The sequence below is a fragment of the Ruegeria sp. Alg231-54 genome (assembly GCF_900143525.1).
GTDB lineage: Bacteria > Pseudomonadota > Alphaproteobacteria > Rhodobacterales > Rhodobacteraceae > Ruegeria.
Genome location: NZ_FREZ01000006.1, coordinates 1 through 57671, shown reverse-complemented (window position 1 = coordinate 57671; position 57671 = coordinate 1). Strand labels below are relative to the sequence as shown.

The window sequence follows — 57671 nt, the reverse complement described above, 5'->3', positions numbered from 1 at the left end:
AACCGATCAAAAGCCGGTGGAAGACCCCAAGTCGGACGAAACGGTTGAATTCACCTCGCAGCGTGATGAGACTGTCGTTGACGCAGATGAGCCGGTAGAAGAGACACTTTCCGAAGCCGAAGCCGAAGCCGAAGCCGAAGCCGAAGCCGAAGCCGAAGCCGAAGCCGAAGCCGAAGCCGAAGCCGAAGCCGAAGCCGAAGCCGAAGCCGAAGCCGAAGCCGAAGCCGAAGCCGAAGCCGAAGCCGAAGCCGAAGCCGAAGCCGAAGCCGAAGCGGCTGTGGAACTGACCCAGGAAGAGAACTCCACTCCGCCGGAAGAAGCGCATCGTGAAGAGCCGCAGCAGGAAGAAAAACGAAGTGGATTCGTTCCCGCTTTGCTCGGCGGTGTTATCGCGGCGGGAATCGGGTTTGCAGCCGGCAGCGCGGGCTTGTTCGGATCTGGTGATACAGATGCGCTTTCGACGCTCGAGGCGAAGCTCAACGATCAGTCCACTCAGATCGAGGCACTGACAAAATCCCTGTCCGACACATCTGGCGTCGACAGCAAGATTGCAGCGCTGACCGATCAGGTGACACCGATCACAACCGATCTGGATACGCTCAAATCCAGTGTCGATGAACTGGCGGGCAAGATTGATCCTTTGGCCAGTCGCCTAAGTAAAATTGAAAGTGACGCTCTGACCCAAGGCGCGTCCCCCGAAGCGTCGGCAGCCTTTGAGGCCGAACTGAAAAAATTACAGGACTCACTGGCGGCGCAGCGGGCCGAAGTAGAAAAAATGGTGTCGGACGCACAAGCGCTTGAGGCGAAAGCCTCGGCAGAGGCTCTGGCAGCGACCAACGCGGCGATCCTGTCGCGCCTGCATGGTCAACTGGATGCTGGTCATCCTTACGCAGACCTTGTCGCCGAACTGAAGGCAGGCGGCGTTGATGTGCCTGAGGCGCTATCGGGCCCCGCCGATAAGGGTGTTGCAAGCGTGTCGACCTTGCGGGCATCGTTCTCACCCGCTGCGCGAACCGCGTTGGCGGAAGCACGGGATGCGGACAAAGCCACCGGTCTGGTGGCGTTCCTGCAGCGACAGACCGGGGCGCGTTCGGTCACCCCACAAGATGGCGATGGTCCGGATGCGATCCTGTCTCGTGCCGAGTCGGCTCTGTCCAGTGGTGACGTCTCAACGGCCCTGACCGAACTTAAATCCCTGCCCGAAGCGGCGCAGGCAGCTATGGCTGATTGGGAGCAGGCAGCCCAGGCGCGGGTTTCCGCGGTGGATGCCGCCAATGCGCTTCAGCCTAGCGTGAACTCGAACTGAAGGACCTGCCATGCTGTGGTCACTGTTTAAGATTCTAGTTTTTGTTGCGATTATAGGTCTTCTGGCCGTGGGTGCGGGTTCCCTCATGGAAACCAGCGGTGGTGTACAGATCACAGCCGGCGGGACGGAGTACACTTTAGGGCCGTTGCAATCGGTCATCGCACTGGGCGTTCTGGTTTTTGCAGTTTGGCTTTTGTTTAAGCTGCTGACCCTGTTGATCGCCACGCTGAAGTTCCTCAACGGAGACGAAACCGCACTCTCGCGCTATTTCGACCGCAGCCGCGAGCATCGCGGGTATCAAGCGTTGTCCGATGGTCTGATGGCGCTGGCCTCGGGTGAAGGGCGCGTGGCTTTGAACAAGGCCACCAAGGCGGAGCGGCTTTTGAACAAACCCGAGTTGACCAACCTGCTGGTGGCTCAGGCTGCCGAGATGAACGGTGACACCCAAAAGGCGGCTGACACCTACAAAAAGCTGGTGACGGACAATGCAACCCGCTTTGTCGGTGTGCGCGGTATCATGAAACAGAAACTGGCCGAAGGGGATGACGAAACCGCCCGCAAACTGGCCGAAAAAGCTTTGGCCATGAAGCCGCGCCACCTGGAAACACAGGACATTCTGCTGGGTCTTCAGACCAAGGCACAAGATTGGGCAGGCGCGCGGTCGACATTGACTGCCAAGTTGAAATCCGGCCACCTGCCGCGCGACGTGTTCAAGCGCCGCGATGCTGTGCTGGCCCTGTCCGAGGCCAAGGGGATTCTGGACGAGAACGCCACGGTCGAACAGCAAGAGCGCGCGATTGAGGCGAACCGCCTGTCTCCTGATCTGGTGCCTGCGGCCGCAATGGCAGCGCGCGCTTACATCGAAAAAGGCAAACCGCGCAATGCGACCAAAATCGTGAAAAAAGCGTGGGAAGTACAGCCGCACCCCGACCTCGCCCATGTCTTTGCCGAGATTGCGCCGGATGAAACGCCACATGAACGGATCAAACGCTTTACTGCGCTGACCCGCATTCACCCTGAGAATATGGAAACCCGGCTTATTCTGGCGGAATTGAACATCGTGGCCGAAGACTTCCCCGAGGCGCGTCGCGCGCTGGGCGATGTGGTCGAAAAGCAGGCAGATGCGCGCGGTTACACGTTGATGGCGGCCATTGAACGGGGCGAGGGGTCCTCGGACGCGGTAGTACAGGGTTGGCTGGCCAAGGCGCTGACTGCACCGCGCGGGCCACAATGGGTCTGCGACAATTGTCACGACATCCAGCCCGAGTGGGCTCCGGTCTGTCAGAACTGCAGCAGCTTTGACACGCTCAGCTGGCAAACGCCGCAAACGCCGGAAATCGCAAGCGCGACGGGTGTTCATATGCTGCCTCTGATCGTTGGTGCGTTGGAAGACAGCAGCGAGCCGGAAGCTGAGGTCGAGGTTGAAGTGGAAGACGTCGAGGAACCGGTTGATCCCGAGATCATCGAATTGGATGTGGAACCAGTCCGCCCCGACGTCGAACCCGTGGTCGAGAAACAGGCCTGACGCGCTATTCCTCAGGTGAGTTCCTGACATAAGTCCAGCGGTACGTCGGAGGTGTGGGGCCTTTGTTGCGGCCACCTTGCTGCATTTGCTCCCACGCATGTGCCAGTATGCCGACTGACCGGGAGAGGCAAAACAAACCACGCGCAAGCGGTGGTTCGAACCCAAGCTCTGCGTAGATGACAGCCGTGGCCCCGTCGATGTTCATCGGGAGGGGTTTGCCTTTGCGACGTGCAAGCTCTGCTTCGATATCCAACGCGATTTTCCGGAAACGTCCGTCACACACGCCGCGTTCTACTGCCTCACAGACCAGGGCCATCAATCGCGGTGCGCGAGGATCGGTGGGTGTGTGAAACCGGTGGCCGAAACCCGGCAGTATCTTTCCGTGGTCGCCGACCCAGTCGTCAATCGCTGCACCGATCCCGCCCGTGTGCGAGCCAATAAAGTGGTACAGCTCAACCGCCTGCTCACCGGCCCCGCCGTGGATGTCGCCCAGCATGTTCACCGCGCTGGCCATTGCGTTGTTCAAAGGTAAACCGCAGGTCACTGCCATCCGGGCCGTCGCAATAGAAGGCGCCTGTGGTCCATGATCCACGGCGGCAACCAGGGCCGCTTCGAACAGATTTGCCTGCGCGGGTAACGGGCGGCTGCCGCGAACCAGAAACCAGATCATTTCAGCGAAACTGAGGTTGCCGATCAGGTCCTCGATGGGTTCACCGCGCAGGGCGATGCGCCCGGGTTCCATGTCAATGATGGATGTGCTCCACCAGTCGGAAACATCGCTCATATCACACCATCCTTGGCCAGCTCCTTGATCTCATCCGGTGACAAGCCAAGTTCGGACCAGATTGAATCGTTGTCCGCGCCCAATTCCGGCGGTGAGACTTTCGGCATATTTCGCTGCCCGTCCATCACCACGGGGCTGCCTGCCAGCTGCATGTCCTCTCCTTGCACGTGCAGAGATCCAATCAGCCCCCGGTCAGAGAGTTGTTCGTCCGCCAACGCCTCAGGGACTGTCAGCACTTGCCCCGTGGGTACGCCCAAGCCATTCAATTCGCTGACCCACTCGCTCGCGGGACGCAATATTAGGGACTTCTCCAGCTCATCCCGCAAAGCGTGGCGGTTTCGTTTGCGATCTTCGCGTGTTGTATAGTCAGGGTCATCCAACAGGTCCTCGCGGCCAAGTTGCCGGGCGAGGGCTTGCCATTGTTCATCGCGATTGGCGGCGATGTTGATCGGGCTGTCGGATGTGGCGAAGGTACCGGACGGTGCCGAGGTTGTGTTTTCATTGCCATGCGCGCCGGGCATCACACCGCCGACAAGGTAGTTGGACACAACCCATCCCATGGTCGAGATCATGGCCTCGGACATGGCAATATCCAGAAACGCGCCACGGGGATTTGCGTTCAATGCGGCACTCACCGCAAAGGCGGCCGTCAGCCCCCCGACCGTATCAGCCAGCGGATAGCCAACGCGGTAGGGTGCCGTGTCCGCCGCGCCGGTGATCGACATGACCCCGCTGATGCCCTGAACGATCTGGTCATAGGCAGGGTCATCGCGGCGCGGACCGTCCTGCCCGAACCCGCTTATTGCGCAATAGATCAAGGCAGGGTTTTCGGTACGCAGAACGTCATACCCCAGACCCAACCGACCCATCACGCCGGGCCGGAAGTTTTCAACCAGAACATCCGCCGTTTTCACAAGCTGCTTTAGCAGAGCCTTGCCCCGACTGGATTTCATATCCAGCGTGACCGATTTCTTCTGCGCGTTCTGCGCCAGAAAGCTGACCCCCATACCGGCTTTATTCCGGTCAGGATCAGCCCCAAGCACACGCGCCAGATCACCGCTATTGGGGCGTTCGACCTTGATCACCTCGGCCCCCATCAGAGCCAGTTGGTAACAACAATACGGGCCAGCAAGCACGTTTGTCAGATCAAGAACCCGAACACCGCTGAGCGGTTCAGTCCCCATCAGCCACACCAGCGGCCCGTGCCCGTGCACGACGTGCGCGGTAGCTGGGCAGCAGAACCAGCAGGACGGCAATGGCAAGCAGTCCCAAGGTCATCGGACGTTCCCAGATAAACGCGATGCCGTCATAGAGTTGCATCGAACGCGAAAAGTTATCCTCCATCATGCCGCCAAGGATGAACCCGATCAGCAGGGGTGCCAGCGGATAGTCTGCGAACTTCAAGGCCGTTGCGCATACGCCGAAACCCACCAGGATCAGCAATTCAGTGGCATTGTTCTGCCCGATATAGGCACCCATTAGTGTGAAGAACAAAATGAACGGGATCAGATAGTTGCGCGGAACGGCCAGCACTTTAGCAATGTAGGGGATCAGCGGCAGGTTCAGGATCAGCAGGACGAGGTTACCGATGAACATCGACATGATCACCGCCCAGAAGATCTGAGGCTCATCCAGCATTAGACGCGGACCCGGGGTGACGTTCAGGGCAATCAAAGCACCCAGAAGGATCGCGGTCGTTCCGGAACCGGGAATGCCCAGTGTCAGCAGCGGCACGAAAGATCCGGTGCAGGCCGCGTTATTCGCCGATTCAGGCGCGGCCAGACCTTTGATCGAGCCTTTGCCGAATTCCTCCTGCTCATCCTTGGGGGCAATGTTCCGTTCCACCGCGTAGCCGAGGAAACTGGCAATGGTCGCGCCCGCGCCGGGCAGGACGCCGATAAAGAATCCCTGCACCGATTGGCGACCGATGACCGGAGTGATGGCCTTCGCCTCGGCCTTGGTAATGCGCAGATCCTTGATCTTGCCGTCATCACCTTTCAGGTCCTTGGGTTTAAGCACCAGGAACAACGCCTCGGGCAAGGCGAACATCGCCATGGCCAAGGTGATGAAGCCAAATCCGGATTGCAGGTCCATGATACCCATTGTGAAACGCGGAAGATTGAACAGCGCTCCCTCTCCGACGGTGGCCATGATCAATCCCATGGTCGTCATGATGATGGCCTTGGCCACCTGCCCCGAACCGGCAAAGGCTGCGATGGCCGAAAGACCCACCACCATCAATGCGAAATATTCGGCTGAATGGAACAGCAGAGCGACCGAAGACAGCGCCGGAGCAAAGACCATCAGCAAAATGGCACCGATCGTGCCGCCTGCGAAACTGGCGATTGCCGCGATGGTCAGGGCCTTGCCTGCCTTGCCCTGCCGGGCCATTGGATAGCCGTCAAAACTTGAGGCCACGGTCCCCGCGACCCCCGGCGCATTCAGCAGAATGGACGACGTCGAGCCACCGAAGATCGCGCCATAATAAACCCCTGCCAAAAGGATCAGTGCGGCGGATGGGTCACCCATCGAGATCGCGACAGGGATCATGATCGCGATGATCGACATCGGACCCAGACCCGGAAGCATGCCGATAAACGTGCCGATCAGGCATCCGGCAACGACCATTAGCAGGTTTTGAATTGAGAATGCCGTTTGCAGGCCGATCAGAAGTCCTTCTAGCATGTCAGCCTCCGAACACGCCTGGCAGGGGGCGCATATAAATTCCAAGAACTTCCTGAACCAGATACCAGACGGATCCGGTTGCCACGAACGCGACAGGCAGCATGATGTGCCACTTGCGTTCACCCAGAATGAAAGACCCGAGGATCAGGAAACTGGATGTCGCGATCAGAAAACCGACCGGGCGCAGGCACAGGGCATAGACAACCATGAGCACCAGAAGAGAAATTGCCTGACCTAGGTGATATTCACCAAGTCTGCGGTAATCGATATCGGCCTCTTTGACCTCGCTCTTTTCAAAGCCAAGCAGGATGATCGAACACGCGACCACGCCTAGAATAGACAGCACCTTTGGAAATGTGCTGGGCCAGATCGGATTTCTCTGCATGAAAGGAGGAAGACTTCCGTCCATCGTGAACCAGGCGGTGTACCCATATGTCAGGCAAACACCCAGCAAAATAAGCGCGATCCAGCGATCCAGCGCCATGACGTCCCCTCCCATGTATCTTGTTTTTTGGGACAGCAGAGCGACCAAACGCTCTGCCGTAGATTGCCTTAGAGAAAGCCCAACTTCTTCATCAGGTCGCTGATCTGCTGTTCCTGGCCTTCCAGAAACGCCTCGAAATCGGCACCCGAGTTGTGGATGTTCACCCAACCGTTACGGGCACGAACCTCTTCCCATTCGGGCGTGTCGTACATCTTGGCGATGGCTTGCTGATAGGCTGCCAGCTTGTCCTCGGGCAGGCCGGGGGCAGCAAAGAATCCACGCCAGTTCACGAAAGTGGTGTCGATGCCCTGTTCTTTCATTGTCTGTGCATCAGGTGCTGCATCAACGCGTTCCTCAGCGGTCACACCGATGATTTTAACCTCACCCGCGTTCGCCAGATCGACGGCTTCGGAGAAACCGGTCGACAGTGCGGCGATCTCACCCGACAGCAGGGCAGCCATAGCTTTACCGCCCGCGTCATAAGGGATGTACTTCACGCCCAACGCATCCTTGCCTGCAGCTTCCATGACCATTGCGGCAACCAGATGGTCCATGCCGCCAGGAACCGAGCCGCCACCGATCGCGGTTGCGCCCGGATCCGCGTCATAAGCCGCCAGCAGGTCCGCCATCGAGTTGATCGGGCTATCTTTGCCTACAACAATCGCTGCGTAGTCGCCGATTGTGCCCGAGACCAGTGTCAGGTCACGGAAGTTATGCGGGAACACACCGGTCAGCGAGCGGATCACGATGGGCGTCGAGTTGACCATCAGCGTGCCGTGGTTGCTGTCGGCGTTTTCAATCAAGAAGCCGATGGCTTTACCGCCGCCGCCGCCCGACATGTTCTCATAAGACGCTGTGCCGACCAGACCAGCATTGGTCAGGGCCTCGCCAGTTCCGCGGGCGGTACCGTCCCAGCCACCGCCGGCGCCGCCGGGGATCAGAAAGTGGATGCTGTCGACGACTTCTTCGGATGCGGCAGGTCCAACCAGACCAATTGCTGCAACAGCTGCTATCAGGGCCCGACGGCCCAGGTTAAATGTTGTCATTATGTCCTCCCATTTGACAACTGGCCGCTCAGCGGCACAGATTATCCTGCACCTAAACACGCCAACCTGACATCAACCTGTCATGCAAAAAGAAACTGATTTTCACCCATGAAATTTCTGCTTGTCGAAGACAATCTCGACCTCGCGAACGCGATCAGTTCCCGCATGCAGCTGGATGGTCATGTTGTTGATAATGCAGCGAATTTGGAAGATGCACGCGCTTTTGTTACGACCGAGGAATACGACCTTATCCTGCTGGATATCATGTTGCCCGATGGGGATGGCCGCGAGTTCCTAAGGCAGCACCGCGCAAGCCGTTTGGACACGCCGGTGATCGTTCTGACCGCGCGCAGTCAGGTTTCGGATCGAATCGGTTCGCTCGATCTGGGGGCGGACGACTACGTCACCAAGCCTTTCGATCATGCGGAACTTGAGGCCCGCTGCCGCGCCGTTCTGCGTCGGAAGTCCGGAAGCTCAAAGTCGACGATTGAAGTTGGCGGAATTATCTTTGATCCAGTTGCTGGTCATTTGACCGTCGATGGTGTCACGCTCTCCCTACGCAATCGCGAGCTGAGAATGATTGAGCTGTTCATAAACGCGCCGGGACAGGTGTTTTCCAAGCAGAAGCTGGCGGACAGGCTGTTCTCTTATGATGACAACGTGTCGGACAATGCGATTGAGGTCTATGTCGGACGCCTGCGCAAGCATCTTGAAAAATCCGGCATGAAAATCACCACGTTGCGCGGGCTGGGATACAGGCTGGATCATGACGACTAGCCCAACAGTTTCGGGATCCCTGAGGAATCGTCTAGTGGTGACGCTGATTGGCGGAGCGGCGGTTCTGGCGATCCTATTGTTCCTGACAGTGCGCAGCTATGCCGCAAAGGTCGCCCAACAGGGACAGGACGATATATTGGGGGCGTCTGTCTCTTCAATTCTTGATGCCGCCGCACTCAGGGATGGTCAGCTTGAGGTGGACATCCCCTATGCCGCGTTTTCCATGCTCAGCACGCCGTCGGATGACCGGGTATTCTATGCCATTTATCAGGATGGGGAATTCTTGTCTGGATATGAGGATTTGAACCTCGCAGATGGCCCGATTGAAGGCAGGTGGGCCTTTCAAACCGGTCAGGTGCGCGGCGAGCGTGTCCGTCAGGTCAGTGCCAGCCGAAAGCTGGTCGGTTTGGGTCGCCAGACCGAGATTGAGGTCGCGTTGGGGCAAACGCAGGATGCGTTGTCCGATACGCTGGATCAGATTTCACGCAATGCAGCGTATTTGGGGATCGGGTTCTTTCTGCTCACCGCCGCTCTTTCATTCTGGGTGACATCATCAACGATCGGCCAGTTGAACAAACTGACGAACTCGGTCACACGCAGAGGTCCGCAGGATCTAAGCCCGTTCAAGAAACCCGTGCCAAAAGAGATGGCACCGCTGGTGACGTCGCTGAACTCGCTCATGGGTCGTCTGGACCAATCGCTTAGCCAATCCGAGGACTTTATCGCCGAAGCCGCGCACCGGGTGCGAACGCCGCTGGCGACGGTCAGGTCTTATGCCGAGGCAACCCTTCACCGCGTGGAACGGGAAGACAACCGCGAGGCCTTGAAGGCCATGGTACGTGCCATCGACGAAAGCTCGCGCGCGGCAGGGCAGTTGCTGGATCACGCGATGATCACCTTTCGAGCGGATCATCTGGAGCGCGAGGACATTGATCTTGTTGTCCTGATCCGCGATCTGGTGCAGCGCCTGATCCCGATTGCCGAAATGAAAGAACTGACGCTTTCATTGTCGGGTGAGCCGTCGGTGCCGTACTCGGGCGACTCGATCCTGATCCAGAATGCTGTGCGAAATATGGTCGATAACGCGATGAAATACGCACCATCTGACAGCGCTGTCGAGATCACGATCATCGCGCATCCCGAACCCCAGATTCAGGTGCGCGACTCGGGTCCAGGCTTTCCGCCTGATGAAATCGACACGCTGACGCGACGGTTCGAACGCGGACAGAACGCGGTTGGGACCATTGGTTCCGGTCTGGGGTTGACGATCGCACAGGATGTGGCAACGGCGCATGGGGGTTCGTTGATCCTCAAGAACCGATCAAAGGGGGGCGCATGCGTTATCTTATCGCTTTAGTATTGTTGGCTGTTCCCTGCCTCGGGTGGGCCGACGACTGGGAAGACCGCCTGATCTTTAATGAAAGCGCCGAAGGTCCGCGCCTTCGTGTGATTTCCAGTACCGATACTGTCTTATTCGCCCCGGTGATCGAGGGGTTTGTTGCGGAGAACCCCCGGATTAGTGTCGAGTACCTCGTTTCCGGAACCGCCGACATCAACCGTCGTGTCCGCGCAACGCCCGATGCCTTCGATGTGATCATCTCGAGCGCGATGGACCTGCAGTTGAAACTGGCAAATGACGGCTTTGCCCTGCCAGTCGACGATGTCCCGGTGCCACACTGGGCGCAATGGCACCACAGCCTTTTTGCATTCACCTCGGAACCCGCGACAATCGTGATCAACCGAACCGCGTTTGAAGGGCAGCCCATCCCCCAGACCCGGCAAAGCCTGATCGAGGCCTTGCGCAAACGACCCGAAGAATTTCGGGGCAAGGTCGGTACCTATGACGTGCGCCAGTCTGGTCTGGGATATCTGTTTGCAACCCAGGATGCGCGCGCGTCTGAGACGTATTGGCGCTTGATGGAGGTTATGGGCGGCCTGGATGTGCGGCTCTATTGCTGCTCGGGCGAAATGATCAATGACCTAGCGGATGGCTCGATCCTTGTTGCTTACAATGTTCTGGGCAGTTACGCCGCCGTCCGAGCCGAGGGTAAAGACGCCCTTGAGGTCGTGTTACCGTCTGATTTTCAAACAATTATGATGCGTACGGCAATGGTGTCGAAAGCCACGCCAGAACCCAAAGCAGCCGAGTTGCTGCTACGTTACCTCGTAACAGAGCGACCAGCTGTGGCCGAAGAGGCCAGCCCGCTTCCTCTTTTGCAGCGGAATGATGGTTCAGACGGGCGCGAGACAATCGGTCTTGATCCTGCGTTATTGACCTTTCTGGACGGGTTGAAACGAACAAAGTTTCTTTCTGCATGGGAAGATGCCGTTATTCAGTAATAAGACCGTCACCTAAGCCCGGTGGGTCGGTAAAAACCGAAACCAGCGCCGATGCTGTTGGAATTCCTTTTCAACATCAATTGTCGCAATCAATTCCGTTTGCTAACGTCATCCACGCGTCGGGGAGGGCGTGTAAATCCAAATGTTGGACTATTCTCATAACGCTTGGCTTGTGGCGGCGTCTCTCGCTGTTGCGATGATGGCCGGATTCACAGGGCTTTATCTGACGCATGGGGCCTCAAAACTGGACGATCAGAAACGCAAACTGGTCGTGGCGTTGGCTGCGATCATTCTGGGTGGTGGGATCTGGTCGATGCATTTCGTGGCCATGCTGGGCCTGCAATTGCCGATCCTGTTTTATTATGATGCTTTGATCACCCTGATCTCAGCCCTGGTCGCGATCCTGATGGTTGGTCTGGCGCTGCTGATCCTGCATTTCCGTCCCCGCACAATGGGAACAATTGTTGGTGCGGGCGTGATCGTGGGTCTGGGGATTGTTGTCATGCACTACGTCGGTATGGCCGGGATGGAGCTGTGCCGCCCCGTTTACAATCTTTGGGACGTGGTGATTTCGACCCTGGCCTCGGTCGTTCTGTCGGTGCTGGCAATCTGGGTTGCCTATGATAACCGAACGCAACGCAATATTTTGCTGGGAACGGTGTGTTTCGGGTTGGCGGTCTTCACCATGCATTTCGTCGCCACCGGTCTGACTGATTTTGTCGCAAGCGATACCGCCGGTCGCGCCGGACCTGCGCTAAACAATCAGGTGCTGGCGATGGGGGTCACGGTTTCCGTGTTCCTGATCTGTGGTGCATTCCTGCTAACGGGCATCACCTTCATCGAACCTGCGGCAACAAATATATCGCCCAGCGCGCCGGAACCTGCCCCGGAACCAGAGCCCACATTGCGGGCCGGGGTTCCATTTGAGCGGGAGGGACAAACATTTTTCGCCCAGCCTTCCAATATCGCAGCCATCCGGGCCGAAGGGCACTACACCGTTCTCTATATGAACGCCGAGAAACTGTTTTGCCCGTGGTCCATTACCGAAGCTGAATCGCGCCTGGTGCCTGAAGGGTTTTTGCGGGCTCATCGCAGTTATCTGGTGAACCCCAAACAGGTCTCGCGGTTCGAGAGGCATAAGGATAACGGCACCTGCTATTTCGATGGTGTCGATGCGCTGGCCAAGGTGCCGGTTAGTCGATCCCGCCTGACGGACATTCGCGAGGCGCTGGGCCTTTGATCGCAGCTCGTGCAGCGCATTCGCATTTCGTGAAATAAGCCGCGCTCTCCGTTTCCACTGGCTGGAACAGATGGCTTCAGCGTTCTTTCCTTACCGCAGGTCCCCCAAGGCATACCGCTTGGACCCAGGGAGGAAAAACATGATACCAGCCGGTTTTGAGTATCACCGGCCAGGCGATATTGCCTCGGCCATTGGCATTTTGCAGGAACACGGAGATGAGGCACGCGTGATCGCGGGCGGGCACAGTCTTATCCCGATGATGAAGCTGCGCATGGCCGAAATGGGCCATCTAGTCGATCTGCAAGCGATCGAGGAGCTCAAAGGCATCGAGATTGGTGCCGGCACGGTTTCGCTTGGCGCAATGGTGACCCAGCATGAGCTGATAACCCATGACGGCTTGGCTACAGCCATTCCGTTGATCCGAGAGGCCGCGCTGCAGATTGCGGATCCTCAGGTGCGATATGTGGGAACCGTCGGTGGAAACGTCGCCAATGGTGATCCGGGCAATGATATGCCGGGGTTGATGCAATGCCTGAACGCAACGTTTGAACTGTCTGGCCCCGATGGCCGCCGCAGTGTCGCCGCGCGTGAGTTTTATGAGGCCGCTTACTTCACTGCGCGGGACGATGAAGAAATCTTGACCCGTATTTCGATCCCGGTGCCGGGCGCAGGTGTGGGTCAGGCCTACGAAAAGCAGAAACGCAAGATCGGCGATTATGCGACAGCGGCAGCAGCAGTGATGGTGGGCAATGGTCATGCCTCGGTCGCGATGACCAATTTGGCGGACACACCAGTCTGGTCTGAAAGCGCAAGCAATGCGCTGGCGGATGGGGATGTCAGCGGTTGTGTCGCCGCGATGCTCGATGCGATCGACCCGGTGGCCGACAATCGCGGCCCGGTCGAATTCAAGAAACACGTGGCCGCTGTGATGCTGCGCCGCGCCATCGAACGCGCGCAAAGCCGCGCGGGTTGAGGGGAGGAACAACGATGTCAAAAATGCACGTAAAACTCACCGTGAACGGCAAGCAGGTCGAAGGCCTGGCCGAGCCGCGCACGCTGTTGATCCATTTCCTGCGGGAAGATCTGAAAATCACAGGCCCGCATATCGGATGCGAAACCAGCCATTGCGGGGCCTGTACCGTGGATATCGACGGCAAGTCCGTGAAATCCTGCACGACCTTTGTGGCCCAAGTGAACGGGGCCGATATCGCTACTGTCGAAGGGCTGACCAATGACGACGGCAGCCTCGGCGTTCTGCAAGAGATGTTCCGCGAACATCACGGGCTGCAATGCGGTTTCTGCACGCCGGGCATGATCACCCGCGCGCATCGTCTGCTGCAGGAGAACCCGAACCCGACCGAGGAAGACATCCGCTTTGGCATGTCCGGCAACCTGTGCCGCTGCACCGGATATCAGAACATCGTCAAGGCGATCGCGGCATCTGCCGACATGCTGAACGCTCAGAAGGAGGCTGCGGAATGAACGACCAGACTCTGACCCCCGAAGAACGCGTCGCCAATCTCAAAGGGATGGGCAGTTCGCGCAAACGCGTCGAAGATGTGCGCTTTACCCAGGGCAAGGGCAATTATGTCGATGACATCAAGATGGACGGGATGCTGTTTGGCGCCTTTGTCCGCTCTCCGTATGCCCATGCCCGCGTCGTCAGCGTGAACAAAGAGGCGGCGCTGGCGATACCTGGCGTTGTTGCGGTTCTGACCGCCGAAGACCTTGCGCCATTGGGATTGCATTGGATGCCGACGTTGGCGGGCGACAAGCAAATGGTGCTGGCCGATGGCAAGGTTCTGTTCCAGGGCCAGGAAGTTGCTTATGTCGTCGCTGAAAATCGGTATATCGCGGCGGATGCGGCCGAGCTGGTCGAAGTTGACTATGAAGAACTGCCCGTTCTGACCAACCCGTTCGAGGCGCTGAAATCAGATGTTGTCCTGCGCGAAGACCTTGCGGGTCAGACCGAAGGCGCACATGGGCCGCGCAAGCATCACAACCATATCTTCACTTGGGAACAGGGCGACAAGGACGCGACCGAAGCGGTTCTGAGTCAGGCCGATGTCGTGGCCGAAGAGATGGTCTATTACCACCGCACGCATCCTTGCCCGTTGGAGACCTGCGGCTGTGTCGCGTCAATGGACAAGGTGACCGGTAAGCTGACGCTCTATGGCACGTTCCAGGCCCCGCACGCGATCCGTACCGTTGTATCGCTGATCTCGGGTCTGGCCGAGCACAATATCCGGGTGATCAGCCCTGATATCGGTGGCGGCTTTGGTAATAAAGTTGGTGCCTATGCGGGCTATGTCTGCTCGGTTGTCGCCTCGATTGTCACCGGCCAGCCGGTGAAATGGGTCGAGAACCGGATGGAAAACCTTATGTCCACCGCCTTTGCGCGTGACTATTGGATGCAGGGCAAGATCGCGGCAACCAAGGATGGCAAAATCACCGGTCTCTGGTGCCATACGACAGCGGATCATGGTGGATTTGACGCTTGTGCCGATCCGACCAAATTCCCGGCCGGTTTCATGAACATCTGCACTGGGTCCTACGACATCCCGACCGCCTATTTGGCCGTAGACGGTGTCTATACCAACAAGGCACCGGGCGGGGTGGCTTATCGTTGTTCGTTCCGTGTGACAGAGGCCGCATATTTCATCGAACGGATGATCGAAGTACTGGCCATCAAACTGAACATGGACGCGGCCGAACTGCGTCGGATCAACTTTATCCGCAAAGATCAGTTCCCGTATCAGTCCGCGCTGGGCTGGGAGTATGACTCGGGCGATTATCACACCGCCTGGGACAAGGCGCTGAAGGCCGTCGACTACGAAGGTCTGCGGGCGGAACAGGCGCAGCGGGTTGAGGATTTCAAGGCTGGAAAAACTCGCAAACTGTTGGGCATTGGCCTGACGCATTTCACCGAAATCGTCGGCGCCGGACCGGTCAAGAACTGCGATATCCTCGGACTGGGAATGTTCGACTCGTGCGAAATCCGGATTCACCCGACGGGTTCCGCCATCGCGCGGCTGGGGACAATCAGCCAGGGTCAGGGCCACGCCACAACCTTTGCCCAGATCATCGCCAGTGAGATCGGGCTTCCTGCGGACGATATCACGTTGGAGGAAGGCGATACCGATACCGCACCGTACGGGCTTGGAACCTACGGGTCTCGGTCCACACCGGTTGCCGGTGCCGCGACAGCCATGGCCGCGCGCAAAATCCGCGCCAAGGCGCAGATGATCGCGGCCTATCTGCTCGAGGTCCATGACAATGATGTCGAATGGGATGTCGATCGGTTTGCCGTCAAAGGCGCGCCCGAGCGGTTCAAGACCATGAAAGAGATCGCTTTTGCCGCCTACAACCAGGCGATTCCGGGGCTGGAGCCCGGTCTGGAGGCCGTCAGCTACTATGACCCCCCGAATATGACTTACCCGTTCGGGGCCTATATCTGTGTCATGGAGATCGATGTGGATACCGGTGAATGGGATGTTCGGCAGTTCTATGCGCTGGACGATTGCGGCACGCGGATCAACCCGATGATCATCGAAGGGCAGGTCCATGGTGGGGTGACCGAAGCGCTGGCCATCGCGATGGGGCAGGAGATTGCCTACGACGAGATGGGCAACGTCAAGACCGCGACGCTGATGGATTTCTTCCTGCCAACGGCTTGGGAGACGCCGAACTACACCACCGATCACACGGTCACGCCATCTCCGCACCACCCGATCGGTGCAAAAGGTGTTGGTGAAAGCCCGAATGTGGGCGGTGTACCTGCGTTCTCGAACGCGGTGCATGATGCGTTCCGGCCCTTTGGGTTGGTGCAAAGCCATATGCCACATGATCATTGGCGGATCTGGAAGATCGCCAATGGGTTGGGGATGCACGGGTAAACGGTTTCGAACCGGCTTTTGCCGGTCCGACCGAACGGAGGGGGTTCTACCCCCTCCGAACCTCCCCCGGGATATTTTTGGCCAGATGAAGATTGGATCCTGGTTTTGACTTTGAGTGATGTTCAGAACGGATTGGCCGCGCAGGGCTATGTTTCCGATGACCGGTTGGCGATGGCGCTGCATTTGGCACAGCAACTTGGGCGGCCATTGTTGTTGGAAGGTCCTGCTGGCGTTGGAAAGACTGAAGTGGCAAAGGCCCTGGCCGCGTGGCAGGACGCCCGGCTGATCCGGCTGCAATGTTATGAAGGGCTCGATGCCAGTCATGCCATTTATGAATGGAACTATCAGCGTCAGCTTCTGGCGATCCGAGCGAGCGAGGCGCAGGGCGGAACGAGCGAAGCACAGCTTTTCTCAGATGAATATCTGCTGAAACGTCCCTTGTTAGAGGCCATTTCGCAAGATGCCCCTCCGGTTCTGCTAATTGATGAAATTGACCGGGCCGACGAAGAATTTGAAGCGTATTTGTTGGAAATCCTCTCGGACTTTCAAATCACAATTCCCGAACTGGGCACGATCCCGGCGCGTACAAAGCCGACCGTTATTCTGACGGCGAATGGCACGCGGGACTTGTCCGATGCACTGCGCCGCCGGTGCCTGTACAGTTTCCTTGACTACCCGTCGCGTGAAACCGAAATGGCAATCTTGAAAGCCCGCATGCCCCAAGTTGAAGGGCAGTTGGCACGCCAGATTGTTGGCGTCGTGCAGGCTTTGCGCAAAGAAGACTTGGAGAAGACTCCGGGCATTGCCGAGATGCTGGACTGGGCGGCAGCCCTTTCCGGATTGGGTGTCAACGACATGGCGCAGTCTCGCGAAGAGGTTCAGGCGACTCTTGTCTGTCTTCTGAAAACCGCAGCCGATTATGACGCGGCCCCGCCTGAAGTGATGGACCGCCTGATTGGAAAGGTGGCGTGATGCAGGTCACCCGGTTCCCTTCTCGTGCCTCTGGCCTGGCGGATCGCATGTCTGGCTTCATTGCACATTTGCGGATGAACGGGATGCGCGTCGGACCGGCTGAGACCGGGGATGCATTGGCGGTGCTGGCGGAAGTAGAGGCGACGGATTTGCCGCAGGCCAGACAGGCGCTGTGTGTATTGCTGGCCGGTGACGCAGAGGACTGGCGACGGTTTGACGATCTTTTCGATGCATATTGGCTAAATGCCGGGAAACAACGGACCGGAGTGGCGCAAACCGCGCATGTTCGGGTGCAATCCGCCAAGCCGATGATCTGGCAGCAAGAAAGCCAAGACATTCAGGAGACCAGTTCCGATTCGGATCAGGACGCAACCCCTGATCCGGGCGACGAACAGGCTGTGGGGAGAGACGGGAAGCTGATTGCGACCCGTACGGCCAACCTGTCGCGTCGGGATTTGCGTGAACTGATGGATGAAGACGCACTGAAGCAGGCCGAACAAGCGGCGACAGCGCTGGCGCGCGCCATCCGCGACCGCCGCTCGCGCCGGCGGAAAAAAGCGCTGCGGGGGCCTGCTCTGGACATGCGCCGGATACAGCGCGCCAGCCTTGCACGGGGCGGCGAGCCGATGGACCTGTATCGCCGCGCCCGCCCACCGCGTCCGATGCGGATCGTTGCACTGTGCGATGTAAGCGGTTCGATGACGGTATATTCGCGCGTCTTTCTGGCTTTCCTGAAAGGCTTGATTGGCACAGGAACCGAAGCGGACGCATATCTGTTCCATACGCGCTTGATGCGCGTCACGGATGCGTTGCGCGACCACGATTCGCTGCGCGCAGCAGGGCGGTTGTCGCTGATGGCCGAAGGGTTTGGCGGAGGCACGGATATCTCAGGCAGTCTTGAGCATTTTCTAAATGGATATGGCGCGCGCGCACTGAACGGTCGGACCATCGTACTGATCCTGTCTGACGGGTATTGCAGCTCGGACCCGCAAGCTTTGGGCGATGTATTGGCTCGGATTCGACGCAAAGCCCGGCGGATTGTCTGGCTGAACCCGTTGAAAGGCTGGCGCGACTACCAGCCCATTGCCGCCGCAATGCAGGCAGCTGAGCCGTATCTGGACGCGCACCTGCCCGCAAACACGCTTGAGGCGCTGGCGGCGCTGGAACCGCAATTCCGTAAGCTGTGAAAGGAGCCCACATGGCAAGCTTCGACATATTCGACACGATTGAGCAGCTGCGCAAAACTGATGAAGCCTTTTGCGTGGCCACGGTGTTGCGGACTGCGGATGCAACTTCGGCGAAAGCCGGGGGCAAGGCTGCGATTACAAAAGATGGACGGATCCTGGGCCATTTGGGCGGGGGCTGCGTTCAACGTGCGGTTCGATCCTCGGCCCAGCAGGCGTTGGCCAGTGGTTCGCCGCAAATGATCCGGGTCAAACCTTCGGAAAAGGTGGTGAACATGGCCGATCCTGATGGCATTCAGACGTTCAAAAGCGGTTGCCCGTCCGGCGGCACTGTCGATCTGCTTGTCGAGCCGTATCAGCACGCACCGCGATTGGTGATTTTTGGCGAGTCGCTGATTGCAGAGGCACTGGCAGTCCATGGGGCACTGGCTGGGTTTCGCGTGTGTCTCAGTGACGCGTCAGAGACAGAAGGTGACTGCCAACGGTTCACTCTGGATTCCGTCCAAAACCTAGGGGTTGAGCCGCGGGACTTCGTTGTCGTGGCTTCGCAAGGACAGGGCGATGCCGCCGCCCTGGCCGCCGCTCTGCAAACGGACGCCAAGCGGGTGTCGATGGTGGCCAGCCATCGCAAGGCCGAAACGCTGGTGGCCAAGCTGATATCGCAAGGTTTGGACCCGATACGAGCTGCGCGGCTGAAGTCACCGGCAGGTCTGAACATCCACGCGATCGACCCGCATGAGATCGCCGTGTCGATCCTGGCTGAAATTGTGCTTTGGCGAAACAGTGACAAATCCAAAACGGAGTCCCATGATGAGAAACGTGCTTAAACGCCTGAGGTCCCTGTGGCCCGCGCGTCCCGAACAAACTCCGGAAGAGGCGACAGAGACCGCGCTTCTGGTATATCCAAGATGCTGTTGAACAAAGGAAAGTTGAATGGAACTGAGTGACGAAGTCCGCATCTCTGCGCCGCGGGATGTGGTTTACAAGGCTCTGAATAATCCCGAAATCCTGCAGGAATGCATCCCAGGGTGCGAAGAGCTGATCCAAAATTCACCCGAAGATCTGGAAGCCAAGGTGGTCTTGAAGATCGGCCCCGTCAAAGCCCGGTTTGCGGGCGCTGTGACGCTGGACACTGCCAATGCACCGGACGAGTTTTCCTTGACCGGGGAAGGCAAGGGCGGTGCCGCCGGATTTGCCAAGGGTGGTGCAGACGTGACGCTGACTGAAGATGGGGACGAAACCGTTCTGGCTTATACAGCCAAGGTCGAGGTTGGTGGAAAAATCGCCCAGCTGGGCAGCCGCCTAATCGCTGGTACGGCGAAAAAGCTGTCGGGCAAATTTTTTACCCGGTTTGGCGAAGTTGTTTCAGAACAATCCGTCACTTAAGGCGCGTGACAGGGCCGGTGAATGGACCGGCCCGCGTCAGATCACATCCCACGGAAACTCAATTCCGGTAAGAGAATATCAGTGGTTTGATTTTAAGGAGATTTGGTGCCCAGGAGAGGACTCGAACCTCCACGTCCATACGGACACTAGCACCTGAAGCTAGCGCGTCTACCAATTCCGCCACCTGGGCAGGTGTCGTGGAGGGGCGTTTAAGCCCACTGGCTGGAAGGGTCAACCAGATTCGGGAAGATTTTTAAAAGTTTTTTTCGCACATCCAAATTCAGTTTGAATTGGTTGGTCTTTTCACTGACGCGCGGCGTTATTGCGCCTTGTTTGACAAGCCTCAGAGCGCTAGATCGATAGAGGACCCACAAGCAGGAGCCATCTCATGTCGAAAATGGTCACGATTTACGGCGGATCGGGATTTGTCGGCCGGTATATTACGCGGCGCATGGCAAATGAAGGGTGGCGTGTCCGGGTGGCGGTGCGGCGCCCGAATGAGGCGATGTTTGTCAGGCCCTATGGTGTGGTCGGCCAGGTCGAACCCATTTTGTGCAACATCCGTGATGATGCCTCGGTCGCGGCGGCGATGCATGGGGCAGATGCGGTGGTGAATTGCGTCGGTGTTCTGAACGAGCTGGGCAAGAACGCCTTTGACGCGGTGCAGGCTGATGGGGCCGAGCGGATCGCGCGTTTGGCGGCCGAACAGGGCATTTCCCGGATGGTTCATATCTCAGCCATCGGAGCGGACGCCGAGTCCGACAGCGAATATTCGCGAACCAAGGCGCATGGTGAGGCCGGTGTGCTGACCCATATGCCAGATGCAATTATTCTGCGGCCGTCTGTGATTTTCGGAACCGAAGATCAGTTCTTTAATCGTTTTGCCGGGATGACCCGGATGGGACCTTTCCTGCCGCTGGTCGGAGCCGAAACCAAGTTCCAGCCGGTCTATGTGGATGATGTGGCCAAGGCCGCTGTTCAAGGTGTCCTGGGCCAAGCTGAAGCCGGTGTGCATGAGCTGGGCGGACCCGAGGTGAAAACCTTCCGTGCACTGATGCAGCAGATGCTTGATGTGATCCACCGACGCCGAGTGATCATCGGAATGCCCTTCTTTGTGGCCCGGATCATGGCGGGCGTGTTGGACATCTTGAAGTTCGTCAGCTTCCAACTGTTCCCGAACCACATCCTGACGCGCGATCAGCTGAAGAACCTCCGCCGCGACAATGTTGTGTCCGAAGGGGCCAAGGGGTTCGCGGATCTTGGGATCGAGCCAGCGACGTTGGAATCGGTGCTGCCAGATTACCTTTGGAAGTTTCGCCCATCGGGTCAGTACGACGACATTCAGAACTCGGCCAACAACCTGCGGACCTGATCAGCTATAGGCGATTACAAGCAGGATGGCGCCCAGGATCACGCGGTAGATGACATAAGGTGTAAAGCTGACACTGCGCAACAGGCGCATCATCAGGGCCAGAGCCAGCAGAGCTGAAATAAAAGCAAAGAATGCCGCGATTGCCCCGTCTCGGGCCAATTGGGCGTCTGCTTCGCGGATCACGTCTACCGACAACAAAACGCCTGAGGCAAGAATCGTCGGGATCGACATCAACATCGCGATCCGCGCGCCATCCTCTCGCGTATAGCCCAGTTGGCGCGCGCCGGTGATCGTAATGCCTGATCGGGATGTTCCGGGTATCAGGGCGAGAACCTGCCACAGCCCCATGATCAACGCATCGCGCAGACCCCATTCGCTTGCTTCTTTGGTCTGTGGCCCTTTTTGATCGACCCAATACAGGACAAGGCCAAAAACCAGCATGGTCCAGCCAATGACCGCCATTGACCGGAAGGCCTCGATCAGGCCGGTTTTGAACAGGATAGCCCCGACAACCACTGTGGGAATCGTGGAGATGATCAGACCCATGGCCAGCTGCGCCTGTGGTGTGTCGACCCGGCCGGTCAACGCCCGGGGAAGACCGGAGACGGCCTGTTTCACATCGGACCAGAAATACAGAACCACGGCACCCAAAGTGCCCACATGCACGGCCACGTCGATGGCCAGACCTTGATCGTCCAGCCCGGTCAGGCTGGGCAGCAGTATCAAGTGACCAGATGAAGAGATCGGCAAAAACTCAGTGATACCCTGAATAATCGCCGCGAGAATCAATTGAAAAAGACCCATCTGCCCCGCCGTGTTGTGGTCACGTCTTTGTTTGCCCAATGGGTATAAGTGCGCTGTGGAAAAGGAAAGCGTGCATATAGGTCCGAATCGGAACTAAAAATCGCATTTAAATTCAAATGACCGCTAAATTTCTCTCCATTTTTCGAAATTAGGTCAGTACAGTTGACTTTTCATCCAATCTCGCATCTCTTAAAGAGACGTGACCAAGCCAATTCATGGAGTTTGACCCGTGGCCAAGCAACCGATGCTGAAATTTGTGCAGATCGACCGCGTCATGCCCGAAAAGCGCGCCGCCGATGACCGCAGAGAAGATTTTGATGAAATCTACGCCGAATTCGCAGCAGAAAAAGCCAAGGAACAAGCCAGCCGATGCAGTCAGTGTGGTGTTCCATACTGCCAGTCGCATTGCCCGCTGCACAACAATATCCCTGACTGGCTGCACCTGACCGCGACGGGGCGTCTGGAAGAGGCCTATCAAACCAGCCAAGCCACCAACACATTCCCCGAGATCTGTGGCCGAATCTGCCCGCAGGACCGTCTGTGCGAAGGCAACTGCGTGATCGAGCAATCGGGCCACGGCACGGTCACTATTGGCACGATTGAGAAGTACATTACCGACACCGCCTGGGACAAAGGCTGGGTGAAACCCACCGCTCCGGGTGCCGAGCGCAGCGAAAGCGTTGGCATCATCGGTGGCGGCCCCGGCGGCCTGGCTGCCGCGGACATGCTGCGCCGGGCGGGCATTCAGGTCACCGTCTATGATCGTTATGATCGCGCAGGTGGTCTGCTGATGTACGGCATTCCGGGGTTCAAGCTGGAAAAAGACATCGTGCAGCGCCGCAATGACCTGCTGGCCGATGGTGGAGTCGAGTTTGTGCTGAACTGCGATGTGGACGCCGCCAAGTTCGAAGAAATCCGCACCAAGCATGATGCGGTGATCATTGCGACAGGTGTGTACAAATCGCGCGATCTGTCTATGCCCGGCAGCGGTCTGGCTGGAATCGAAAAAGCCATCGATTTCCTGACTGCCTCGAACCGCAAAAGTTTTGGCGATGACGTCGAAGATTTCGACAATGGCCGCTTGAATGCCGAAGGCAAGAAGGTGGTCGTTATTGGTGGCGGTGATACCGCGATGGATTGTGTGCGGACCTCGATCCGGCAAGGTGCCACGTCGGTCAAATGCCTCTATCGTCGTGACCGGGCGAACATGCCGGGTTCGCAGCGCGAAACCCAAAACGCCGAGGAAGAAGGCGTGGTGTTCGAATGGCTGAGCGCGCCCAAGGGCTTTACCGGCGACGACACCGTCGCAGGCGTGATGGTGCAGAAGATGCGTCTGGGTCAGCCCGATGCGACCGGCCGTCAAGCGCCAGAAGTGATCGAAGGCGCGGATTATGTCGAAGATGCCGATCTGGTGATTAAGGCGCTGGGCTTTGAGCCCGAGGATCTGCCCACCCTGTTCGGCCAGCCCGACCTGCCCGTCACCCGTTGGGGCACCGTCAAAGCAGCGTTCGAGACTGGCGCGACCGAGATGGATGGAGTCTATGCCATTGGTGACATCGTGCGCGGTGCCTCTTTGGTGGTCTGGGCCATTCGTGATGGTCGCGACTGCGCCGATGCGATTATTGATCGCTTCAACGCCAAGGCTGCCATCGCAGCCGAATAACCCTAGCCCAGCGACAGGAGGGTCTGATGCCCGAATTGCAAGGTCAATGCATGTGCGGCGCGGTCACGGTAACCGCAACCCCGGCGCGGGAATCGCTGGGCGCCTGCCATTGTGATCAATGCCGTCGCTGGACCAGTTCGATGCTGGTGACCTTCGCCGCCGAGCCCGGCTATGCCGCCTTGGGACCGGTCAAGACCTACACCTCGTCGGATTGGGCCGAACGGGCATTTTGCTCGGACTGTGGTTCGGTGTTGTGGTACCGGATCACTTTGCCGGGCGAGATGCACGGACAAACCCAAATGGCTGCCGGTCTTTTCGACGACACCGGCAACCCGCTGAAACTTGAACTTTACATAGATAAAAAGCCCGAGGGCTACGCGTTCGCAGGAGAGCGCCGGCAGATGACCAAAGCCGAGGTCGAAGCCATGTATGCCCTGCCGGAAGAAGGAGACAGCCAATGACCAAATATGATGCCGATTGGGTGCGGGCCGAAGAAGCCAAGCGCAAATGGATGGCCGAAAATGGTCTCTATTCCGAGGATGAAGAGCATTCTTCATGCGGTGTGGGTCTTGTGGTTTCGATTGACGGCAAAGCGTCGCGTAAGGTGGTGGATGCCGGGATCGACGCGCTCAAGGCAATCTGGCACCGGGGCGCGGTGGACGCAGACGGCAAGACCGGTGACGGCGCGGGTATCCACGTGCAGATCCCGGTTCCGTTCTTCTATGACCAGATCCGCCGGACCGGACATGAGCCACGACTGGATCAACTGATTGCAGTTGGTCAGGTCTTTTTGCCACGCACCGATTTCGGTGCGCAGGAACAATGCCGGACCATCGTGGAAACCGAAGTCCTGCGTATGGGCTATTACATATATGGCTGGCGTCATGTGCCGGTCGATGTGACCTGCTTGGGTGAAAAAGCCAACGCCACTCGCCCTGAGATCGAGCAGATCCTGATCTCGAACTCAAAAGGTGTGGATGAAGACACGTTTGAGCGTGAGCTTTATGTGATCCGTCGCCGCATCGAAAAGGCAGCACTGGCCGCCGGGATTTCAGATCTGTATCTGGCCTCGCTCAGCTGCCGGTCGATCATCTATAAGGGCATGATGCTGGCTGAGCAGGTCGCGGTGTTCTACCCCGATTTGATGGACGAGCGCTTTGAAAGTGCCTTTGCCATCTACCACCAGCGATATTCGACCAATACGTTCCCGCAGTGGTGGCTGGCACAGCCTTTCCGCATGCTGGCCCATAACGGTGAGATCAACACGCTGAAGGGCAACATCAACTGGATGAAAAGCCATGAGATCCGCATGGCGAGCGGCACCTTTGGTGACTATGCCGAGGACATCAAGCCGATCATCGCAGGTGGTTCGTCGGATTCGGCTGCTCTGGACTCTGTTTTTGAAGTTCTTGTCCGTGCAGGCCGGTCTGCCCCGATGGCGAAAACCATGTTGGTGCCGGAGAGCTGGTCCAAACAGGCGGTCGAGCTGCCGCAGGCGTGGCGCGATATGTATTCCTACTGCAACTCGGTGATGGAGCCGTGGGATGGCCCTGCCGCGCTGGCGATGACGGATGGTCGTTGGGTCTGTGCGGGTCTGGACCGGAACGGTCTGCGTCCGATGCGGTATGTCGTGACGGGTGATGGCCTGGTCATTGCAGGGTCCGAGGCCGGGATGGTGCCGATTGATGAGGCCACCGTGACCGAAAAAGGCGCTCTTGGCCCGGGTCAGATGCTGGCCGTCGATATGAAGAAGGGCAAGTTGTTCCGCGACACGCAGATCAAGAACAAACTGGCCCGTGCGCTGCCATTTGGCGAATGGGTCGGCAAGATTCACGATCTGGATGCCACGCTGGCAGGCGTGACCGAAGCTCCGATCTTTTCAGGTGAAGAACTGCGCAAGCGCCAGATTGCAGCGGGGTATTCAGTCGAAGAATTGGAACAGATTCTCGCCCCGATGGCGGAAGACGGCAAAGAGGCGCTGGCCTCGATGGGTGACGATACGCCCTCGGCGGTTCTGTCCAAGCAATACCGCCCGCTCAGCCATTTCTTTAGGCAGAATTTCAGTCAGGTCACCAACCCGCCAATCGATTCTTTGCGCGAATATCGCGTGATGTCTTTGAAGACGCGGTTTGCGAACCTCAAGAACGTGTTGGATGAAGACAGCAGCCAGACCGAGATTGTAGTTTTGGAGAGCCCCTTTGTCGGCAACGCGCAATGGGACAAGCTGGTTGAAAGCTTTGATGCCCCGCTAGCCGAGATCGATTGTAGCTTTGAGCCCGGTCAAGGCGCACTAAGCGACGCATTGGCCCGTGTTAGAGCCGAAGCAGAAGAGGCCGTCCGATCTGGCGCTGGGCATCTGGTTCTGTCCGACATGAACTCGGGCGAAGGTCGTGTGGCGATGCCCATGATACTTGCCACAAGCGCGGTGCACTCGCACCTGACCCGTCAGGGCCTGCGGACGTTCTGTTCGTTGAACGTACGCTCAGCGGAATGTGTCGACCCGCATTACTTTGCCGTTCTGATCGGTTGTGGTGCGACTGTGGTGAACGCCTATCTGGCCGAGGATTCGCTGGCCGACCGTATTGATCGCGGCCTTCTGAACGGGACTCTGACCGAAAACGTCGCCCGCTTCCGCGAAGCGATCGATCAGGGCCTGTTGAAGATCATGGCCAAGATGGGAATCTCGGTAATCTCGTCCTATCGCGGTGGCTTGAACTTTGAGGCCGTTGGCCTGAGCCGTGCGATGGTGGCCGAATACTTCCCTGGAATGACCAGCCGGATTTCCGGCATCGGCGTCACCGGTATTCAGACCAAGGCCGAGGAGATCCACGCCAAGGCATGGGTCAATGGTCTGGACGTGCTGCCCATCGGTGGGTTCTACAAAGCGCGGAAATCGGGTGAGACCCACGCGTGGGAAGCGACCTCGATGCATATGATGCAAATGGCCTGTAACCGCGCGTCCTATGAGCTGTGGAAGCAGTATTCGGCCAAGATGCAATCGAACCCGCCGATTCACCTGCGCGACCTGATGGACTTCAAGCCGTTGGGCAAGCCGATCCCGATTGAAGAGGTCGAGTCGATCACCTCAATCCGCAAGCGCTTTGTCACGCCGGGCATGTCGCTGGGCGCGCTGTCGCCCGAGGCGCATAAGACGCTGAACGTGGCGATGAACCGGATCGGTGCGAAATCCGACTCCGGAGAGGGTGGCGAAGACCCGGCACATTTTGTGCCGGAACCCAATGGTGATAACCCATCTGCCAAGATCAAACAGGTGGCTTCCGGTCGGTTCGGTGTGACCGCCGAATATCTGAACCAGTGTGAAGAGCTGGAGATCAAGGTCGCCCAGGGTGCAAAACCCGGTGAAGGCGGCCAGTTACCGGGCATGAAGGTCACCGACCTGATTGCGCGACTGCGCCATTCGACCAAGGGGGTGACGTTGATCTCGCCGCCGCCGCACCACGATATCTACTCGATCGAGGATCTGGCGCAGCTGATCTATGACCTGAAACAGATCAACCCGCGCTGCAAAGTGACGGTAAAACTGGTGGCGTCCTCGGGCGTTGGCACGATTGCCGCCGGTGTGGCCAAGGCCAAAGCGGACGTGATCCTGATCTCCGGGCACAATGGCGGCACCGGTGCGTCGCCCGCGACCAGCATCAAATACGCGGGTCTGCCGTGGGAAATGGGCCTGACCGAGGCGCATCAGGTTCTGGCGATGAACAACCTGCGGGATCGCGTGACCCTGCGAACCGATGGTGGCTTGCGCACGGGTCGTGACATCGTCATGGCTGCGATGATGGGGGCCGAGGAATACGGTATCGGCACCGCTGCCCTGATCGCGATGGGCTGTATCATGGTGCGTCAGTGCCAGTCGAACACCTGCCCGGTTGGTGTATGTACGCAGGACGAATCCCTGCGTGCCAAGTTCACCGGCAATGCGGATAAGGTGGTGAACCTGATCACCTTCTATGCGCAGGAAGTGCGCGAGTTGCTGGCCAGCCTCGGTGCACGTTCAATTGACGACATCATCGGTCGGGCCGATCTGCTGGCGCAGGTCAGCCGCGGTTCGGCGCATCTGGATGATCTGGACCTCAACCCGCTGCTGATCACGGTCGATGGTGCCCATAACATCGTATATAACCGTGACAGAGACCGGAACGCGGTGCCCGATACGCTGGATGCGGAGATTGTGCGCGATGCCGCACGGTTCCTGAAAGACGGCGAGAAAATGCAGCTGTCTTATGCGGTTCAGAACACGCATCGGACCGTGGGCACGCGAGTCTCCAGCCATATCGTGCAGAATTTCGGGATGCGGAACACATTCCAGCCGGACCATTTGCACGTGAAACTGCAAGGCTCGGCCGGTCAGTCGCTGGGGGCATTCGCGGCCCCGGGTTTAAAGCTTGAGGTGTCGGGTGATGCCAACGACTATGTCGGTAAGGGCCTGTCCGGGGGCACAATCGTCGTGCGTCCGCCGCAGGTCAGCCCCCTGAAAGCGGACGAGAACACCATTATCGGCAACACCGTTCTTTACGGCGCAACCGATGGTCACCTGTTTGCGGCTGGCCGCGCGGGTGAGCGGTTCGCGGTGCGGAACTCGGGCGCCACTGTGGTGATCGAGGGCTGTGGCTCGAACGGTTGTGAATACATGACCGGTGGTATCGCGGTGATCCTGGGTGGTATCGGTGCCAACTTTGGCGCAGGCATGACGGGCGGTATGGCTTATCTGTACGACCCCGAAGGCAAGGCCCAGCAGCTGATGAACATGGAAACGCTGGTGACCTGTCCGGTGACCGTCGACCATTGGGAAGATCAGTTGAAATCGCTGATCGAAGCACATCAGGCTGAAACCAACAGTCGCAAGGCGGCCGACATTCTGCAGCACTGGGAGGTCGAAAAGACCAACTTCCTTCAGGTTTGCCCCAAAGAGATGCTGAACAAGCTCAGCCATCCTCTGACAACCGAGGCAACGGCTGTTCCCGCCGAGTAAGCGGAAATATTTAGACCAAATCAGAACCCCTCGTGTCACCAAGGACACGCGGGGTTTTCAATTTACGTCCCGGACTTGCCTCGGATTACTTACCCGCGCAACGCTCGGGCCACGTAACATAAACCGTTCCAAACCCGTCCACAGCGTCGTATAGCAACACAATGGCAAGAAAAGCAGCGCGCAAGTCGAGCAAAAAGAAAAGCAAGGCGTCAAAAACAAAAAAGCCACTGATCCCGCGGATTCGTCGTTGGGTCACACGCGCCGCTTTGGGCGTCGTGGCCTTTATCGTGGGGTTGGTTCTGCTGTACTCGGTGGTCAATCCGCCGGTGACTCATACGATCTGGTCCGAATGGCGACGATTGGGAAAAGTAGAGCGTGACTGGGTGTCGATAGAGGAAATTGCCCCGGTTATGGGCAGATCTGCGGTTGCCGCCGAGGACGCGAATTTCTGCCTGCATTGGGGCTTTGACGTTGAAGCAATCCGCGATGCGCTGGAAGATGGCGGCAGCCGGGGGGCCTCGACCATTACCCAGCAGGTCGTGAAGAACGTGTTCCTGTGGCAGGGGCGCAGTTGGGTGCGCAAAGCGTTTGAAACGTCGATTACGCCCGTCGTCGAAATCTTCTGGAGCAAACAGCGGATTCTGGAGGTCTATCTGAACGTTGCCGAGACCGGTCAGGGGGTTTTCGGGGTCGAAGCTGCGGCACAGCGATATTACGGAACAAGTGCGGCCAAGATGTCCCCAGTACAGGCCGCACGGCTTGCGGCGATCCTGCCGTCTCCTCGCAACAGATCCGTCACAGACCCATCGGTTCGGACCCGCAGACGGGCGGCATCCATACTGGATGGGGCGGCCACCATCCGCGCAGATGGTCGCGCGGATTGTTTCGAGGATTGAAACCCTATGCCTCTCAAGGCTAAAGCTGGGGGGTATTCACTGGTTCGATTGGAAGATTATGGCGCGTTTGTTTCATGTTCCCCTGTCCCCGTATTGCCGCAAGGTGCGCCTGTCGCTTGCAGAAAAGAAGATCGAGGTTGAGCTGGTCGAGGAACGATACTGGGAACAAGACCCGGATTTCCTGCGCCGCAACCCTGCCGGAAAAGTACCGGTATTGCGTCTTGATGGGCAGGTCATGGCGGAGAGCGCCGCCATTTGTGAGTATATCGAAGAAACCCGCCCGGAACCTCCGCTGATGCCCAAAAAGCCCGAAGCACGGTATGAGGTGCGGCGCCTGGTGGGGTGGTTTGATGACAAGTTTCATCATGAGGTCACATCGAGACTGCTGTATGAGCGGGTAAACAAGAAGGTGACGGGCGAGGGTTATCCCGACAGCAAAAACGTCAAGGCGGGCGCGAAGGCGATCAAATATCATCTGGATTATATGGCATGGCTGCTGGATCATCGGCGCTGGCTGGCGGGGGATCAGATGACGCTGGCCGATTTTGCCGCTGCTGCGCACCTGTCGGCGCTGGATTATATCTCAGACGTGGATTGGAACCGATCTCAGGCGGTCAAAGACTGGTACGCCAAGATTAAGTCGCGGCCTGCTTTCCGTTCGATTTTGGCGGATCAGGTCCCTGGGTTCCGGCCACCGCCGCATTACGCCGATCTGGATTTCTGATAGGGTGAGGGTTCAGGGGGCTGTCTGCCCCCTCTTGGCCCGTTGGGCCAATTCACCCCCGAGGATATTTGCAGCCAGATGAAGAGCGGATCAGGTCTAAAAGAAAAGCTTGTGGCACAGGCGCTGAGCGAGGGGTTTGTATCCTGTCGCATTTGCCGGCCTTGGGACGTGCCGGAGGTGCCGTCGCGTCTGCAGGCGTTTTTGGATGCCGGGTATCACGGGCAGATGGCGTGGATGGACGAACGGACCCATTGGCGTGGCGATCCGGCCGCATTGTGGCCCGAGGCGCGGTCAGTGATCATGTTGGCTGAGAGCTATACGCCTGAGCATGATCCGACCGACATTCTGAACCATTCGGACAAGGCGGCGATCTCCGTTTATGCGCAGAACAAGGATTACCATGATCTGGTCAAGAAGCGGCTGAAGCGGTTGGCGCGCTGGTTGATTGCGGAAGCTGGTGGTGAGGTAAAGGTCTTTGTTGATACCGCGCCTGTGCCAGAGAAGGCTTTGGGCCATGCGGCAGGTTTGGGTTGGCAGGGAAAACACACCAATCTCGTAAGCCGTGATTGGGGAAATTGGTCCTTTATAGGCTCTGTTTTTACGACGTTGGACCTGCCTGCAGACATGGCTGAAACAGACCATTGCGGCAATTGTCGAGCTTGTTTGAGCGCCTGTCCGACGGAGGCGTTTCCCGCCCCGTATCAGTTGGATGCGCGGCGTTGCATTTCGTATCTGACGATCGAACATAAAGGGCCGGTTGACGAAGAGCTGCGCCAAAAGCTGGGAAACCGGATTTACGGATGCGACGATTGTTTGGCCGCGTGCCCGTGGAACAAATTTGCGGTTGCCGCGAGCGACGTGCGTTATGCCGCGCGTGATGATCTGAAAGCGCCACCCCTGTCCGAGCTTGCCCTGTTGGATGATGCGGCGTTTCGCGCGAAATTCTCGGGCTCGCCCATAAAGCGGATCGGGCGGGATCGGTTTGTGCGCAATGTGCTTTACGCGATTGGCAACTCGGAACAGTCGGATTTGATGCCCGTCGCGCAGTCGCTTGCCGATGATCCTGACCCAACGGTGGCGGATGCAGCGCGCTGGGCGGTGAAACGATTGTCATAAGTGACGCAAACAGGCTGGACGTGTCGGTCCAAACCGCTACACCCATCGACAGCGAACAGGAAGGAGATCCCGATGGCGTTGGCTTTGGGGGTGGATACGGGTGGAACCTATACGGACGCAGTGCTGATCCGGGATGAGAAAGAGGTAATTGCCTCGGCCAAATCCCTGACCACACGCGCCGATCTTGCAATTGGCGTCGGCAGGGCGATCTCGGCCGTGTTGGATCAGGCGCAGGTTTCGCCGGACCAGATCTCGATGGCGTCCTTGTCGACAACATTGGCGACGAACGCCTTGGTCGAAGGGCAAGGTGGCCGCGTTGCGCTGATTTACATCGGGTTCAAGGATACGGACCTTGAGAAACACGGTCTGCGGGACGCGCTGAAGGGCGATCCGGCGCTTGTGATCGGCGGTGGGCATACACATGCTGGCGGTGAAGCAGCGCCGTTGGATGTAGATGCATTAGAAACCTTTTTAGCCTCGCAACAGGACGTTTCCGGTTTTGCGGTTGCAGCGCAATTCGCCACACGGAATCCTGCACATGAATTGCAGGCTGCGCGCATTGTTGCTGAGAAAACCGGTGCTCCGGTGACGTGCTCTCATCAACTCTCGGCCAAGCTGAATGGTCCGAAACGGGCGGTGACTGCCGTTCTGAACGCGCGACTGATCGGGATGATCGACCGTCTGATCGGGCGGGCGCAGGATCGGTTGATTGATCTGGGTATTAAAGCGCCGATGATGGTTGTGCGTGGTGACGGCGCGTTGATGAGCGCAGAACAGGCGCGGGAGCGGCCGATTGAAACCATCCTTAGTGGTCCTGCAGCCTCGATCGTCGGTGCAAGCTGGCTGACTGGGGTTCAAAACGCGCTGGTGTCAGATATTGGCGGTACGACCACCGATGTCGCGCTGATCCGGGACGGCAAACCGGCGATTGACCCAGCGGGCGCGCAGGTCGGCGGGTTTCGTACGATGGTTGAGGCGGTTGCCATGCGCACTCACGGATTGGGTGGAGACAGCCAGGTGCATGTGGTCACCGAAGGGCTGGGTGGCGGTGTGTTTTTGGGGCCGCGACGGGTGCTGCCGGTTTCCCTAATTGCCGCCGAGGCACCTGAGGTCGTTCACGCCGTTCTGAATACCCAACTAAGGGCGACGACTGTGGGTGAGCATGACACGCGGTTCGCCCGCCGTGTTCCCGGCATCAACGCCGACGGGTTGGGTGCGCGCGAAGAGTCGCTGTTGGAGAGGCTGGGCGAGAACGTCATGCCCCTAAGCGACCTGCTGCGCACCCGTATGGAAAACGGAGCTTTGTCGCGTCTGGTGGATCGCGGTGTCGTTCAGGTTTCGGGTGTGACGCCATCGGATGCCAGCCATGTTTTGGGCCGATTGGATGCCTGGGATGCGGACGCAGCCCACAAGGCGTTGGAGCTGGTTGCGCGCAAGCGGGTGGGGACTGGCGACAGATTGGCCGCCACCCCGGAACAGTTGGCGCAGATGATCGTGGATCAACTGACCGAACAGACATCATTGACTTTGTTAGAGACCGCTTTTGCGGAAGAATCCGATGGATTTGGTCTACCGCCTTTTGACCTGGCTCGGCATGTCCTGATGCAGAAAGGGCTGGCGCGGCATCGCGGTTTGCTAGCGCTGGACGCATCGCTGAACGTGGATGTGGTGGGTCTTGGCGCTTCGGCTCCAAGTTACTACCCGGCCGTCGGGGATCGTTTGCATTGCGCTATGATCCTGCCGGAACACGCAGGCGTGGCCAACGCGATTGGGGCAGTTGTTGGCCGGCTTACGTTGCGCAGATCGGGAACGGTGACGTCCCCGTCCGAAGGGCGCTACCGGGTTCATCTGGAAGAAGGGCCGCAGGATTTCACGGAATCCGACAAGGCGCTGGCGTTGCTGGAAACGGTTCTGAGGGATCAGGCCGAGGGTGCAGTGCGACAGGCCGGAGCAGCAGATATCCGGGTGGTTGTCGATCGCGACATCCGCACTGCGCGCATCGAAGCGCAGGACGTGTTTGTCGAAGCGATGATCACGGTCGAAGCCAGCGGGCGCCCTAGGATGGCGTCTGGTTAGCCCCCCGCTAGAAAGGGGGCCAACCGGTTACTCAGCTGCGTCGCGTTTGGGCAGAACCCAATCGGGGCGTGGGAAGTGGCAGGTATAGCCGTTGGGGATACGTTCAAGGTAATCCTGATGTTCAGGTTCGGCTTCCCAGAAATCGCCTACGGGTTCGACCTCTGTGACGACTTTGCCCGGCCAAATACCGCTGGCATTCACGTCGGCAATCGTGTCTTCGGCCATCTGTTTTTGCGCAGAATTTACATAGTAAATGGCCGAGCGATAGCTCATTCCACGGTCGTTGCCCTGACGATTCACTGTTGTCGGGTCGTGGATCTGAAAGAAGAACTCGAGCAGATCGCGATATGTGATCCGCGAGGGGTCGAAAACGATTTCGATCCCTTCGGCATGAGTGCCGTGGTTACGGTAGGTGGCGTTGGGCACATCGCCGCCGGTATAGCCGACGCGGGTGCCAGACACACCGGGTAGCTTGCGGATCAGGTCCTGCATGCCCCAAAAGCAACCTCCGGCAAGAACAGCGCGTTCAGTGGTCATTGGATGTCCTCCACATGGATCAGGTATTCGCCATACCCTTCGGCCTCCATCTCATCGCGATGAATGAACCGCAATGAGGCAGAGTTGATGCAGTAGCGCAGGCCGCCGTGTTCGCGCGGGCCGTCGGGGAACACATGCCCCAGATGACTATCCCCATGTTTCGAGCGGACCTCGGTCCGGATCATGCCAAGCGTGCGATCTTCGATTTCTTCGACATGCTCGTGCACGATGGGTTTGGTAAAGCTGGGCCAACCGCACCCGGATTCGTATTTGTGGGCCGAGGCAAACAGCGGTTCGCCCGAGACGATATCGACGTAGATACCCGGTTCCTTGTTATTCAGCAATTTTCCGGTGCCGGGGCGTTCTGTACCGCTTCGTTGGGTGACGTGGTATTCTTCGGGTGAGAGAGCGGCAATGGCCTCGGGGTCTTTGGTGTAGCGGGTCATGGCTTCTCCGGTGTTGATGCGATCTGTGTTTCTATTTGGGCACAGTGGCGCGGAAATCAAAATCATATTTCAGCCGGCTCGCGTTCTCGTGCAGGTGATCCGAATGCCAGACGCGTGCGTAATTCAGAATAAAGGAGGTGACGCCATGTTCAGACTGCATCTGTTATTCACCCTATTGCTGTTGGCCCGCGTGGTTCAAGCAGCACCTTTGACCGGTGAATTTGTCTCGATCGACGGTGGCACTTTGTCCCTTGAGGATTGGCGAGGCAAGCCGGTATTGGTTGTGAACACGGCATCCCATTGCGGATTCACAGGGCAATATGCTGGCTTGCAAAAGATTCATGACACCTATGCTGATCGAGGTCTCGTGGTTTTGGCCGTCCCTTCGGATTCGTTCAATCAGGAATTGGGCACGGCGGCAGAGGTCAAACAGTTCTGCGAGATGAACTATGGCTTGACCTTGCCCATGACCGACATCACGTCGGTTAAAGGCGCCGCGGCCCATCCGTTCTACCGTGCGGTTGCTCAGCAGACGGGATTCGTACCCAAGTGGAATTTCAACAAGATCCTGATTGATCCAGCAGGTGAAGTGATTGCGACCTATGGGTCGAACGTGAAACCGGATTCACCGAAACTGTTGCGTCAGGTTGAGGCCTTGCTCCGCTGATCGGTTTGCCGGGACACCTGCACCGCCAGAATACCCAGCGTCGTGATACCGACACCTACTGCATCCATGGGCCCAAGTTTTTCGCCCAGGAAAACTGCGGCGACGGCCACACCAAACACCGGGTTCAGAAAGTGAAAAGTCGCGGCCCGGATGGCGCCGATACGGTTCAACAGCATGAACCAAATTAGCGTCGCCAGCAGGCCGGGGAACAGCGTTGTGTAGGCAAACGCCAGCAACCAGGGACCGTTAGGATGGATGTAAATTGTCTCGAATACGGGGGCCGCGAGGAACAGAATTGCCGCGCCCACAAGCATCTGCAGCCCGACCACCATCATGAAATTGCCGCCGGAGGTTGCCCCGCGCACAGCCAAGGTCGCAAAGCTGAGCGCCAGTGCCCCAAGCCCGCACAACATGACGCCAAACAGGTCTGCGCCCGCGCTTATCCGGCTGCTCATGATCAACGCGACGCCCGCGAAACCGGCCAGCAACCCGAACACGCCCAGCGGTCGAAGTTTTTCGTGGAAAAGGGTCCAGCTGGCCAGCGCGACGATCAGGGGCATTGTTGATGCAATAATCGCCGCAACAGATGCCTGTACGGTTTGCATTGCGTAGAAATTCAGACCCAAATACAGGGCATTTTGGCATATTCCGAACAGGATGGTTGCGTACCACTGCGCGCGAGTCAGACGCCAGCTTTGGCCCATGGCCCGCGCAATCGCGACCCCCAGCAACCCCGAAATCAGAAATCGCAGCGCCAGTGAGAACAGGGGCGAGGCATCGGCGACGATGATCCGCGCCGAGGTAAAGGCTGACGACCAGATGAAGGCAAATGCCAGCCCCATGGCTATGGCGCGCAAATCCATGGTGACCCTTTCCCAAATGCCGCGACTGTTTCCGAAATTCCTGAAACGCGCAAGCGCCGCGCGTCAAAATAAACACAGGTTTCGCCTGTTGCATTCAGCATTGGCAGTTTTATTGATTGACCAGTCAATTAAAGCTATACGATCCGCACTTTGACTAACCAAGGGAGGAATGTTGGTGCTTTTGGAGTATATTCTGTCTTTCGGCGTCCTGCTGGCATTGGGCCTGGTCGCTTTCTTCGTCGTGAAATGGTGGAACCTGCGTTGTGTGGGCGTCACGCCTGTGCATCTGTTCACTTTCATTGCGATCCTGTTCACGTCCGGTCTGGATGTCGGCCTGATCATGTTCCCGCTGACCGAGTTTGGCGGCTATGCCGAGGAACCGGCCTATGCCTTTGCGAACCCGCTGGCCATCGAGTTCGGCTTCTGGGGTTTCCTGATCTGGGCCTTCTACTTCCTGACAGCGTTCTATTTCTGCGTCATCGAACCCCGCGTGAAGTTCTTTGAGATCCCGCTGGTCAAGCTGATCAACAACGTAGTCATCATTGGCACCTGCGCCTTCACCGCCAGCCTGTTCCTGATCTACCTGCCCGGCTATCTGCCCGAGGTCGGAGACGGCGAATCCGTGGTCACCACTTTCTATGTCATCGTATTTGTGGTCATTCTGGCGGCGGCTTATTCGTCAACCGACCTGAAATACGTCCGTATCCTGTCTGTAGGTTCGACTATCCTGTTCCTGACGCTGATCCTTGGAATGTGGATTGCCGCGGGCATGGGCATGACCGGAATTGTTGAAACCGGCAGCAATATCGGTGCCTATTTCGCCAATCTGCACAAGTTCGTGTTGCCGCTGACTGATTATCACGCCTTCTACCTGTTCTGGTGGTTTGCGTGGTCGATCATGATTGGTCAGTTCACCTCGCGCTTTGTTGGTGGGCTGAAAACCTGGCAATTGCTGGCCGCGCTGCTGATCTTCCCGTCGATCCCGTTGGCGATCTGGTTCACCGTTCTCTACTACTATCACCTGAACGGAATCAGCACTGCGGGCATCACCAACATCGCGATGGTGATTGTGGGTGTGACCTTTGTGATCAACTCGCTGGACTCGCTGATCCGCCTCTATACCGACAACCTGAACATGACGGTCGAGCGGTTCGGCAAGGCGATCTACGTGGCAGGCAACGTCGCGCTGCTGTTCGTCCTGACGCTGCTGTTCCAGAGCCAGTGGCTGCAGATCCAGTGGATCGGAGCGGTTGTCGTCGGCTTGTATCTGGGCTGCGTGGTCTACATCCTGATCACCAAACGCAAAGAGGTGTTGAGCATCGATTCAATGCCCGAAGGCCGCGATCTGGACTTCCACAAGGTTGAGACAGTTCACTGAGTGATCTTGGTAATGAAACAGAAACGGGCGCCTCGGCGTCCGCTTTCTTTGGCACGGTTTCTGGCTGCGACTGTGTCCGCAATCCGGGACAATGCTGACGTTCAGGGCTACTGCATGTGTTCGTCATATTCTTGTGAGAAACTGCTTGAGCGGACCGACCAGTCCTTTTGCTGTGAAGCCGGAAATCGCTACAAGGCTCTCATTTTGTTTGACGTACTCTCTGTCCGCAAAAAGTCGAAGCAGCTCCCAACTTTTGTCGGAAGCCGCGTTATTGAAAATGAGGGTATTTGGAGTATCAGGCGTGTCCACCACCGATCAAGCCGATACCCGAAGTCAGACCGAACCAAGCTTTCACCCGCAGACCAACGGCCTTGATGATACCCATGGCCTGGATCCCGTGAGCAACAATTGTGCCTTCCATGTCACCTTCAAAATTGGTGGTGTAAGATTGGACGATACAACCACTGCCTGGTACCAAAAGATCGCGGTGCTCTGGGTGCTCCAGGTCAAGATGCACAACGATCTGACCCCGTTTTGCCTTTTCACTCGGCTCGATCAGGCGACCGCTGGGCGCAAGCTGACCGGAAGAAATCGACTCTTGAATTCGTACGATTCGTGCGGGAAGAACGGTATTGCGCATCGAGATGTTGAAGTTGCTTTCGCATGCCACTTCTGCCGCCATTCCCTCGTACAATTCCGTGCGTGAAACTTGCGAGAAACCAGCAACGATACGTCCTCGCTCGGCATCTTTCCGATCGGGCACGATCAGCATGGCGGGGCTCATTGCAGCTTGCGCTGCGCGCGATCCGACATTCAGGGTGACTTGTTCAACGACACCGTCGACAGAGCTGAGCGTCAACGTCTTTGACAGTTCCACTTGAGCCTGCTTCAACGACGCGCGCGCCGATGCAAGTTGGGCAGGCAGAACAGCATTAGCTTGGACTTGTGCCACGCCTAGTTGGGTTTCAGCAGCCTCCACCTCTGCTTCCCGAGTACTCAAGGTTGCCTGAGCTCGTTCCAGCTGGCTCACTTGAAATGCTGCAGAGTTCTTCGCTCGCAGTGCCTCGTGATCCATCAACACCAACTCGGCCTGCTCTCTAGCGGTAATCGCAGCATCCAGCACAGCCTGCGCGGTTTGGACTTGCAGCTCAGCTGCCAGTTTCGCGCTTTCAATTTCCTCTACTTTACGAGTCGCGAAATCCACGGCGGCTTGTTCAGACGCATTCTCGACTGCAAAAAGCGGATCGCCCGGTTCTACGCGATCACCGCCCTTTACATAGATATCTGTCACTGTTCCGCCGTTCTCGGCGACGACTGGAACAGTTCTGAAGGGCACAAGACCCGTGTAGGATTTGGGGTAGTAATAGAACACAGCAAAGAACACGATCAGGGCCAGAACGAACCACATGAAAAGAGCCCGGTGAACATTGTACAGGGTTACAGGCAGCCCGCGCCATTTAAGGTAGATCACGCGCAGGACAAACGGAAAAGAAGTGACGAGCAATTCGATCATTTTACCAACTCCTCTTTCGAAGGACGCCACCACAACATGAAGTCGCGGGCGATTGCAGTCAGGATCAGGGCGGCTGGCAGTAGAATGCTGAAGTGGCTGAGTGCGGGCATCAGTTCGTACGCCAGGGCTATGGTAAGCATCATCGGAACGGTTGTGCGCAGCGGAGTGCCGATTGATTTGCGCTCTGTATAACGTTCAAAGCGCGCATAGAGGTGTACGACCAGTAGGATCGCAAGGAAGAGGACAATCAGACCGACCCAAGCATAGGTGTCAGTCTGATTGGGCGCGACCCACCATCTGGGATCGCCGCCAGCGGCGAAGGCAGGAGTTGAGATGATGCCGAGTACAGGCGCCATCAGGAACGCGGGTGGTTTCATGTTTCAGATCCTCGATTTACGCAGTCACGCGGTGCGTGAAGATTTTCGGTGTCTTGAGAACGTCAGTTCTCGGTCGGTTGTTGTGATGGTTCTGAGGGTTGTTCCGGCGGGGCGTAGGGGGGATCCCAGCGACGCCCGCTCGGTGTTTTCTCGCCAAGCGACGAAGCGTGCAGGCAGTGAATGTTGCCTCCGGACAATTCCTGTCTGGCAGAATCGTTGATTGCCTTAAAAACGCGGTAGTACCTTGCGAAGTAGATCATTGCCTTGTCCTTTCTGATGATCGGGACCTAACCGTCATCGCCCCCGCGATCCTTAGGGTTCTGGACATTTGTTGTTGGCTTTTGGACAATTGCGGGAATTACAGGGCGGTGTGTGCCCGCCAGGGGAGGAAGCAAAAGTGCCACGGATCAGTGCTTACAGGCTGCAAAGTGTCGGGTTACGTTATTCACAAGAGCCCGATGCGCGCATTCCGTTTCCTGAAATTCTGGAAATGGCGGGGGCACCTTCGGATATCGTCAACAGCCCAGACGCCACTGTCGAACTGCTTCATGAAGCGGGCGCCGTTGAAACTGTGTGTCGTGTATTGGAAGACAAGACCTTTGCCGCGCGGGTGGGGCTTTCGGCGCAAGGTCCCGGAACGCTTTTGGCTTACATTGTGCGGGCAGCAGAAACGGTCGAAGACGCGCTGGCATTGACACAGCGCTTTTATGCAATGCAAGACCCTGACCTGCATCTGGATGTTGTAGGGGCGCCTGATGAACCCAAGATCACGCTGGAAAGTAGCGTGATCCCGGCACATCAATACCCTCGCCATCGCGAAATGCTGGTTTTTGGTCTCTATAGGCGCGTTCAACAGATCACCTCGGGCGGATTTGCCCCTATCTCAATCGAGTTGGAAACGGACGACGTCGAGCATTGTAAGCTGCTGGCCGAGTTGGCCGGTTGCGCCGTAGAAGGGTTCAAGTCCGGATACGCGTTGGCTCTGCCCCCAAACGGTATGAGTTTTCGGATCCCGACTGCAGACCCTACTTTGTTGGGGCATTTGCGACGGCATGGGGAAGAGCAGCTAAAGGCTCAACCTGATGCGGTCCGAAGTCTGTCCGATCGCATTGTAGACATGCTCGGGGAACGTCTTCCCGGCCCAATTCCAAACGGCGATCAAATAGCCGGAGAGCTTGGATTGACGCGACGCACAATGACCCGGCACCTGTCAGCCGAAGGAACAAGCTTTAAAGCACTTTTAGAGGGGGTGTTGTGCGACCTGTCCAAACGGATGCTTCGTAGTGGTGAGGGTGTTGCCCGCGTTGCCTTCATGCTTGGGTTTGCGGATCAGGCGGCTTTTTCAGTGGCATTCAAGCGATGGACAGGTGAAACGCCAGCCAAGTTTCGTAAAGCTGGCCGCTAAGTCTGCTGACCTCTGCAGCGCGCGGGGCCGTAAGATGTCCAAGATCCACAAAACCTTGTCCTGTCCCCAAAAGAAAGCAGGCCATGGGGTCACCTAGTTCAATGGCACACAGCAGCCGCGGTGGTTGCTGACCCAGAACAAGGATGAAACCTATGAAAACCTCGAAGAAATTCTTTATCGCCCCGATCTCCGGCGCACTTCTGATCACCATGGCAGCCACAGCTCATGCTGATTATGTCACCGATAAAGCCATCAAAGGCGCAGTTGTCGGCGCTACTGTCGCGGGCATTGCTGGCGAAAGCATCATAGGCGGCGCGGCTGCCGGCGCTGCGGTTGGTGCCGTGGGCGGTGCGATCCAGAAGGACAATTTCGAAGACGCGCAGGACGAGGCACAAGAACGCCGCGACGACTTCAAAGATGACCATAAGGACTGGAACGAGGACTGAAACGCCATCCCAAACGCAACGAAAAAAGGAGGAAACACAGCCGAACAAAACTGACCGGTCAGCATAAGGTCCATCGGCCCTGCGCTGTTAGCATCCAGACGCAACGTGACTGACCACCCCGAACAGAACTCGCACAGTTTCTGATAGGTTGCCACCCGGCTCACAAACGAGCCGGGTGGCAACTTTGTTTAGGGCATTTGAACACCAGCCGTGCTCTGACTTCGCGGTTCAAATTCCGCTTTAGCCTCAAAGCGGACAAACACAAAAGACCGGTTTCAAGGGGGAAGCAAAAGAAAAAGGGCCCCCAAGCGGCGGCCCTCAATCGTTTGCAGTGAAAGCTGAGATCAGCCGTTCACGCTGTCCTTCAGAGCTTTCGCAATGGTCATCTTGACCACTTTGTCGGCTTCTTTCTTGAACTGCTCGCCGGTGGCGGGGTTGCGCACCATGCGCTCGGGGCGCTCGCGGCAGTAGATTTTGCCAACGCCAGGCAGGGTCACTGCGCCGCCGGCGGAAACTTCGCGGGTGATCAGGCCGGTCATGGCCTCCAACGCTGCGTTCGCAGCTTTCTTGTCAGTTCCCATTTCCTCAGCGAGAGCAGCCACCAGCTGAGTCTTTGTCATAGGCTTTGCCATTTCTTGGTCTCCTTAACGTGCCCGATACATAGGGCCTCACCGCGTAACTGTAACGGGATATTGTGGTCGAACACAACGAATAGTAGCGCTGAAAACCCTAAAAATATGGGGAAATCGTTGCTTTTTTGCGTCAGAGAAAGGCTGTTTCGTCGAATGAACGCAATTTCCGGCTGTGCAGGCGCTCTAACGGCATGCCGCGCAGATGTTCCATCGCCCGAATTCCGATTGCAAGATGGCGACTGACTTGGGTGGTATAAAAGGCAGATGCCATGCCCGGAAGCTTTAATTCGCCGTGCAGCGGTTTGTCAGAAACACACAACAACGTGCCGTAGGGAACCCGGAACCGATAGCCATTTGCGGCGATGGTTGCGCTTTCCATATCCAGTGCAATGGCGCGGGATTGACTGAGCCTTTGCACCGGGCCGGACTGATCGCGCAGTTCCCAGTTGCGGTTGTCGACCGAGGCGACGGTGCCTGTGCGCATGATCCGCTTAAGCTCGTATCCTTCCAACTCGGTGACCTCGGCCACCGCACTTTCAAGCGCGACCTGAACCTCGGCCAGTGGCGGGATCGGAACCCAGACCGGCAGGTCATCGTCCAGCACCTTGTCTTCACGCAGATAGGCGTGGGCCAGAACGAAATCCCCCAGCGCCTGCGTGTTGCGCAACCCGGCACAGTGGCCGACCATCAGCCAGGCGTGGGGCCGCAGAACGGCGATATGGTCAGTGGCCGTTTTAGCGTTCGAAGGCCCAACGCCGATATTGACCAGCGTGATCCCGGATCCGTCCTCGCGTTTCAGGTGATAGGTTGGCATTTGCGGCAACTTCAGTGGTTGGAGCAACTCTTCCTCGGAGCCCTTGATCTCGACATTCCCGGTCGAGACGAAGCTAGTGTAACCGCTGTCCGGATCGGCCAATTGCGCGCGCGCGTAATTCTCGAACTCAGAGACGTAGAACTGGTAGTTCGTGAACAGGACATGGTTCTGGAAATGGCTGGGATCCGTCGCGGTATAATGCGCAAGCCGGGCCAGCGAATAGTCGACGCGTTGGGCAGTAAACAAGGCCAGCGGGCCGGCTTCATCTTCGTGGTCGTACACCCCGTTGACGATATCATCGTTGGTCGTAGTCAGGTCGGGAACGTCAAAGACATCGCGCAACGTGAACCCGGCCGCGCCCTGTTGCGGAACGTGCAGATCGGGATTGTTGGCAACCGCGAAATGCACCGGGATTGGTGTGTCGGACGGCCCAATCGTAACCGGCTGGTCGTGATTTTTGATCAGCAACGCGATCTGCTGGGTCAAATAAGACCGAAACAAATCCGGTCGCGTAACGGTCGTCGCATGTATGCCGGGTTCCGAGACGTGGCCAAAACTCAGGCGGCTGTCGACATGCGCATAGGACGACGTTCTGATACGAATTTCCGGGTAATAGGCTCTGAACCGCGCAGTTGGTGCGCCGTGTTCAATGGCTGCCGAGAAACTGTCGCACAAAAAGCGGGTTGCTTGTTCATAGAGCGCTTCCAATCGAGCGACCGCTGCCTTGGGGTCGGTGAATTGTTCCGGTTTAGGTGCGTCGGGTGTTTTTATTATTGTCATGCAAGTGGTTCCAGAAGATCAATCTTTTCAAAAGTGCGCACATCCACCAGACCCAGGTCAGAAATCCGGAGTTCCGGGATCACGACCAGCGCCAGCAATGAGTGCTGCATATATGCGTTGTTGAGGGTGCAGCCGCAGGCCACCATCGCGGCAACCAGGTCGTCGGCCTTGGCAGCAACCTGTGATGCAGGGCTGTCAGACATCAGGCCCGCAATGGGCAATTCGACCAGCGCCAGTTCTTCCCCATCGCGGAAGATGGTGATGCCACCACCCACCTCGGCCAGCCGATTTGCGGCCAGTGCCATCTGTTCGCGGTCCGTGCCGACTACGATCATGTGGTGACTGTCATGTGCCACGGTCGAGGCCATGGCCATTTTGCCCTTATATCCGAATCCGGAAACGAAAGCGTTCGTCACGCCGCCCGTCGCCTGGTGCCGTTCAACCAGCGCGATCTGGCAGACATCGTCGTCGCCCTCGACCAATCCTTCGATGATCGGCAGTTCAGCCTTCAGAGCTTTGGTCGGAGCCTGGTTTTCCACCACGCCGATCACGTTGGCCTGCACGCGGTTTGCCCCAGCGGGTGCTTCGATTTCGAAATCTGTCGATGTGAGCGCGTGACCCAGATGCACGGTGTTTCGGGCGGTATCAGGCCAGTTGAGGTGCGGGCAATCAACGGTGATTTTACCGTTTTCGGCTACGATCTGACCGCGCGCAATCACTGTCTCGATGGGCAGCTCTTTCAGGTCCGAGCTGAGTATGACATCCGCGCGCCGCCCTGGCGTGATCGAGCCGATCTCACGTTCCAGCCCGAAATGGGTCGCCGTGTTGATCGTTGCCATTTGCAGGGCAATCAGCGGATCACATCCGCAAGCAATGGCGTGCCGAACCACGCGATTCATATGGCCGTCATTGACCAGCGTGCCTGAGTGGCAATCGTCGGTGCACAAAATAAAGTTGCGCGGGTCCAGACCTTTTTCCGTGACTGCCGTGATCTGACTTTCCACATCATACCAGGCCGAGCCCAGCCGCATCATCGACCGCATGCCTTGCCGAACACGCGCGATCGCGTCTGCCTCGCAGGTACCTTCGTGATCATCCGCCGGACCCCCGGCAACATAAGCGGCAAAATTAGGCCCTAAATCAGGCGAAGCGTAATGACCGCCTACGGCTTTCCCGGCGCGTTGCGTGGCGGCGATTTCCGCCAGCATCTTTGGGTCGCCATTGATCACACCCGGAAAATTCATCATCTCGCCTAAGCCGATGATGCCCGGCCAGTTCATCGCTTCGGCCACGTCTTCGGCGGTAATTTCGTACCCTGTGGTTTCCAACCCTGGTGCAGATGGGGCGCAGGACGGCATCTGGGTAAAGATGTTCACCGGTTGCATCATCGCCTCGTCATGCATCATGCGTACGCCGTCCAGGCCAAGGACATTTGCGATCTCATGCGGGTCGGTGAACATGCTGGTGGTTCCATGCGGAATGACAGCGCGGGCAAATTCAGCCGGTGTCAGCATGCCCGATTCGATATGCATATGGGCATCACACAGGCCAGGGATCATATAGCGCCCGGTGGCCTCGATGACCTGAGTCTTTGGGCCGATGCAGTGTGATGCATCGGGTCCGACGTAAGCGATGCGCCCATCAGCGATGGCAATGTCATGGTTAGGAAGGCTTTCGCGGCTGTGCACATTCACCCAGATTCCGCCGCGAATGACCGAATCTGCAGCTTCGCGACCTGCGGCTACGGCAATCAAACGGAGGGCGACATCGGGCCAACTAGGGAAGGGTGTGTGTTCCATGGCCCAACTTTCCCGAATGCGCAGGAAGGTTCAACCCCTTGTGAACAGGTATCATCAAACCGTCACGCAGCGCGTCAGCGCTGCACTGTCCAACCAGAAGAGACGCCCGGCAGGGCATCGATGATGGGCGGGAGCAAGCCTCGGTTATTTCTGTGTATCATGCTCCAGCTCGCGGCGAACCCAATTGGCAAACGCTATAGCACCGGGGCTTTCTTCGGCGCGCGGTGACAGAAGCAGATAATAGGCTTCAGGCATGGGTGCGCGATGGGCGAACGGGGCTACTAAACGACCTTGCGCAATCAGGTCACTGGCAATTGTGTCATGCGCCAGACACAGCCCTCCGCCAGCCATGGCTACGGACAGGCTGACCAAGTAGGTGGTCGAATAAGTAATTGCAGGATTTTCCCAATTTAGACCCTGTTCCTCGGTCCACCCCAGCCAATTCGACAGCAGGTTCGAGCAGTCAAAAAGCGGGTGCTGTTGCAGGTTGTCCAACGTCACGTGATAGCCCGGCGCACAGACTGGATAATAATGATCCGTTCTCAGCAATTCGGTCCTAACTGTATCTGACGGCCGTAGTGAATAACGGATTTCCACGGCGGCCCCTTCGGCCATTTCGCGCGGCTCCCAAAGCTCAGTAAAGATATTCAGTTGCACCTCGGGATGCTGTACCCGAAATTTCGGCAGTCTGGGCGCCAACCAATTCACGGCAAAGGTGATGTTGCTTTGAACCTGAACCGCGTTCTGCTGGGCGCCGGTCACGGCCTGAGTTCCACGTACCAGTGTCCGAAATGCCTCGCGCACCACCGGAAGATACGTGATGCCCGCTTCGGTCAGTTCCAACGCACGTGGTCGACGCAAAAACAAAGGCTGGCCAAGGTACCCTTCCAAGGACTTGATCTGCTGGCTGACCGCGCTTTGCGTCATGTTCAGATCCCGGGCTGCGCCGGTAAAGGACAAGTGCCGCGCCGCTGCCTCAAACGTGCGGAGCCAACCCAGCGGAGGAAGTGGTTTTTGCATGCGTATAACCTTGCCATTAGTTCAGCTAATGGAATAGTTGCGTTTTTTTCGTTGGTCAATTTTTGACGCTACAGGCACGATTTCCGAAAGTTCTCAGCTATCCGCAAAGGAGCCCGGAATGACTGTTACAAACCTGCCCGCCAATATCGACCACTGGGCCGAACGAGTTGATCTGGCTGCAACCTTTCGCTGGGTCGAGCGATTGAACATGCACGAAGGCGTTGCCAATCATTTCAGCCTTGCGGTGAACCCGGAAGGTACGCAATTTTTGATGAACCCGAACCAGATGCACTTTGCACGGGTCAAAGCGTCAAATCTGCTGTTTCTGGACGCAAATGATCCCGATGTGATGAACCAACCCGGTGCCCCGGATCCGACGGCTTGGGGTCTGCACGGATCAATCCACCGCCACTGTCCGCATGCGCGCTGTGTGATGCACGTGCATTCGATCTTTGCGACGGTCCTGGCATCTTTGGCGGATAGCACCTTGCCGCCGATCGATCAGAATACGGCCACGTTCTACGACCGATACGTCGTGGATGAAGAGTTCGGAGGCCTCGCCTTTGAAAGCGAAGGTGAACGCTGCGCGTCGATGCTGTCGGACCCCAAGAAAAAGGTCATGATCATGGGCAATCACGGTGTCCTTGTGATCGGCAGTGATCCGGCAGATGCCTTTAATAGACTCTATTATTTTGAACGCGCAGCGGAAACCTACATCCGCGCGCTGCAGACGGGACAACGATTGCGCGTGCTGCCGGAAGAGGTTGCCGAGAAGACCGCGCAAGAGTTGGAAGACTATCCTGATCAGGCCGAAGCACATCTGCGGGAGATCAAAGCCTTGCTGGATGACGAAGGCTCGGACTACGCCACCTGACCACTTCAACTGGGTAACCGCCATGACCGACACGACTCAGAACCCCGAATCCGCCCGTTGGCACTATCACCCCGACGGCCCGGTAAGTTTAAACCCTTTGTTTAAGTGGCCGCCGCGCCCAGCTGAAGTGCTGAAATGGTACAGCGGGGCGTGGCTGCAGATCACGGCATTAACCTTGTGCCTTGCGCTGGCGGTTACCGCCTATGCTTTCTTTTTTCCGCCTTTGGAAAGTATGCAAAGCTTTGCCCCGGGTTGGATGTTTCGCATTTGGCTGCTGAACATGGTACCCCAAATACTCGTCGCAGGTGGGCTGCACTGGTGGCTGTACATGCGAAAAGGGCAGGGCATGTACAAAAAGTTCGACCGCCGCGACCTGACCCGCAACAATGGTACGTTCACATTCCGCAATCAGGTTCTGGACAATATCTGGTGGACGCTGGGCAGCGCGATGACCGTCGCGACCGTTTATCAGTGGATCATCTACTGGGCGATGGCCAACGGCTATGTACCAACCATCACGTGGTCCGGCGCGCCGGTCTGGTTCGTTGTGTGGATGGTGTTTATCCCGATGTGGTCAGGTCTGCACTTTTACTGGGTGCACCGGCTGGAACATCACCCGAAGCTCTACAAATACGTGCATGCTGTGCATCATCGAAACGTGAACATTGGGCCTTGGTCGGGAATCTCGAACCACTGGTACGAGAACTTGCTGTACTTCACGACCTATTTCATCCACCTGATCGTTCCGTCGCACCCGTTGCATGTGCTGTTCCACGCCTCCTTCCAGCAGATCAGCCCTGTGTTGTCTCATTCCGGGTTTGAAAAACTAAAGGCCGGGGATACGGATGCCGCCCGTGCCGGTGATTTCTTTCACCAGCTTCACCACCGGTATTTTGAATGCAACTACGGCACCTCTGAAATTCCGTTCGACAAGTGGTTTGGCACATATCATGACGGATCGGCCGAGGCGACGACCCGGACAAGGGCCTACAAGAAACAGATGTATACCTAGCTGGCCCGAAGCGCGCGCGGCGTGACCCCGAATTCGGCTTTGAAGGCACGGGTCAGGGCGCTGGGGTCGTCATAGCCCGCGCGCAGGGCAACCTCACTGATGCTCAGGTCGGTTTCTGCCACCAGTTTGCGCGCAAGGTTCAGGCGCAGGCGGCGGTAAACCTGCGCGGGACCCGCGCCCAGCTCGGACTGCATGCGGACGGACAAGGCTTTCTGCGATCGGCCAACCCGGCTTGCGATTTCGGACACTGGCAAGGGGATCTCAAGGTGTTCCTGCATCAAGGCCAGCGCCTTGTTCACGTAACCGCTGGTCGCGCCGGCACCGCCCGCATGTGAGCGCGCTGAATCGCGGGTCATGAACAGTTGCGACACTTCCAGCGCCAGGGCCTGTCCCTGATCCCGTGCAATCAGATGAAGCACCAGATCAAAGGCCGCCATGGCCCCGGAACAGGTGATGCGATTGCGGTCGATGACATAGCGCTCGCGGTAGGCTTCGACATCGGGGAACCTTTCTGTAAATCCGGTCAGCTCTTCCCAGTGTATCGTGGCGCGATGCCCGTCCAGCAGCCCTGCTTGAGCCAAAAGCCAGCTGCCAGTGTCGAGGCCCGCCAGCACTTTGAACCGCTGATCCGCAGAACGCAGGCCTGAAAGGGTGCGCCACCCGCCATGCGCGCGGAATCCATAAGATGGCATGACCATCAGCATGTCCCCACTGGCGATCTGGAGTGGGCGATGCGGCGCGACCTGCAGCCCGGATGAGGATGTCACCGGACCACCCTCCAACGCAAGGAACTGCCAATCGTACAAATTACGTCCGGCCAGAGTGTTTGCAGCGCGCAGCGGCTCGACCGTGTTGGCCAGGCAATGGTTCGAGAATCCGTCGAACAGAAGAACCCCGATTTGCTGCGGTGCAGAGGGTGATTTAGTCCATTCTTGCATGGTAAACTTCTATTTCTGCACGTTTCAAATGACAAGCCGCGTCAGAATATGCCGCAACGCCAGATGTGGAGACGCCCGATGCAATATGGATTGTCCGACGAACAAGAGATGATCGTCTCTACCGTTCGCAGCTTTGTGGAAAACGAAATCTACCCGCATGAGGCGCTGGTCGAGCGCACCGGCGAAGTCCCGCAGGAGATCGCGGATGAGATCAAGCGCAAGACGATTGAACTGGGTTTTTATGCCTGTAATTTTCCCGAAAGCGTCGGTTGTGCAGGGTTGAACCATCTGGAGTTCGCGCTGGTCGAACGTGAGCTGGGCCGCGGGTCCATGGCGCTGAATCACTTCTTCGGGCGTCCTCAGAACATCCTGATGGCGTGTGAGGGCGAGCAGGTCGAACGATACCTGATGCCCGCCGTGCGAGGCGAAAGGATGGACGCGCTGGCAATGACCGAACCCGGTGCCGGGTCAGATGTTCGTGGAATGAAGTGCGCCGCGGTGCGGGATGGCGGTGACTGGGTGGTCAATGGCACCAAGCACTTCATCTCGGGTGCGGAGCACGCGGATTTCATCATCGTTTTCATCGCGACCGGAGAGGATCAGACGCCAAAAGGCCCCAAAAAACGCATTACGGCGTTTCTGGTGGATCGCGGAACGCCCGGTTTCACCATCCGGGACGGGTACAAATCGGTCAGCCATCGCGGCTACAAGAACATGGTGCTGGATTTCGACGATTGCCGTCTGCCGGACGCTCAGGTTCTGGGCGAGGTCGATGGCGGGTTCGAGGTGATGAACACCTGGCTTTATGCAACGCGTATTACCGTCGCTGCCATGTCCGTAGGTCGTGCGCGCCGCGCTTTCGACTATGCGCTGGACTATTCCGCCACGCGCGAACAATTCGGCCAGAAGATCGGCAAGTTTCAGGGCGTGTCATTCCAAATCGCGGATATGATCACCGAGATTGACGCGGCGGACTTGTTGACGCTGGCCGCAGCCGACCGTCTGGACAAAGGGCTGCCCGCAAATCGCGAAATCGCTTCGGCCAAGCTCTATGCTTCGGAAATGTTGGCGCGGGTCACCGATGCCGCCATCCAGATCCACGGCGGTATGGGTCTAATGGACGATTACCCGTTGGAACGGTTCTGGCGCGACGCGCGGGTCGAACGTATCTGGGACGGGACCAGTGAAATTCAGCGCCACATTATCAGTCGCGATCTCCTGAGGGCACTCGGTGCGTGATGGTGGGGGCCGCCTGATGTCTTCCCTGTCACGCGTTTTGCACCCCACATCCATCGCTGTGATTGGCGGCGGCGCCTGGTGCGTCTCAGTGATCGAACAGGCCCGGAAATTCGGATTTCAGGGCGACATCTGGCCGGTCCACCCAAAAGCCGGTCAAATCGCGGGTCTGACTGCCTTTGCACGCCTTGAGGACCTTCCAGCGGCCCCCGACATAGCCTTTGTTGGCATCAACCGTCATGCAACGATCGAGACTGTCGCGATCCTTTCGGCCATGGGGGCCGGGGGCGCAGTGTGTTTTGCCTCGGGATTCACCGAAGCGCATGCCGAGGACGATCAGGGTGCAGATTTGCAGGTCCGTTTGGTGCAGGCCGCAGGCGAGATGCCGATCCTCGGGCCAAACTGTTATGGCTTCGTCAACGGGCTGGACCGCGCCGCTGTTTGGCCCGATCAGCACGGCATGCGACCGGTAGATCGCGGTGTGGCAATCCTGACGCAAAGTTCGAACATAGCGATCAATATGACGATGCAGCGCCGGGCCTTGCCGCTGGCCTTTATGCTGACCAGTGGGAACCAGGCGCAGACCCATCAGGCCGACATCGCCTCAGCCCTGTTGGAAGACGACCGGATCACAGCGATTGGCGTCCATATCGAGGGGTTCGGTGACCTGCGCAAATGGGAGGCGCTTGCCAAAAAGGCGCGGGATCGTAACGTGCCGATTGTTGCGCTGAAAGTGGGCCGGTCCGCCCATGCACAGGCGGCGACGATTTCTCACACAGCATCATTGGCCGGAGGCGACGCGGGCGCGCAGGCATTTCTGGATCGCCTTGGGATCGCGCGTTTGGATGACATTCCCAGTTTCCTGGAATGCCTCAAGCTGCTGCACGTGACCAGGCGGTTGGATAGCAACGGTTTGGGTTCGATCAGTTGTTCGGGTGGTGAGGCAAGTCTGACTGCCGACATGGCCGAGGGGCGCGACCTGCACTTCCCGCCGTTGTCGCATGCACAAAAAGCTGACCTGCGCGATGCCTTGGGACCGATGGTAGCACTGGCAAACCCGCTGGATTATCACACCTATATCTGGCGGGACACGCAGGTCATGACACGGGCATGGTCCGCAATGATGAGCCCTGAACAGGCCCTGACCATGGCTATTCTCGACTATCCGCACACGGACGCCACCGATTGGGAATGCGCTACGCAGGCTGCGTTGAACTGCGTTGCTCAGACGGGACGCCCCTTTGCAGTAACAGCGACTCTACCGGAGCTTTTACCCGAAGACGTTGCGCAGCGATTACTCGATGGCGGTGTTGTCCCGTTTGCCGGGTTGCACGAAGCGCTTGCGGCAATTGAGGCAGCCGCGCGACCGCAAACAACGGAGGCCGAACCGGTCCTGTTGCCCTCGGATACGGTTGCGGATCATGTTCTGACCGAAGCAGAAGCCAAGCAGGCTCTTGTGGAATTCGGTGTGCGTGTACCGCACAACGTTGTTGTGTCGGCGGAGTTCGCGAAACAAGCCTCTGCCGCGCTGACTGGTCCTTTTGCGATCAAGGGCGTCGGGCTGGCGCATAAGTCAGAACATGCGGCCGTGCGCCTCGAGGTTCACGCCGACGCCGTGGCTGAAGTCTCGGTGGATATCGGAACCGAAGAAGTCCTTATTGAGGAAATGGCTGTTGGCGGCGTGGCAGAATTGTTGGTCGGTGTGACCCGAGACGCGGCCCACGGGTTCGTTCTGACGCTGGGTGCAGGGGGTGTGTTGACTGAAATCCTGCGCGACACGGTTTCACTTTTGATCCCATCCTCTCGCGCCGCGGTGAAAGAGGCGCTGGGTAATTTGAACTGCGCCCCTTTGCTGGCGGGATATCGCGGCAAACCAGCGGCAGAGATTGAGGCCATCCTGGACGCCGTCGATGCGGTGCAGGCCTACGTCATTGCCAATGCATCCCATGTCAGCGAAGTTGAAATAAACCCACTGATCTGCACACCGGACCGTGCCATAGCGGTGGATGCTCTGATCCGAAAGGCAAGTATATGAACCCGGTCAAAACCAAGCGCGATGGCGCAATTCTGGAAGTCACTTTGGACCGTCCCAAAGCGAACGCGATTGATTTGGCGACCAGCCGCGTCATGGGCGAGGTGTTTCGTGACTTCCGTGATGATCCCGATCTGCGCGTCGCAATCCTGACCGGTGGCGGCGAGAAGTTCTTTTGCCCCGGCTGGGATTTGAAAGCAGCCGCTGACGGAGACGCAGTCGACGGAGACTATGGCGTTGGTGGCTTTGGCGGGCTGCAGGAACTGCGGGACATGAACAAGCCGGTCATCGCAGCCGTCAACGGGATTGCCTGCGGCGGCGGGTTAGAATTGGCCCTGAGCGCCGACATGATCCTTGCTGCGGAACACGCCAGTTTTGCGCTGCCGGAAATCCGCTCAGGCACAGTGGCCGATGCCGCAAGTGTCAAACTGCCAAAACGTATTCCGTATCACGTGGCGATGGAACTGCTTTTGACCGGACGCTGGTTCGACCCGCATGAAGCGAAGAACTGGGGGTTGGTGAACGAAATCGTTCCAGGTGATCAGTTGATGGATCGGGCATGGGAACTGGCGCGTCTTTTGGCCAGCGGCCCGCCCTTGGTTTATGCCGCGATCAAGGCAATCGTACGCGATGCCGAAGATTCCAAATTTCAGGATGCCATGAACCGGATCACCGGGCGGCAATTGCCGACGGTTGATACCCTCTATGGCTCTGAAGACAATCTGGAAGGCGCCCGCGCTTTTGCTGAAAAGCGTGATCCTGTGTGGAAGGGGCGGTAAGTCGGCCTAAGCGCGTTCGAACAGGGCTATCAGCGCTGTGTCATCCTTGTTGGGGCCAGATGCAAGATCGCCATAGATGCGAACTTCGGGCAGGGTCAGGTTTCGAATCTGGCCTTGCGCTAACCGGTGCAGGGCTTCGGCAAATCCCAGCTTTTCATAATGTTGGGCATTGATCGACAGCGCGAATTGAGCACCGGGGCGGGCCGCACGCAGCAGTGCAGTCAAAGCTTCTGGCCCGAGGTGGCCATGGGTGAACGAACCGGATGAAACGATTCCGGAGTAACTATCGCGCGGCACCGGGATGCCTTCGTTCAGATCGGCCTCAATGGCGTCGCGGTAGATATCCTTGCGCATGGCCTGATCCAGCATCTCGGCGCTGATATCGGTGGCATCTATCGGTCCCACACCCAGCCGGGCCAGAACCGCGCCGCACAGGCCAGTGCCTGCACCTACATCAAGCACAGGCCCTTGCCCGCCGGCGCCGACAAAGGCGCGGGCGGTATGGATGTGCAGCTGATAGTCCTCGCGCGTGGCAAAGCCTTCGTCGTAATCCCCGGCCCATTCAGCATAGAGACGCTTGTGGTCTTCCGGGGAATCCAGCGCGTAGGCGGCATGCAGGTCTGGTGTTTTGTCACTCATACCCAAAAGAAAGGCGCATTGGGGGATTCGAATCAAGTATCCTTGGCAGAGTTCTTGCATCTGGCGAAATTGCGGATCATCTAAGAGCGTATGACAGGCACACTATTTTCCTTCGGTCACGGGTACTCGGCACAGGCTTTGTCCCGTCAGTTGCAACCCCATGGTTGGCGTATCTTGGGCACGACGCGTGATCCGGCCCAATCGCAGGTGGTCAAGGCGTCCGGCGCAGAGCCGGTGATTTGGCCGGGGCAAGTGCCACAGCTGGATGGGGTGACGCATCTTTTGATCTCGGCTGCGCCAAACGCGGACGGAGATCCGGTTCTGGCTGCATTGGCGGATGAGATTGCGGAACGGGCGGCGCAATTCAAATGGGTTGGCTATCTTTCGACCACGGCCGTGTATGGCGATCATCAGGGCAACTGGGTCGACGAGGCCACCCCTGCGACGCCAACGGCGCAGCGCGGCAAATGGCGGGTGCAGGCAGAGGAGCAGTGGCAGAGTATCCCCGGCTTGCCGACACACATCTTTCGCCTTGCGGGCATCTACGGTCCCGGTCGTGGGCCGTTTTCCAAGCTCAAGCGCGTGGGTATGCGACGTATCATCAAGCCCGAGCAGGTCTTTTCCCGAATTCATGTCGCCGACATTGCCCAGGTTCTTGCCGCGTCCATGTCCGCGCCTAATCCGGGGGCGATTTACAACGTATGTGATGATGAACCCGTTCCACCGCAGGATGTCATCGCCTATGCGGCCGAATTGCAGGGATTGCCATTGCCGCCCGAAGTACCGTTCGACGAGGCCGACATGACCCCCATGGCGCGCAGCTTTTACAATGAGAACAAGCGGGTCAGGAACGATCGGATCAAGGATGAGCTGGGTGTAAACCTAATGTATCCGAACTATCGGGTCGGATTGAGGTCGCTGATGACCGATGACTGAGCTATCGGCCTGATTTCCGGCGATGCGCACTGGGTGCTTAGTGATAGTTTTTGGTTATCATAACCATCCATAAAGAAAACTTATTTGCATGGTTCGAATTTGCTAGGTCTGGCGGCGACAAGACAAGAGTCGCCGATATCTTTGACAGAATGCGCGCAATCCAAGCCGCGCATCTAAAAGAGGTAAAAGTGTCATCTATATATGTTCTTGATCGCCCGCGTTTCTCACCGCGCGAACGAGCCGGATTTTAGCCAGGATTGGAGATCGACATGGACGGAAGTGATAACCCCAAAACGGGCGGATGCCCTGTAATGCACGGCGCAGGAACCCGGTCGAACCGGGATTGGTGGCCGAACCAGCTGAACCTTTCGATCCTACATCAGAACGCGCCCGCGTCGAACCCGCTGGGGCCTGATTTCGACTACGCTGAAGAATTCAAGAAGCTGGACATGAAGGCGCTGAAAGAAGACCTGTACGCGCTGATGACCGATTCTCAGGATTGGTGGCCTGCCGACTATGGTCATTACGGCGGTCTGTTCATCCGGATGGCCTGGCACAGCGCCGGTACATATCGCACGGCGGATGGCCGTGGCGGTGCCTCGACCGGGAACCAGCGCTTTGCGCCACTGAACAGCTGGCCGGATAACGGCAACCTTGATAAGGCGCGCCGTCTGCTGTGGCCGATCAAGCAGAAATACGGCAACCAGATTTCCTGGGCCGACCTGATGATCCTTGCCGGCAATTGCGCCATTGAATCCATGGGCGGCAAAACATTTGGCTTTGCTGGTGGTCGCGCAGATATCTGGGCGCCAGAAGAAGACATCTATTGGGGTTCCGAAACTGAGTGGCTTGCCCCCACCGACAACCCGCACAGCCGGTACACTGGTGAGCGCGACATGGAAAATCCACTGGCCGCCGTTCAGATGGGCCTGATCTATGTGAACCCCGAGGGCCCGGATGGTGAACCAAACGTGCTGGCCTCGGGCCGTGATATCCGTGACACCTTTGGCCGGATGGCGATGAATGACGAAGAAACCGTCGCATTGGTTGCTGGTGGCCACACCTTTGGTAAGGCGCACGGCGCGGGCGATCCTGATCTGGTCGGCCCCGAACCCGAAGCCGCACCAATCGAAGAGATGGGTCTTGGCTGGATCAACAAGTTCGGTTCGGGCGTCGGTGACGATACCACGACCTCGGGCATCGAGGGCGCATGGACCGCAAACCCGATCAAATGGGACAACGGATACTTTGACCTGCTGTTCGGATACGAGTGGAATCTGACTAAAAGCCCCTCGGGCGCATGGATTTGGGAACCAATCGGCGTCAAAGAAGAAGACATGGCCCCGGCGGCCGGTGATCCGACCAAGAAGGTCAAGACCATGATGACCACCGCCGACATGGCGATGCGCATGGATCCGATCTATGGCCCGATCTCGAAACGCTTCCACGAGAACCCGGAAGAGTTCGCAGATGCTTTCGCACGCGCCTGGTTCAAACTGACTCACCGCGACATGGGTCCGCGTTTGAACTATATCGGTTCGGAAGCCCCGACCGAAGAGTTGATCTGGCAGGACAACGTGCCTGCGGTGGATCACGACCTGGTTGATGATGCCGATGTATCGGATTTGAAAGCCAAGATCGCTGCATCCGGTCTGTCGGTGTCCGAGCTGATCTCGACCGCATGGGCCTCGGCCTCGACCTTCCGTGGGTCGGACAAGCGGGGCGGTGCCAACGGCGCCCGTATCCGTCTTGCGCCTCAGAAGGATTGGGACGTCAACGAGCCAATGAAACTGTCCAAGGCGCTGGATGCGCTGACAGGCGTTCAAGAGGCGTTCAACGGCACGCAGTCGGGCAATAAGAAAGTGTCGCTGGCCGACCTGATCGTTCTGGCCGGTGCCGTCGGCATTGAGCAGGCTGCCAAAGCTGGCGGTCAGGATGTCGAGGTTCCGTTCACCCCGGGCCGCACCGATGCGTCGCAAGAGCAGACCGATGTGGACAGCGTCGCAGTCCTGGAGCCCGCAGCAGACGGATTCCGCAATTACCAAAAGGCCGACTACACGGTCTCGCCCGAGGAGTTGCTGGTCGACCGTGCACAATTGTTGACCTTGTCCGCACCAGAGATGACGGCACTTGTCGGTGGCCTGCGTGTTCTGGGCGCCAACTTCGGTGACGCCAATCATGGGGTGTTCACGGATAGTGTGGGCGTACTCAGCAATGACTTTTTCACCAACATTCTGGACATGGGCACCGAATGGAAACCTGCCGGCAAGGGCGTCTATGAGGGTCGTGACCGCGCCAGCGGTGAGGTCAAATGGACTGGTACACGCGTCGATCTGGTCTTCGGTTCCAACTCGCAACTGCGGGCGCTCGCTGAGGTCTACGGTCAGACGGGTGCGGAGGGTAAATTTGTCTGCGACTTTGTCTCGGCCTGGAACAAGGTGATGAACGCGGATCGTTTTGATCTGAAGTAAACCGACGATCATCGCAGAGATAGCGCCGCCCGAGGGGACTCGGGCGGCGTTTTCTAAGGGCCGGGTCCCGCAGGCATACCAACCATTGGGTACGATTCCGCCTGAAGCTCTGACAAACCCCCGCATCACGCAGCGCCCGGTCGAGTTTCTTATCCAAATTATTAAGCTAACCTATTGTTTTCATTAATATGGGTGAGGTTCAGCAGAGAAATGTGAAGTTTTTTCAAAATGGGGGTTGCAGGTCCCAGACCTAATCCGTAAATACCCCTTCACCGGCGCTGCTGAGGCGGCGCTGACGGGTCGGAGAGACGGCCGGACGGGTTGGAGAGACAGCCGGACGCATCGGAGAGACGGTGGGCATCTTAGGGAATGATTTAGGCGGGCGCGCTGATGTTATTGGCGCAACGGTCTGATTTTTGGCTCTTGGTGTTTTGTTCTTTGACATTGATGGATAACTGAAGAGATATGTGGGCGGTTTGGTTCGTTTCGACGGATTGAATGTCTGTATATCGCGCTGGTAGGGCTTCGGCTCGATGATCCAGTGTCAGCTTCACTGTTTGAGTGGTTCACTGATTTCTTAGGAAATCTGTGTACATCAAACAGAAGACTTCATCAGGATTAGCCTCCTGATGAGATGTGCAGAGGTTCGAACGTCAAGGATAAGCAGCAATGCTTTTCAACTTGAGAGTTTGATCCTGGCTCAGAACGAACGCTGGCGGCAGGCTTAACACATGCAAGTCGAGCGCACCTTCGGGTGAGCGGCGGACGGGTTAGTAACGCGTGGGAACATACCCTTTGGTACGGAATAGCC

49 protein-coding genes, 1 tRNA gene and 1 rRNA gene (1 of these 51 running past the window's edge) are annotated in these 57671 nt (G+C 57.8%); 33 read left to right on the top strand and 18 right to left on the bottom strand.

Features of this window, described 5'->3' with window-relative positions; genetic code table 11:
- On the top strand, nt 1-1306 hold the 3' portion of the coding sequence (locus tag DHN12_RS12330; RefSeq protein ID WP_199913505.1) for a hypothetical protein. Its footprint begins 17 nt before the window's first position; the window shows 1306 of its 1323 coding nt (coding positions 18-1323); its start codon lies beyond the left edge, outside the window; the stop codon is at nt 1304-1306.
- A 10-nt stretch (nt 1307-1316) separates the two neighbouring features.
- Entirely contained in the window at nt 1317-2831 is a 1515-nt protein-coding gene (locus DHN12_RS12325) for a heme biosynthesis protein HemY (RefSeq protein WP_108860478.1), read from the top strand.
- Nucleotides 2832-2835: 4 nt separating this feature from the next.
- On the opposite strand, the gene DHN12_RS12320 is transcribed toward DHN12_RS12325, so the two are convergent.
- From DHN12_RS12320 to DHN12_RS12300, 5 genes are all read right to left on the bottom strand, one after another.
- Nucleotides 2836-3615: a citryl-CoA lyase gene (locus DHN12_RS12320; protein WP_108860477.1), complete on the bottom strand. Its 780-nt coding sequence runs from the start codon at nt 3613-3615 to the stop codon at nt 2836-2838.
- Nucleotides 3612-4799: a CaiB/BaiF CoA-transferase family protein gene (locus DHN12_RS12315; protein WP_108860476.1), complete on the bottom strand. Its 1188-nt coding sequence runs from the start codon at nt 4797-4799 to the stop codon at nt 3612-3614. The genes DHN12_RS12320 and DHN12_RS12315 overlap by 4 nt, the downstream gene beginning before the upstream one ends.
- A complete protein-coding gene (locus DHN12_RS12310) occupies nt 4789-6300 on the bottom strand; it encodes a tripartite tricarboxylate transporter permease (RefSeq protein WP_058275183.1) in 1512 nt (503 codons plus the stop codon). The genes DHN12_RS12315 and DHN12_RS12310 overlap by 11 nt, the downstream gene beginning before the upstream one ends.
- A 1-nt stretch (nt 6301) precedes the next feature.
- Nucleotides 6302-6784, bottom strand: a complete 483-nt coding sequence (locus DHN12_RS12305) for a tripartite tricarboxylate transporter TctB family protein (RefSeq protein WP_058275184.1) — start codon at nt 6782-6784, stop codon at nt 6302-6304.
- A gap of 68 nt (nt 6785-6852) precedes the next feature.
- Nucleotides 6853-7830: a tripartite tricarboxylate transporter substrate binding protein gene (locus DHN12_RS12300; protein WP_058275185.1), complete on the bottom strand. Its 978-nt coding sequence runs from the start codon at nt 7828-7830 to the stop codon at nt 6853-6855.
- 108 nt (nt 7831-7938) lie between these two features.
- On the opposite strand from DHN12_RS12300, the gene DHN12_RS12295 reads away from it, so the two are divergent.
- From DHN12_RS12295 to DHN12_RS12245, 11 genes are all read left to right on the top strand, one after another.
- Nucleotides 7939-8607, top strand: coding sequence for a response regulator transcription factor (locus DHN12_RS12295; protein ID WP_108860475.1), 669 nt, complete (start codon nt 7939-7941; stop codon nt 8605-8607).
- A complete protein-coding gene (locus DHN12_RS12290) occupies nt 8597-9964 on the top strand; it encodes a sensor histidine kinase (RefSeq protein ID WP_108860474.1) in 1368 nt (455 codons plus the stop codon). Before DHN12_RS12295 ends, DHN12_RS12290 begins: the two co-directional genes overlap by 11 nt.
- Nucleotides 9943-10947, top strand: coding sequence for an ABC transporter substrate-binding protein (locus DHN12_RS12285; protein ID WP_108860473.1), 1005 nt, complete (start codon nt 9943-9945; stop codon nt 10945-10947). Before DHN12_RS12290 ends, DHN12_RS12285 begins: the two co-directional genes overlap by 22 nt.
- Before the next feature lie 142 nt (nt 10948-11089).
- The gene (locus DHN12_RS12280; RefSeq protein WP_108860472.1) at nt 11090-12187 is read left to right on the top strand and encodes an MHYT domain-containing protein; all 1098 of its coding nucleotides are present in this window, start codon (nt 11090-11092) and stop codon (nt 12185-12187) included.
- A gap of 139 nt (nt 12188-12326) precedes the next feature.
- The gene (locus DHN12_RS12275; RefSeq protein WP_108860471.1) at nt 12327-13160 is read left to right on the top strand and encodes a xanthine dehydrogenase family protein subunit M; all 834 of its coding nucleotides are present in this window, start codon (nt 12327-12329) and stop codon (nt 13158-13160) included.
- Nucleotides 13161-13174: 14 nt separating this feature from the next.
- Nucleotides 13175-13669, top strand: coding sequence for a (2Fe-2S)-binding protein (locus DHN12_RS12270; RefSeq protein ID WP_108860470.1), 495 nt, complete (start codon nt 13175-13177; stop codon nt 13667-13669).
- Nucleotides 13666-16083, top strand: coding sequence for an aerobic carbon-monoxide dehydrogenase large subunit (locus DHN12_RS12265; RefSeq protein WP_108860469.1), 2418 nt, complete (start codon nt 13666-13668; stop codon nt 16081-16083). The genes DHN12_RS12270 and DHN12_RS12265 overlap by 4 nt, the downstream gene beginning before the upstream one ends.
- A 105-nt stretch (nt 16084-16188) precedes the next feature.
- Nucleotides 16189-17055, top strand: a complete 867-nt coding sequence (locus tag DHN12_RS12260) for a MoxR family ATPase (protein WP_108860468.1) — start codon at nt 16189-16191, stop codon at nt 17053-17055.
- A complete protein-coding gene (locus DHN12_RS12255) occupies nt 17055-18242 on the top strand; it encodes a VWA domain-containing protein (RefSeq protein WP_108860467.1) in 1188 nt (395 codons plus the stop codon). The genes DHN12_RS12260 and DHN12_RS12255 overlap by 1 nt, the downstream gene beginning before the upstream one ends.
- Before the next feature lie 11 nt (nt 18243-18253).
- Complete coding sequence (locus DHN12_RS12250) at nt 18254-19066, top strand: XdhC family protein (RefSeq protein ID WP_108860466.1); 813 nt, start codon at nt 18254-18256, stop codon at nt 19064-19066.
- A 106-nt stretch (nt 19067-19172) separates the two neighbouring features.
- A complete protein-coding gene (locus DHN12_RS12245; protein ID WP_058279316.1) occupies nt 19173-19625 on the top strand; it encodes a carbon monoxide dehydrogenase subunit G in 453 nt (150 codons plus the stop codon).
- 103 nt (nt 19626-19728) lie between these two features.
- On the opposite strand, the gene DHN12_RS12240 is transcribed toward DHN12_RS12245, so the two are convergent.
- A tRNA-Leu gene (locus DHN12_RS12240) sits at nt 19729-19815 on the bottom strand.
- Between the two features lie 198 nt (nt 19816-20013).
- Here DHN12_RS12240 and DHN12_RS12235 point away from each other — a divergent pair.
- Nucleotides 20014-20997, top strand: a complete 984-nt coding sequence (locus DHN12_RS12235; protein WP_108860465.1) for a complex I NDUFA9 subunit family protein — start codon at nt 20014-20016, stop codon at nt 20995-20997.
- On the opposite strand, the gene DHN12_RS12230 is transcribed toward DHN12_RS12235, so the two are convergent.
- Nucleotides 20998-21801, bottom strand: coding sequence for an undecaprenyl-diphosphate phosphatase (locus DHN12_RS12230; RefSeq protein WP_108860464.1), 804 nt, complete (start codon nt 21799-21801; stop codon nt 20998-21000). It lies immediately after the preceding gene.
- Between the two features lie 229 nt (nt 21802-22030).
- Between DHN12_RS12230 and DHN12_RS12225 the strand changes: the two genes are divergently transcribed.
- The 7 genes from DHN12_RS12225 (at nt 22031) to DHN12_RS12195 (ending at nt 33266) form a co-directional block, all read left to right on the top strand.
- On the top strand, nt 22031-23464 hold the full coding sequence (locus DHN12_RS12225; protein WP_108860463.1) for an NAD(P)-dependent oxidoreductase: 1434 nt from the start codon (nt 22031-22033) through the stop codon (nt 23462-23464).
- Nucleotides 23465-23490: 26 nt separating this feature from the next.
- Nucleotides 23491-23925: a GFA family protein gene (locus DHN12_RS12220; protein ID WP_108860462.1), complete on the top strand. Its 435-nt coding sequence runs from the start codon at nt 23491-23493 to the stop codon at nt 23923-23925.
- Nucleotides 23922-28454, top strand: a complete 4533-nt coding sequence (gltB, locus tag DHN12_RS12215; RefSeq protein ID WP_108860461.1) for a glutamate synthase large subunit — start codon at nt 23922-23924, stop codon at nt 28452-28454. The genes DHN12_RS12220 and gltB overlap by 4 nt, the downstream gene beginning before the upstream one ends.
- A gap of 161 nt (nt 28455-28615) precedes the next feature.
- Nucleotides 28616-29350, top strand: a complete 735-nt coding sequence (mtgA, locus tag DHN12_RS12210) for a monofunctional biosynthetic peptidoglycan transglycosylase (protein WP_108860460.1) — start codon at nt 28616-28618, stop codon at nt 29348-29350.
- Nucleotides 29351-29408: 58 nt separating this feature from the next.
- Entirely contained in the window at nt 29409-30074 is a 666-nt protein-coding gene (locus DHN12_RS12205; protein ID WP_058275204.1) for a glutathione S-transferase family protein, read from the top strand.
- 78 nt (nt 30075-30152) lie between these two features.
- Nucleotides 30153-31190, top strand: coding sequence for a tRNA epoxyqueuosine(34) reductase QueG (queG, locus tag DHN12_RS12200; RefSeq protein ID WP_108860459.1), 1038 nt, complete (start codon nt 30153-30155; stop codon nt 31188-31190).
- 72 nt (nt 31191-31262) lie between these two features.
- Nucleotides 31263-33266 carry a hydantoinase/oxoprolinase family protein gene (locus DHN12_RS12195; RefSeq protein ID WP_108860458.1) on the top strand — a complete coding sequence of 668 codons (2004 nt, stop codon included), beginning with the start codon at nt 31263-31265 and terminating at the stop codon, nt 33264-33266.
- A 27-nt stretch (nt 33267-33293) separates the two neighbouring features.
- Here the strand turns inward: DHN12_RS12195 and msrA are convergent, their stop codons facing one another.
- Entirely contained in the window at nt 33294-33803 is a 510-nt protein-coding gene (msrA, locus tag DHN12_RS12190) for a peptide-methionine (S)-S-oxide reductase MsrA (RefSeq protein WP_108860457.1), read from the bottom strand.
- A complete protein-coding gene (gene msrB / locus DHN12_RS12185) occupies nt 33800-34249 on the bottom strand; it encodes a peptide-methionine (R)-S-oxide reductase MsrB (protein ID WP_058279328.1) in 450 nt (149 codons plus the stop codon). Before msrB ends, msrA begins: the two co-directional genes overlap by 4 nt.
- A gap of 145 nt (nt 34250-34394) precedes the next feature.
- Here msrB and DHN12_RS12180 point away from each other — a divergent pair, with 145 nt between their 5' ends.
- Nucleotides 34395-34916, top strand: a complete 522-nt coding sequence (locus tag DHN12_RS12180) for a glutathione peroxidase (RefSeq protein WP_108860645.1) — start codon at nt 34395-34397, stop codon at nt 34914-34916.
- Here DHN12_RS12180 and DHN12_RS12175 read toward each other — a convergent pair.
- Entirely contained in the window at nt 34892-35779 is an 888-nt protein-coding gene (locus tag DHN12_RS12175) for a DMT family transporter (protein ID WP_108860456.1), read from the bottom strand. The genes DHN12_RS12180 and DHN12_RS12175 overlap by 25 nt on opposite strands.
- A 181-nt stretch (nt 35780-35960) precedes the next feature.
- On the opposite strand from DHN12_RS12175, the gene DHN12_RS12170 reads away from it, so the two are divergent.
- Entirely contained in the window at nt 35961-37157 is a 1197-nt protein-coding gene (locus DHN12_RS12170; protein WP_108860644.1) for a choline transporter, read from the top strand.
- Nucleotides 37158-37452: 295 nt separating this feature from the next.
- Here DHN12_RS12170 and DHN12_RS12165 read toward each other — a convergent pair whose 3' ends face one another.
- Together DHN12_RS12165 and DHN12_RS12160 are read right to left on the bottom strand one after the other, a co-directional pair.
- Nucleotides 37453-38670 (bottom strand): HlyD family secretion protein, encoded by a 1218-nt coding sequence (locus tag DHN12_RS12165; protein ID WP_108860455.1) that lies wholly within the window; start codon nt 38668-38670, stop codon nt 37453-37455.
- Complete coding sequence (locus tag DHN12_RS12160) at nt 38667-39047, bottom strand: hypothetical protein (protein WP_108860454.1); 381 nt, start codon at nt 39045-39047, stop codon at nt 38667-38669. Before DHN12_RS12160 ends, DHN12_RS12165 begins: the two co-directional genes overlap by 4 nt.
- Before the next feature lie 397 nt (nt 39048-39444).
- Here DHN12_RS12160 and DHN12_RS12155 point away from each other — a divergent pair, with 397 nt between their 5' ends.
- Together DHN12_RS12155 and DHN12_RS12150 are read left to right on the top strand one after the other, a co-directional pair.
- On the top strand, nt 39445-40452 hold the full coding sequence (locus DHN12_RS12155; protein WP_108860453.1) for an AraC family transcriptional regulator: 1008 nt from the start codon (nt 39445-39447) through the stop codon (nt 40450-40452).
- A 152-nt stretch (nt 40453-40604) separates the two neighbouring features.
- Nucleotides 40605-40898 carry a glycine zipper domain-containing protein gene (locus tag DHN12_RS12150; RefSeq protein WP_108860452.1) on the top strand — a complete coding sequence of 98 codons (294 nt, stop codon included), beginning with the start codon at nt 40605-40607 and terminating at the stop codon, nt 40896-40898.
- A gap of 344 nt (nt 40899-41242) precedes the next feature.
- On the opposite strand, the gene DHN12_RS12145 is transcribed toward DHN12_RS12150, so the two are convergent.
- The 4 genes from DHN12_RS12145 to DHN12_RS12130 form a co-directional block, all read right to left on the bottom strand.
- The gene (locus tag DHN12_RS12145) at nt 41243-41530 is read right to left on the bottom strand and encodes an HU family DNA-binding protein (RefSeq protein ID WP_039533371.1); all 288 of its coding nucleotides are present in this window, start codon (nt 41528-41530) and stop codon (nt 41243-41245) included.
- A 130-nt stretch (nt 41531-41660) separates the two neighbouring features.
- The gene (locus tag DHN12_RS12140; protein ID WP_108860451.1) at nt 41661-43124 is read right to left on the bottom strand and encodes an AMP nucleosidase; all 1464 of its coding nucleotides are present in this window, start codon (nt 43122-43124) and stop codon (nt 41661-41663) included.
- Nucleotides 43121-44923, bottom strand: coding sequence for an adenine deaminase (ade, locus tag DHN12_RS12135; protein ID WP_108860450.1), 1803 nt, complete (start codon nt 44921-44923; stop codon nt 43121-43123). The genes DHN12_RS12140 and ade overlap by 4 nt, the downstream gene beginning before the upstream one ends.
- Before the next feature lie 144 nt (nt 44924-45067).
- Nucleotides 45068-45943, bottom strand: a complete 876-nt coding sequence (locus tag DHN12_RS12130; RefSeq protein ID WP_108860449.1) for a LysR family transcriptional regulator — start codon at nt 45941-45943, stop codon at nt 45068-45070.
- 118 nt (nt 45944-46061) lie between these two features.
- On the opposite strand from DHN12_RS12130, the gene DHN12_RS12125 reads away from it, so the two are divergent.
- Nucleotides 46062-46817 carry a class II aldolase and adducin N-terminal domain-containing protein gene (locus tag DHN12_RS12125; RefSeq protein ID WP_108860448.1) on the top strand — a complete coding sequence of 252 codons (756 nt, stop codon included), beginning with the start codon at nt 46062-46064 and terminating at the stop codon, nt 46815-46817.
- A 22-nt stretch (nt 46818-46839) separates the two neighbouring features.
- A complete protein-coding gene (locus DHN12_RS12120; protein WP_108860643.1) occupies nt 46840-47829 on the top strand; it encodes a sterol desaturase family protein in 990 nt (329 codons plus the stop codon).
- Here DHN12_RS12120 and DHN12_RS12115 read toward each other — a convergent pair.
- Nucleotides 47826-48767: a GlxA family transcriptional regulator gene (locus DHN12_RS12115; protein WP_108860447.1), complete on the bottom strand. Its 942-nt coding sequence runs from the start codon at nt 48765-48767 to the stop codon at nt 47826-47828. The genes DHN12_RS12120 and DHN12_RS12115 overlap by 4 nt on opposite strands.
- Before the next feature lie 78 nt (nt 48768-48845).
- Here DHN12_RS12115 and DHN12_RS12110 point away from each other — a divergent pair, with 78 nt between their 5' ends.
- From DHN12_RS12110 to DHN12_RS12100, 3 genes are read left to right on the top strand one after another with little or no spacing between them, the layout of a single operon-like run.
- Nucleotides 48846-50006 carry an acyl-CoA dehydrogenase family protein gene (locus DHN12_RS12110; RefSeq protein WP_108860446.1) on the top strand — a complete coding sequence of 387 codons (1161 nt, stop codon included), beginning with the start codon at nt 48846-48848 and terminating at the stop codon, nt 50004-50006.
- Between the two features lie 16 nt (nt 50007-50022).
- Entirely contained in the window at nt 50023-52038 is a 2016-nt protein-coding gene (locus tag DHN12_RS12105; RefSeq protein ID WP_199913504.1) for an acetate--CoA ligase family protein, read from the top strand.
- Nucleotides 52035-52814 carry a carnitinyl-CoA dehydratase gene (locus tag DHN12_RS12100; RefSeq protein WP_108860445.1) on the top strand — a complete coding sequence of 260 codons (780 nt, stop codon included), beginning with the start codon at nt 52035-52037 and terminating at the stop codon, nt 52812-52814. The genes DHN12_RS12105 and DHN12_RS12100 overlap by 4 nt, the downstream gene beginning before the upstream one ends.
- A gap of 6 nt (nt 52815-52820) precedes the next feature.
- Here DHN12_RS12100 and DHN12_RS12095 read toward each other — a convergent pair whose 3' ends face one another.
- Nucleotides 52821-53453 (bottom strand): class I SAM-dependent methyltransferase, encoded by a 633-nt coding sequence (locus tag DHN12_RS12095; protein ID WP_108860444.1) that lies wholly within the window; start codon nt 53451-53453, stop codon nt 52821-52823.
- Nucleotides 53454-53543: 90 nt separating this feature from the next.
- Here DHN12_RS12095 and DHN12_RS12090 point away from each other — a divergent pair, with 90 nt between their 5' ends.
- The 3 genes from DHN12_RS12090 to DHN12_RS12080 all read left to right on the top strand — a co-directional run.
- Nucleotides 53544-54389 carry an SDR family oxidoreductase gene (locus DHN12_RS12090; RefSeq protein ID WP_108860443.1) on the top strand — a complete coding sequence of 282 codons (846 nt, stop codon included), beginning with the start codon at nt 53544-53546 and terminating at the stop codon, nt 54387-54389.
- Between the two features lie 269 nt (nt 54390-54658).
- Nucleotides 54659-56860, top strand: coding sequence for a catalase/peroxidase HPI (gene katG / locus DHN12_RS12085; protein ID WP_108860442.1), 2202 nt, complete (start codon nt 54659-54661; stop codon nt 56858-56860).
- 677 nt (nt 56861-57537) lie between these two features.
- Nucleotides 57538-57671 (top strand): 16S ribosomal RNA (locus tag DHN12_RS12080); the annotation flags it as partial.

Bases quoted from the DNA above. Each gene is read 5' to 3' on its own strand.
- DHN12_RS12325 (WP_108860478.1), top strand. From the start codon at position 1,317: ATGCTGTGGTCACTGTTTAAGATTCTAGTTTTTGTTGCGATTATAGGT.
- DHN12_RS12320 (WP_108860477.1), bottom strand. From the start codon at position 3,615: ATGAGCGATGTTTCCGACTGGTGGAGCACATCCATCATTGACATGGAA.
- DHN12_RS12315 (WP_108860476.1), bottom strand. From the start codon at position 4,799: ATGGGGACTGAACCGCTCAGCGGTGTTCGGGTTCTTGATCTGACAAAC.
- DHN12_RS12310 (WP_058275183.1), bottom strand. From the start codon at position 6,300: ATGCTAGAAGGACTTCTGATCGGCCTGCAAACGGCATTCTCAATTCAA.
- DHN12_RS12305 (WP_058275184.1), bottom strand. From the start codon at position 6,784: ATGGCGCTGGATCGCTGGATCGCGCTTATTTTGCTGGGTGTTTGCCTG.
- DHN12_RS12300 (WP_058275185.1), bottom strand. From the start codon at position 7,830: ATGACAACATTTAACCTGGGCCGTCGGGCCCTGATAGCAGCTGTTGCA.
- DHN12_RS12295 (WP_108860475.1), top strand. From the start codon at position 7,939: ATGAAATTTCTGCTTGTCGAAGACAATCTCGACCTCGCGAACGCGATC.
- DHN12_RS12290 (WP_108860474.1), top strand. From the start codon at position 8,597: ATGACGACTAGCCCAACAGTTTCGGGATCCCTGAGGAATCGTCTAGTG.
- DHN12_RS12285 (WP_108860473.1), top strand. From the start codon at position 9,943: ATGCGTTATCTTATCGCTTTAGTATTGTTGGCTGTTCCCTGCCTCGGG.
- DHN12_RS12280 (WP_108860472.1), top strand. From the start codon at position 11,090: ATGTTGGACTATTCTCATAACGCTTGGCTTGTGGCGGCGTCTCTCGCT.
- DHN12_RS12275 (WP_108860471.1), top strand. From the start codon at position 12,327: ATGATACCAGCCGGTTTTGAGTATCACCGGCCAGGCGATATTGCCTCG.
- DHN12_RS12270 (WP_108860470.1), top strand. From the start codon at position 13,175: ATGTCAAAAATGCACGTAAAACTCACCGTGAACGGCAAGCAGGTCGAA.
- DHN12_RS12265 (WP_108860469.1), top strand. From the start codon at position 13,666: ATGAACGACCAGACTCTGACCCCCGAAGAACGCGTCGCCAATCTCAAA.
- DHN12_RS12255 (WP_108860467.1), top strand. From the start codon at position 17,055: ATGCAGGTCACCCGGTTCCCTTCTCGTGCCTCTGGCCTGGCGGATCGC.
- DHN12_RS12250 (WP_108860466.1), top strand. From the start codon at position 18,254: ATGGCAAGCTTCGACATATTCGACACGATTGAGCAGCTGCGCAAAACT.
- DHN12_RS12245 (WP_058279316.1), top strand. From the start codon at position 19,173: ATGGAACTGAGTGACGAAGTCCGCATCTCTGCGCCGCGGGATGTGGTT.
- DHN12_RS12235 (WP_108860465.1), top strand. From the start codon at position 20,014: ATGTCGAAAATGGTCACGATTTACGGCGGATCGGGATTTGTCGGCCGG.
- DHN12_RS12230 (WP_108860464.1), bottom strand. From the start codon at position 21,801: ATGGGTCTTTTTCAATTGATTCTCGCGGCGATTATTCAGGGTATCACT.
- DHN12_RS12220 (WP_108860462.1), top strand. From the start codon at position 23,491: ATGCCCGAATTGCAAGGTCAATGCATGTGCGGCGCGGTCACGGTAACC.
- gltB (WP_108860461.1), top strand. From the start codon at position 23,922: ATGACCAAATATGATGCCGATTGGGTGCGGGCCGAAGAAGCCAAGCGC.
- mtgA (WP_108860460.1), top strand. From the start codon at position 28,616: ATGGCAAGAAAAGCAGCGCGCAAGTCGAGCAAAAAGAAAAGCAAGGCG.
- DHN12_RS12205 (WP_058275204.1), top strand. From the start codon at position 29,409: ATGGCGCGTTTGTTTCATGTTCCCCTGTCCCCGTATTGCCGCAAGGTG.
- queG (WP_108860459.1), top strand. From the start codon at position 30,153: ATGAAGAGCGGATCAGGTCTAAAAGAAAAGCTTGTGGCACAGGCGCTG.
- DHN12_RS12195 (WP_108860458.1), top strand. From the start codon at position 31,263: ATGGCGTTGGCTTTGGGGGTGGATACGGGTGGAACCTATACGGACGCA.
- msrA (WP_108860457.1), bottom strand. From the start codon at position 33,803: ATGACCACTGAACGCGCTGTTCTTGCCGGAGGTTGCTTTTGGGGCATG.
- msrB (WP_058279328.1), bottom strand. From the start codon at position 34,249: ATGACCCGCTACACCAAAGACCCCGAGGCCATTGCCGCTCTCTCACCC.
- DHN12_RS12180 (WP_108860645.1), top strand. From the start codon at position 34,395: ATGTTCAGACTGCATCTGTTATTCACCCTATTGCTGTTGGCCCGCGTG.
- DHN12_RS12175 (WP_108860456.1), bottom strand. From the start codon at position 35,779: ATGGATTTGCGCGCCATAGCCATGGGGCTGGCATTTGCCTTCATCTGG.
- DHN12_RS12165 (WP_108860455.1), bottom strand. From the start codon at position 38,670: ATGATCGAATTGCTCGTCACTTCTTTTCCGTTTGTCCTGCGCGTGATC.
- DHN12_RS12160 (WP_108860454.1), bottom strand. From the start codon at position 39,047: ATGAAACCACCCGCGTTCCTGATGGCGCCTGTACTCGGCATCATCTCA.
- DHN12_RS12150 (WP_108860452.1), top strand. From the start codon at position 40,605: ATGAAAACCTCGAAGAAATTCTTTATCGCCCCGATCTCCGGCGCACTT.
- DHN12_RS12145 (WP_039533371.1), bottom strand. From the start codon at position 41,530: ATGGCAAAGCCTATGACAAAGACTCAGCTGGTGGCTGCTCTCGCTGAG.
- DHN12_RS12140 (WP_108860451.1), bottom strand. From the start codon at position 43,124: ATGACAATAATAAAAACACCCGACGCACCTAAACCGGAACAATTCACC.
- ade (WP_108860450.1), bottom strand. From the start codon at position 44,923: ATGGAACACACACCCTTCCCTAGTTGGCCCGATGTCGCCCTCCGTTTG.
- DHN12_RS12130 (WP_108860449.1), bottom strand. From the start codon at position 45,943: ATGCAAAAACCACTTCCTCCGCTGGGTTGGCTCCGCACGTTTGAGGCA.
- DHN12_RS12125 (WP_108860448.1), top strand. From the start codon at position 46,062: ATGACTGTTACAAACCTGCCCGCCAATATCGACCACTGGGCCGAACGA.
- DHN12_RS12120 (WP_108860643.1), top strand. From the start codon at position 46,840: ATGACCGACACGACTCAGAACCCCGAATCCGCCCGTTGGCACTATCAC.
- DHN12_RS12115 (WP_108860447.1), bottom strand. From the start codon at position 48,767: ATGCAAGAATGGACTAAATCACCCTCTGCACCGCAGCAAATCGGGGTT.
- DHN12_RS12110 (WP_108860446.1), top strand. From the start codon at position 48,846: ATGCAATATGGATTGTCCGACGAACAAGAGATGATCGTCTCTACCGTT.
- DHN12_RS12105 (WP_199913504.1), top strand. From the start codon at position 50,023: ATGTCTTCCCTGTCACGCGTTTTGCACCCCACATCCATCGCTGTGATT.
- DHN12_RS12100 (WP_108860445.1), top strand. From the start codon at position 52,035: ATGAACCCGGTCAAAACCAAGCGCGATGGCGCAATTCTGGAAGTCACT.
- DHN12_RS12095 (WP_108860444.1), bottom strand. From the start codon at position 53,453: ATGAGTGACAAAACACCAGACCTGCATGCCGCCTACGCGCTGGATTCC.
- DHN12_RS12090 (WP_108860443.1), top strand. From the start codon at position 53,544: ATGACAGGCACACTATTTTCCTTCGGTCACGGGTACTCGGCACAGGCT.
- katG (WP_108860442.1), top strand. From the start codon at position 54,659: ATGGACGGAAGTGATAACCCCAAAACGGGCGGATGCCCTGTAATGCAC.